Annotated in this window: 52 protein-coding genes; 16 read left to right on the forward strand and 36 right to left on the reverse strand. The window is 45.4% G+C overall.

Annotated elements, in window-relative coordinates; genetic code table 11:
* Positions 1–251: 251 nt before the first annotated feature.
* The 4 genes from QME20_RS14145 to QME20_RS14160 all read right to left on the reverse strand — a co-directional run bounded on the left by QME20_RS14145 (position 252) and on the right by QME20_RS14160 (position 3203).
* Positions 252–824, reverse strand: a complete 573-nt coding sequence (locus QME20_RS14145; protein ID WP_281716109.1) for a hypothetical protein — start codon at positions 822–824, stop codon at positions 252–254.
* Positions 825–1118: 294 nt separating this feature from the next.
* Complete coding sequence (locus QME20_RS14150) at positions 1119–1607, reverse strand: YgjV family protein (protein ID WP_049588721.1); 489 nt, start codon at positions 1605–1607, stop codon at positions 1119–1121.
* Positions 1608–1620: 13 nt separating this feature from the next.
* Positions 1621–2439 (reverse strand): methyltransferase, encoded by an 819-nt coding sequence (locus QME20_RS14155; protein ID WP_049588720.1) that lies wholly within the window; start codon positions 2437–2439, stop codon positions 1621–1623.
* Between the two features lie 140 nt (positions 2440–2579).
* Positions 2580–3203: an NAD(P)H-binding protein gene (locus QME20_RS14160; RefSeq protein ID WP_014950755.1), complete on the reverse strand. Its 624-nt coding sequence runs from the start codon at positions 3201–3203 to the stop codon at positions 2580–2582.
* Between the two features lie 70 nt (positions 3204–3273).
* Here QME20_RS14160 and QME20_RS14165 point away from each other — a divergent pair, with 70 nt between their 5' ends.
* Entirely contained in the window at positions 3274–5487 is a 2214-nt protein-coding gene (locus QME20_RS14165) for a S9 family peptidase (protein WP_281716110.1), read from the forward strand.
* A gap of 257 nt (positions 5488–5744) precedes the next feature.
* Here the strand turns inward: QME20_RS14165 and QME20_RS14170 are convergent, their stop codons facing one another.
* Both QME20_RS14170 and QME20_RS14175 read right to left on the reverse strand, forming a co-directional pair.
* Positions 5745–6119 (reverse strand): PH domain-containing protein, encoded by a 375-nt coding sequence (locus QME20_RS14170; RefSeq protein ID WP_014950757.1) that lies wholly within the window; start codon positions 6117–6119, stop codon positions 5745–5747.
* An 11-nt stretch (positions 6120–6130) separates the two neighbouring features.
* Positions 6131–9109, reverse strand: coding sequence for a bifunctional diguanylate cyclase/phosphodiesterase (locus tag QME20_RS14175; RefSeq protein WP_281716111.1), 2979 nt, complete (start codon positions 9107–9109; stop codon positions 6131–6133).
* 195 nt (positions 9110–9304) lie between these two features.
* Here QME20_RS14175 and QME20_RS14180 point away from each other — a divergent pair, with 195 nt between their 5' ends.
* The 4 genes from QME20_RS14180 (at position 9305) to QME20_RS14195 (ending at position 14196) form a co-directional block, all read left to right on the forward strand.
* Positions 9305–10345, forward strand: coding sequence for a serine/threonine dehydratase (locus QME20_RS14180; RefSeq protein WP_168533806.1), 1041 nt, complete (start codon positions 9305–9307; stop codon positions 10343–10345).
* A 96-nt stretch (positions 10346–10441) separates the two neighbouring features.
* A complete protein-coding gene (locus QME20_RS14185; RefSeq protein WP_281716112.1) occupies positions 10442–12142 on the forward strand; it encodes an amidohydrolase in 1701 nt (566 codons plus the stop codon).
* A complete protein-coding gene (locus tag QME20_RS14190; RefSeq protein ID WP_168533802.1) occupies positions 12139–13551 on the forward strand; it encodes an APC family permease in 1413 nt (470 codons plus the stop codon). Before QME20_RS14185 ends, QME20_RS14190 begins: the two co-directional genes overlap by 4 nt.
* A gap of 3 nt (positions 13552–13554) precedes the next feature.
* Positions 13555–14196: an MBL fold metallo-hydrolase gene (locus QME20_RS14195; protein ID WP_187447117.1), complete on the forward strand. Its 642-nt coding sequence runs from the start codon at positions 13555–13557 to the stop codon at positions 14194–14196.
* Positions 14197–14342: 146 nt separating this feature from the next.
* On the opposite strand, the gene QME20_RS14200 is transcribed toward QME20_RS14195, so the two are convergent.
* Positions 14343–14858, reverse strand: coding sequence for a lactoylglutathione lyase family protein (locus QME20_RS14200; protein ID WP_014950763.1), 516 nt, complete (start codon positions 14856–14858; stop codon positions 14343–14345).
* A 166-nt stretch (positions 14859–15024) separates the two neighbouring features.
* On the opposite strand from QME20_RS14200, the gene QME20_RS14205 reads away from it, so the two are divergent.
* Complete coding sequence (locus QME20_RS14205) at positions 15025–16095, forward strand: LysR family transcriptional regulator (protein ID WP_281716113.1); 1071 nt, start codon at positions 15025–15027, stop codon at positions 16093–16095.
* Between the two features lie 194 nt (positions 16096–16289).
* Here the strand turns inward: QME20_RS14205 and QME20_RS14210 are convergent, their stop codons facing one another.
* Positions 16290–17123, reverse strand: a complete 834-nt coding sequence (locus QME20_RS14210) for a class II glutamine amidotransferase (RefSeq protein WP_014950765.1) — start codon at positions 17121–17123, stop codon at positions 16290–16292.
* 435 nt (positions 17124–17558) lie between these two features.
* Here QME20_RS14210 and QME20_RS14215 point away from each other — a divergent pair, with 435 nt between their 5' ends.
* Complete coding sequence (locus QME20_RS14215; RefSeq protein WP_281716114.1) at positions 17559–18419, forward strand: hypothetical protein; 861 nt, start codon at positions 17559–17561, stop codon at positions 18417–18419.
* Between the two features lie 66 nt (positions 18420–18485).
* Here the strand turns inward: QME20_RS14215 and QME20_RS14220 are convergent, their stop codons facing one another.
* The 4 genes from QME20_RS14220 to QME20_RS14235 form a co-directional block, all read right to left on the reverse strand.
* Positions 18486–19535, reverse strand: coding sequence for a hypothetical protein (locus tag QME20_RS14220; RefSeq protein WP_281716115.1), 1050 nt, complete (start codon positions 19533–19535; stop codon positions 18486–18488).
* Positions 19536–19708: 173 nt separating this feature from the next.
* Positions 19709–20179 carry an inner membrane protein YiaA gene (yiaA, locus tag QME20_RS14225; protein WP_281716116.1) on the reverse strand — a complete coding sequence of 157 codons (471 nt, stop codon included), beginning with the start codon at positions 20177–20179 and terminating at the stop codon, positions 19709–19711.
* A complete protein-coding gene (locus tag QME20_RS14230; protein ID WP_281716117.1) occupies positions 20163–20999 on the reverse strand; it encodes a DUF2145 domain-containing protein in 837 nt (278 codons plus the stop codon). Before QME20_RS14230 ends, yiaA begins: the two co-directional genes overlap by 17 nt.
* A gap of 173 nt (positions 21000–21172) precedes the next feature.
* Positions 21173–21583: a hypothetical protein gene (locus tag QME20_RS14235; RefSeq protein WP_281716118.1), complete on the reverse strand. Its 411-nt coding sequence runs from the start codon at positions 21581–21583 to the stop codon at positions 21173–21175.
* Between the two features lie 131 nt (positions 21584–21714).
* Between QME20_RS14235 and QME20_RS14240 the strand changes: the two genes are divergently transcribed.
* Positions 21715–22449 carry a helix-turn-helix domain-containing protein gene (locus QME20_RS14240; RefSeq protein WP_039228657.1) on the forward strand — a complete coding sequence of 245 codons (735 nt, stop codon included), beginning with the start codon at positions 21715–21717 and terminating at the stop codon, positions 22447–22449.
* Between the two features lie 93 nt (positions 22450–22542).
* Here QME20_RS14240 and QME20_RS14245 read toward each other — a convergent pair whose 3' ends face one another.
* The 9 genes from QME20_RS14245 to rutA form a co-directional block, all read right to left on the reverse strand.
* Entirely contained in the window at positions 22543–24045 is a 1503-nt protein-coding gene (locus QME20_RS14245) for an NCS1 family nucleobase:cation symporter-1 (RefSeq protein WP_281716119.1), read from the reverse strand.
* Between the two features lie 345 nt (positions 24046–24390).
* The gene (locus tag QME20_RS14250; protein WP_281716120.1) at positions 24391–26709 is read right to left on the reverse strand and encodes a TonB-dependent receptor; all 2319 of its coding nucleotides are present in this window, start codon (positions 26707–26709) and stop codon (positions 24391–24393) included.
* Positions 26710–27020: 311 nt separating this feature from the next.
* Positions 27021–28511: a CoA-acylating methylmalonate-semialdehyde dehydrogenase gene (locus QME20_RS14255; protein WP_239302113.1), complete on the reverse strand. Its 1491-nt coding sequence runs from the start codon at positions 28509–28511 to the stop codon at positions 27021–27023.
* Between the two features lie 19 nt (positions 28512–28530).
* Positions 28531–29061, reverse strand: a complete 531-nt coding sequence (locus QME20_RS14260) for a flavin reductase (RefSeq protein WP_014950775.1) — start codon at positions 29059–29061, stop codon at positions 28531–28533.
* Positions 29062–29083: 22 nt separating this feature from the next.
* Positions 29084–29704: a malonic semialdehyde reductase gene (locus QME20_RS14265; protein ID WP_239245991.1), complete on the reverse strand. Its 621-nt coding sequence runs from the start codon at positions 29702–29704 to the stop codon at positions 29084–29086.
* A gap of 177 nt (positions 29705–29881) precedes the next feature.
* Entirely contained in the window at positions 29882–30730 is an 849-nt protein-coding gene (gene rutD, locus QME20_RS14270; protein WP_281716121.1) for a pyrimidine utilization protein D, read from the reverse strand.
* A gap of 58 nt (positions 30731–30788) precedes the next feature.
* Positions 30789–31172 (reverse strand): pyrimidine utilization protein C, encoded by a 384-nt coding sequence (gene rutC / locus QME20_RS14275; protein ID WP_014950778.1) that lies wholly within the window; start codon positions 31170–31172, stop codon positions 30789–30791.
* Between the two features lie 132 nt (positions 31173–31304).
* Positions 31305–32039, reverse strand: a complete 735-nt coding sequence (gene rutB, locus QME20_RS14280) for a pyrimidine utilization protein B (RefSeq protein ID WP_281716122.1) — start codon at positions 32037–32039, stop codon at positions 31305–31307.
* Positions 32039–33127 (reverse strand): pyrimidine utilization protein A, encoded by a 1089-nt coding sequence (rutA, locus tag QME20_RS14285; protein ID WP_014950780.1) that lies wholly within the window; start codon positions 33125–33127, stop codon positions 32039–32041. The genes rutB and rutA overlap by 1 nt, the downstream gene beginning before the upstream one ends.
* A 309-nt stretch (positions 33128–33436) precedes the next feature.
* Between rutA and rutR the strand changes: the two genes are divergently transcribed.
* Complete coding sequence (gene rutR, locus QME20_RS14290) at positions 33437–34111, forward strand: HTH-type transcriptional regulator RutR (protein ID WP_014950781.1); 675 nt, start codon at positions 33437–33439, stop codon at positions 34109–34111.
* Between the two features lie 87 nt (positions 34112–34198).
* Here rutR and QME20_RS14295 read toward each other — a convergent pair whose 3' ends face one another.
* Positions 34199–34870 (reverse strand): Crp/Fnr family transcriptional regulator, encoded by a 672-nt coding sequence (locus QME20_RS14295; protein ID WP_156086952.1) that lies wholly within the window; start codon positions 34868–34870, stop codon positions 34199–34201.
* Between the two features lie 87 nt (positions 34871–34957).
* On the opposite strand from QME20_RS14295, the gene QME20_RS14300 reads away from it, so the two are divergent.
* Both QME20_RS14300 and QME20_RS14305 read left to right on the forward strand, forming a co-directional pair.
* Positions 34958–35863 carry a sterol desaturase family protein gene (locus QME20_RS14300; protein ID WP_269351303.1) on the forward strand — a complete coding sequence of 302 codons (906 nt, stop codon included), beginning with the start codon at positions 34958–34960 and terminating at the stop codon, positions 35861–35863.
* A 69-nt stretch (positions 35864–35932) separates the two neighbouring features.
* Positions 35933–36172 carry a VF530 family protein gene (locus QME20_RS14305; RefSeq protein WP_014950784.1) on the forward strand — a complete coding sequence of 80 codons (240 nt, stop codon included), beginning with the start codon at positions 35933–35935 and terminating at the stop codon, positions 36170–36172.
* A 74-nt stretch (positions 36173–36246) separates the two neighbouring features.
* Here the strand turns inward: QME20_RS14305 and QME20_RS14310 are convergent, their stop codons facing one another.
* The gene (locus tag QME20_RS14310) at positions 36247–37587 is read right to left on the reverse strand and encodes a gluconate:H+ symporter (RefSeq protein ID WP_014980360.1); all 1341 of its coding nucleotides are present in this window, start codon (positions 37585–37587) and stop codon (positions 36247–36249) included.
* Between the two features lie 260 nt (positions 37588–37847).
* On the opposite strand from QME20_RS14310, the gene QME20_RS14315 reads away from it, so the two are divergent.
* Together QME20_RS14315 and QME20_RS14320 are read left to right on the forward strand one after the other, a co-directional pair.
* The gene (locus QME20_RS14315; protein WP_039216382.1) at positions 37848–38366 is read left to right on the forward strand and encodes a gluconokinase; all 519 of its coding nucleotides are present in this window, start codon (positions 37848–37850) and stop codon (positions 38364–38366) included.
* A gap of 68 nt (positions 38367–38434) precedes the next feature.
* Positions 38435–39442 carry a LacI family DNA-binding transcriptional regulator gene (locus QME20_RS14320; RefSeq protein WP_014950787.1) on the forward strand — a complete coding sequence of 336 codons (1008 nt, stop codon included), beginning with the start codon at positions 38435–38437 and terminating at the stop codon, positions 39440–39442.
* 178 nt (positions 39443–39620) lie between these two features.
* On the opposite strand, the gene QME20_RS14325 is transcribed toward QME20_RS14320, so the two are convergent.
* The 3 genes from QME20_RS14325 to dinB all read right to left on the reverse strand — a co-directional run bounded on the left by QME20_RS14325 (position 39621) and on the right by dinB (position 42116).
* Positions 39621–40511, reverse strand: coding sequence for an MBL fold metallo-hydrolase (locus tag QME20_RS14325; RefSeq protein WP_281716123.1), 891 nt, complete (start codon positions 40509–40511; stop codon positions 39621–39623).
* Positions 40512–40574: 63 nt separating this feature from the next.
* Complete coding sequence (locus QME20_RS14330) at positions 40575–40823, reverse strand: DUF1653 domain-containing protein (protein ID WP_168534390.1); 249 nt, start codon at positions 40821–40823, stop codon at positions 40575–40577.
* A 219-nt stretch (positions 40824–41042) separates the two neighbouring features.
* Positions 41043–42116 (reverse strand): DNA polymerase IV, encoded by a 1074-nt coding sequence (gene dinB, locus QME20_RS14335; protein ID WP_014950790.1) that lies wholly within the window; start codon positions 42114–42116, stop codon positions 41043–41045.
* 252 nt (positions 42117–42368) lie between these two features.
* On the opposite strand from dinB, the gene QME20_RS14340 reads away from it, so the two are divergent.
* Together QME20_RS14340 and QME20_RS14345 are read left to right on the forward strand one after the other, a co-directional pair.
* On the forward strand, positions 42369–42611 hold the full coding sequence (locus tag QME20_RS14340; RefSeq protein ID WP_044583775.1) for a type II toxin-antitoxin system ParD family antitoxin: 243 nt from the start codon (positions 42369–42371) through the stop codon (positions 42609–42611).
* Positions 42611–42910 (forward strand): type II toxin-antitoxin system RelE/ParE family toxin, encoded by a 300-nt coding sequence (locus QME20_RS14345; RefSeq protein WP_014977463.1) that lies wholly within the window; start codon positions 42611–42613, stop codon positions 42908–42910. Before QME20_RS14340 ends, QME20_RS14345 begins: the two co-directional genes overlap by 1 nt.
* Before the next feature lie 105 nt (positions 42911–43015).
* On the opposite strand, the gene nqrM is transcribed toward QME20_RS14345, so the two are convergent.
* The 10 genes from nqrM to QME20_RS14395 form a co-directional block, all read right to left on the reverse strand.
* On the reverse strand, positions 43016–43249 hold the full coding sequence (gene nqrM / locus QME20_RS14350) for a (Na+)-NQR maturation NqrM (protein WP_014950791.1): 234 nt from the start codon (positions 43247–43249) through the stop codon (positions 43016–43018).
* A gap of 9 nt (positions 43250–43258) precedes the next feature.
* On the reverse strand, positions 43259–44284 hold the full coding sequence (locus tag QME20_RS14355; RefSeq protein ID WP_014950792.1) for an FAD:protein FMN transferase: 1026 nt from the start codon (positions 44282–44284) through the stop codon (positions 43259–43261).
* A gap of 137 nt (positions 44285–44421) precedes the next feature.
* Positions 44422–45654: an NADH:ubiquinone reductase (Na(+)-transporting) subunit F gene (gene nqrF, locus QME20_RS14360; protein WP_014950793.1), complete on the reverse strand. Its 1233-nt coding sequence runs from the start codon at positions 45652–45654 to the stop codon at positions 44422–44424.
* 20 nt (positions 45655–45674) lie between these two features.
* Positions 45675–46283 carry an NADH:ubiquinone reductase (Na(+)-transporting) subunit E gene (gene nqrE / locus QME20_RS14365; protein WP_014950794.1) on the reverse strand — a complete coding sequence of 203 codons (609 nt, stop codon included), beginning with the start codon at positions 46281–46283 and terminating at the stop codon, positions 45675–45677.
* 3 nt (positions 46284–46286) lie between these two features.
* Positions 46287–46919, reverse strand: coding sequence for an NADH:ubiquinone reductase (Na(+)-transporting) subunit D (locus QME20_RS14370; RefSeq protein ID WP_014950795.1), 633 nt, complete (start codon positions 46917–46919; stop codon positions 46287–46289).
* Between the two features lie 10 nt (positions 46920–46929).
* A complete protein-coding gene (locus QME20_RS14375) occupies positions 46930–47694 on the reverse strand; it encodes a Na(+)-translocating NADH-quinone reductase subunit C (protein ID WP_014950796.1) in 765 nt (254 codons plus the stop codon).
* The gene (locus QME20_RS14380; protein WP_014950797.1) at positions 47684–48886 is read right to left on the reverse strand and encodes an NADH:ubiquinone reductase (Na(+)-transporting) subunit B; all 1203 of its coding nucleotides are present in this window, start codon (positions 48884–48886) and stop codon (positions 47684–47686) included. The genes QME20_RS14375 and QME20_RS14380 overlap by 11 nt, the downstream gene beginning before the upstream one ends.
* A gap of 3 nt (positions 48887–48889) precedes the next feature.
* Complete coding sequence (locus tag QME20_RS14385; protein WP_239220024.1) at positions 48890–50230, reverse strand: Na(+)-translocating NADH-quinone reductase subunit A; 1341 nt, start codon at positions 50228–50230, stop codon at positions 48890–48892.
* A gap of 512 nt (positions 50231–50742) precedes the next feature.
* Complete coding sequence (fabV, locus tag QME20_RS14390) at positions 50743–51921, reverse strand: enoyl-ACP reductase FabV (protein ID WP_239220026.1); 1179 nt, start codon at positions 51919–51921, stop codon at positions 50743–50745.
* 299 nt (positions 51922–52220) lie between these two features.
* Complete coding sequence (locus QME20_RS14395; RefSeq protein WP_239220028.1) at positions 52221–52841, reverse strand: FKBP-type peptidyl-prolyl cis-trans isomerase; 621 nt, start codon at positions 52839–52841, stop codon at positions 52221–52223.
* 233 nt (positions 52842–53074) lie between these two features.
* Here QME20_RS14395 and ppc point away from each other — a divergent pair, with 233 nt between their 5' ends.
* The gene (ppc, locus tag QME20_RS14400) at positions 53075–55696 is read left to right on the forward strand and encodes a phosphoenolpyruvate carboxylase (protein WP_168533962.1); all 2622 of its coding nucleotides are present in this window, start codon (positions 53075–53077) and stop codon (positions 55694–55696) included.
* Positions 55697–55819 lie beyond the last annotated feature (123 nt).

Raw genomic sequence — 55819 nt, forward strand, 5'->3', positions numbered from 1 at the left:
TGCGGATGTTGAACGAGTCAAAAATCTCTGTTGGAGAGAGTGGATAAAGTTGGTCAATTAATTAATGCAATTGGTATAAATGCTGGTATTTTTGCGTGTGTCGCGCTTCTTTGCTGCACAAGGATATTGCAATGAGGATAACGATTGAAGAGAGAAGCTGGCCCAATGCATCCATGGGTGCCAGCAGTAGCACCCCAAGAATAAAGGATGCTACTAACAGAACAATAATGAACTGAGAGGTGTAGTGTTGTCTACGAGTTTGCGAATAGTCCAAGTTTGCGATCCAATACGTGTATTTGCGTTACACTTGCATAGTTCGCCCTGTTAATTAACGTAATTTTACCGTCCGACATTTCAATCTCGTGATTACTTTTATAAAACAAACGAGAAATGTCATCTCTCTGCTTTTTATTGCTTTTAGACGCTAACAACCACGCCGGATACGTTGCCATTCCAAATGCAGCTACAACAATAAGGCCATAGAACAATACTGGCGACATTGTTGGCGCTATGTACAGGGAAAATAAAAACATAGCCATACTTGCAACGGTAAATATACCAGTAATTTTGCGAAAACGTATAACTTTCATAAGTTTATTTTCTGCATCAAGCAGCATCGAAAGACGCTTCTTCCACAGCTGCTCTGTCTCTAAACTCGTGCGTTCTTCAACCAGTTGAGGTTTTTTAAAAGCAGGATTGGTATTTTTAAACTGTTGAGCAAGCGCAAACACGTTTACCGCAGCGCCTTCATTAATAGCGCTCTGAAACGATTGTTCAAGCGTAGGTGATTGGTCAAATTGTTGTGAGTTATCTACTAATTTCACTGCGCACACTCCCCTCATTACTACACACTGAGTCTACTTCCGTACATTCAGAGGAAAAATTGCTGAAACCATACTTACTGATTAATAACGATACGCTTACATACGCAAATTGATATTGAACTTTAGCTCATTGAACTTTGGTATAAGTCATGTAGGGCAAGGCCTACAAGGGTGTGAAGACTATATGAAAAGCCATATAGCAGGTAGCGTAAGTCGCAGAAAAGCAGCCCGACTAAACGGGATTAACGTGGGCAAATTAGACTAATTGATAAGGTGAGTTTTATTGCTAAAGCGTTAGGGCTTGCGCAGCTTACTTAAAATACTGATCAAGTTACTTACATTAAATACCGTTCCAAAAATACTGCCCACGGAAATGGCATATAACAGCCCCAAAGTTTCAGCAACAAGAAAAACCTTTCTAATAGTGTGCGTATTGCGGATAACCAAAGATCCCACTGTAAAAATAAGTGAAGACGCATAGGCAATGAAGATTATCCAGCTGTGCTCTAGCACAAACCACTCATAAGCGAGGAAGCCTAGATTCACCGCAACAAAGAAAAATAAAATGGCATTGCTTCTATGTTTAATGGCAATAAAGTTACGAACGCTGGCAAGCAGTGTTCCAATGCCTGCGGCCATGGCATCTAGCATAAAAAAATGCATGCTAAGTGCACTTAAGGCAAACGCAGAAATAAGCAAATACTTGTCTACGTTAGTTTGGCGATACCCAATAAAATTTAAAACAACGGCTATTGCGCCAAAGCCTTCTGCAACTATGTTCATTAATATAAGCTCATTAAAATTTAAGGTAGAAAGGCTGACAAAGGGCTTTGTATTCACTGGTATATTCGCCCTTTTGATCCCTAATTATCAGCTCATTTTTGATTGCATTTTTCGCTATTAAGCTCGGCCATTCCCGATGTGCAGTAACGTTTTTAAGATTATCACTTGCGCCCTCCATTACTTTTTTAAAGTGGAACGCGCAAAGATAAGGCGATTTGTTAGATGTATGCTTTACATAAAGAATATCTGCCAGCGATAGGCCATAACCTTCAGCCGTTTCGATAACCGAGGCTTCCATCGACGCTGGGTACACACAGTACATTTGCCCTTGTTCTATTAACAACTTGCTGCTTGCACTAAAAAGTTCATCTGGGCCCAATGCAGACGTTTGCCTTGCCACGGAGCGAGATTGGCTTTGCTTGCTGTACGCATTTGAAAGTGTAGCTGGCGTGTTAAAGTAAGGTGGATTAGAAATCACTAGGTCATACAAGTGGGGGGAGGTGTAGCCAGTTACATCACAGCAGTAAATAAACAGCTGTTTGGCCCATTTTGCATTTTTAAAGTTGGTAGCGGCCTGCGCTGCGGCTTGCTCATCTATTTCTATCGCGTCAATTCTGGCTGCGCCATTATCGAACGAGCTGATGTCAATTGAACTGCTTTGAACATTCTGCTCTTCACCGTTCGGATTGCAAAAGTGCGCTGCTTTTTGGGCCATCATCAACGCTAAAATGCCACTGCCGGTGCCGATATCCAAGATGCGTGGGGCATGGCTGAGGTTTGCGCGAAACTGTGCCCAACTTCCTAAAATCAGACTGTCGGTATTCACTTTCATCGCGCATTTGTCCTGTGCTACGGTGAATTGTTTACAGCGGAACATAAGGAAGTCGTATTACCTAGTGCGTTAAAAGGCGCGCATTCTATATCAAGTCGGGTTGTGCTTCACGTTAAGGTTGTGACATTTACTGTGAGCGCTTATTTCCAGCGCTGCAGCGACATCATATTTCTGGCAACGTCAACGGCATGAACGGGTCGGTATTTCTTTAACGGGCCTTTCATTATGCTTTGCCATATGGGCGCCGTTTTCTGCGCTATATCTTCTAGCGTCCGCGACTCGTCGCGATTGCCTAACAATAACGAAGGGCGTACGGCAGAGGCATGGGGTAACTGAGGCATTCGCATAATCGCGTTTTCTAGCTCGCCTTTTACTCGTAAATAAAAGTTACTGCTTTTAGCATCAGCGCCTACCGATGATATCCATACAAAACTGTCCGCGCGCTGAGCTCGGGTCAGCTGTGCGGCAACATGAACATATTCAAAATCAACGCGGCGAAACGCTTGTTTCGATCCCGCCTTTTTAAGCGTGGTGCCCAGACAACAGTACACATGATTTACGCTAAAGTAGCCTTGATAGTCCTGTAGATTGTCGAAGTCGATAACCACGGGCTTTAGGCGATTGTGAGGGTCGTTAAACATACTGGAGGAGAGCGGTTTTCTGACTAAGCAGGTTACCTCATTGTACCGTCTATCCTGTAACAGCATATTTACAAGCGTTCGTCCCACTAAACCTGTCGCTCCTAGCACCATTGCGGATTTCATATGTCGCACCTTGTATCATAAATTGATATAACTACAATCAAACCTTCGACAGTCAAATATGCAGATAAAAATGAAAAAAGCCCTTTTAATTGGAGCCGCTATGCTCTCTACTGCTTTAAACGCTGAAACGCTCACTATTGAGCGTATTTTCTCTTCTCCTTCACTCGATGGCAACGCACCCCGTTCGTTAAAAGTATCACCTGACGGTCAACGGGTAACATTTCTTAAAGGTAAGCAAACCGACTACGAGCGCCTAGATCTATGGGAATACCATATTGAAAGTGGCCAAACTCGCATGCTTTTCGACTCAAACGACCTACAAAGCGGCGAAGAAGTGCTTTCTGATGAAGAGAAAGCGCGACGCGAGCGTATGCGTTTATCTGGCAGCGGTATTGTAAGCTACCAGTGGTCGGACGATGGTAAAGCATTACTTTTCCCATTAGGTGGCGATGTGTTTTATCACAAGCTGGGCGAAAAAGGGGCGAAGCAACTTTTAGATACTGACGCTTTTGAAACTGATATTAAATTATCACCAAAAGGTAACTACATTTCCTTCATTCGCGACCAGAACCTTTATGTAAAACACATTGAATCGGGTAAAGAAACGGCAATTACCAAAGAAGGTGGCGACAACATTAAATTTGGTATGGCCGAATTTGTGGCGCAAGAAGAAATGGGCCGTATGACCGGATACTGGTGGTCGCCAGATGAGACTAAAATTGCCTTTACCAAGGTTGATGAAAGCCCGGTAGATGTGATCACGCGTTCTGAAATCTATGCTGACGACATCAAGCTTATCGAACAAAAATACCCGAAAGCGGGCACGCCAAACGTCTTGGTGGAACTTGCTATTCAAGACATCAACTCTGGCGATCGCACTTGGGTTGATTTAGGTGAAGATAAAGACATTTATTTTGCTCGCGGTAAGTGGATGCCAAACAACACCACCTTCACATACCAATGGCAGACACGGGATCAGCAGACGTTAGAGCTGCGTGCGTTCGACCTTAACAGCAAAAAAGAAAACGTGCTGCTTACAGAATCAAGCAACACGTGGGTAAACCTGCACAACGACCTTTACTTCCTAAAAGACAAAGGCCAATTTATTTGGGCGTCTGAGCGCGACGGTTTTAAACACCTTTACCTATTCGACAACAGCGGCAAGCTGGTTAAGCAATTAACCAAAGGTGATTGGGTTGTAGACAGTGTTGAAGCTATTGATACAGCGAACAACCGTTTGTACTTCTCTGGCCGCAAAGACACTCCACTAGAAAGCCATGTTTACAGCGTGCCTTTAGATGGCGGCGAGATTTCACGTATCACTGAACTAGGCGCGTATCACAGCGCGGCATTTAGCAAAGATGCCTCTATCTTTATTGACCGTTTCTCAACGATTAACTCTCCTGCACAAGTTAGCCTAAATAGCGCCACCGGCGAGCGAATTACCTGGCTTGAAGAAAATAAAGTTGAAGAAGGCCACCCTCTGCACGCTTACATGGATAGCTGGACGGCACCTGAGTTTGGTGACATCTCCACAAAAGATGGCGCAACTCTTAAGTATCGAATTTACACGCCTGACACTGCCAAGCAAAACCCTAAACAGAAGCACCCTGTTATTGTTTACCTTTACGGCGGCCCGCACGCACAAGTGGTAACAAACAGCTGGGCGGGTAACCGTGGCTTGCTTTTCCAACACTGGGTTGACCAAGGTTATGTGGTATTTACGCTAGATAACCGCGGCTCTAACTATCGCGGTAAAGGCTTTGAAGATCCTATTTATAAAAAAATGGGCTTTATTGAAGTGGACGATCAGGTTGCAGGCGTGGAGTTCTTGCGTACGCTTGACTACGTGGACGCTGAACGTATTGGTGTTCATGGCCACAGCTATGGCGGCTACATGACGCTAATGACCATGTTCAAAGCGGGCGATTATTTTGCAGCGGGCGTGTCAGGTGCGCCGGTAACTGACTGGCGCCTATACGATACCCACTACACTGAACGCTACATGGGCAACCCAAATACAGATGATGATGCTTACACTGCGTCTTCAGTATTCCCGTACGCAAAAGATCTGAAGGGCGACCTTTTGATTTACCACGGCATGGCAGATGACAACGTGTTGTTTACCCATTCAACAATGCTCTACAAGCACCTTCAAGACTTGGCAATTCCATTTGAAACTATGGATTACCCGGGCAAGAAGCACAGCATTCGAGGCAAGCAAACGGGCATTCATTTATACAAAACTATTACTAACTTCTTTAACCGTAACTTGAAAGACTAATACGGTTAGAGCCTAGGGCCTGTTGATCTCTACTGTACATCCAAGCTCGACAAGCCCTAGAAAGTAGTAAAAAGCAAAAAGCGATGCTTATGAAGGCATCGCTTTTTTGTTTGGTCAGTTTAATTAACGCTTATTTTGTACATGTTTGCGTTGTAGCGCTTTGTGCACTTGCAGGGTGATTAGACTTTCTTTACTTGCTACTTGCTACTTGCTACTTGCTACTTCAAAGCATCAATCAAATATGACAAATGCAGAAACTAGCTAAACATCTGGGTTGCTAGGTTTTGCTGTACCGCCTGAGCAGACGATGCACTTAGTTCAATCTCAATAGGATCGGCTTTGCCCGACAGCCAAATTTTAAGCTCGGCGTCAGTATCAAAATGCCCTGCCGTCTCAACGATAAACTGCGTGATAGATTTATAAGGAATGGAGTGATAGTTCACTTTGCGCCCGGTAAGGCCTTGCTTATCTATAAGGATTAGGCGCTTGTTGGTGAATACACTTAAATCGCGCACTAGCTTAAACGCAGAGGTAACGGTTTCGTTAGCAGCAAGTATAGGCGTAAGCTCTTCTTGAACATCTGAAGCGCTAGTCTCGCTTGCATTCCCCATGATGGTATCAAATAAACCCATGACATTTCCTTTTAAGCAGAGGCAAGTTTAACTCGCCATTGAACTCTATGCGCCAGTGGCTTGGGTTTATCTAAAGCAAAGCCTTGACCGAAATCTACTTTAAGATCTCGTAAAACCTCGGCGGTCGCGTTATCGACCACAAACTCGGCTACGGTCTGTTTACCCATACTGTGCGCGATATTATTTATCGCAGTTACTGTAGCATGATCGATAGGATCGTGAACGATATTTCGCACAAATGAGCCGTCGATCTTAACGTAATCAACATCTAGGTTTTTCAGGTAGGTGAACGAGGACATACCAGCACCAAAGTCGTCTAAGGCAAAGCTACACCCCAAATCGCGTAGTGTAGAAATGAAATGTTTAGCAGCGCTTAAGTTAGTTACCGCTGTTGTTTCTGTAATCTCAAAACAAATTTTCTCAGCAGGTACAGAAGTACTTTGCATACGCTTGGCAATCTTATGCAGCGCCATTTCATCACCCAATGTAATACCCGATAAATTAATCGCGACTTTGCCCACGTTATCGATGTGAGCGGGGTTACGTTCAAGGGTTTTAAGGGTGTTATCTACCACCCACATATCCACTTTGTTCATTAAACCGTGACGTTCTGCCAACGGGATGAAAAGCCCCGGGCTTATAAGACCACTGTCTTTTGCATTTAGACGAAGCAAAATCTCGTAATGCTGAAGTTGGGCGGCCTTTTCTTGGTTGGGCACGTTAAGCGGCATGATAGCTTGGCTATACAACTCAAACCCGTCGTTTTGTAATGCGTGATGCAAGGCATGTAACACCTGGTTTTCACTGTCATCAATGGCCATTTGCGAGTCATTATCATGAAACACAAAGTAACGGTTTCGACCCAAGTGTTTGGCTTTGTAACACGCGTTGTCAGCAGCTTTAATTAACGCTTCTGCACTTTGTGTACTCTCGTTTATTTCAATAACGCCAATGCTTGCCCCTACAAAGAACAACTTGTCGTCATAAACAAAACGATAATTTGAAATCGCCAATAAAAGCTTGTCTAGGCGCTTGGTCACCTCATCCAAACTTTGATTGCGAAATATAATGCAGAACTCGTCTCCCCCTATTCGGGCAAGCAGATCTTGCCCATTCACGTATTGCCTAAATATGGTGGAGATTTCTTTTAGTAGCTTATCGCCGGCTGGATGACCACAGCTGTCGTTTACTAACTTGAATCGATCCATATCGATAAAGCACATCACGCTTTGCTTGTGGTAAGCGCGAGGCGAATTGATACTCGCCACTTTTTCAAAATCAACGTGGTTTAAAGTCTTGCTCTCGCCCTGCTGACCAGCCGCTTTATGCGTTTCATCAAGGATCGCTCGCAGTTTCTCATCAAATGCATAGCGATTAAACAGCCCGGTTAACTGGTCATGGTTAGCTTGAAAATACACTTCTTCCTGCAGCGCCAGCTCTTTCGTCACATCGCGAGCTATGCCTTCAACGGCAACCAGTAATCCTTGCTCGTCGACAATGGGCGTGTCTGAAAATTCAATCGCTAACGGCTCGCCGACCTTGCCTTGATAATGCACAATATAAGGCTCGGGCTTTTCGCCACGGGCAATGGTTTGGCGTATCTCAAACGTCTCGTCAGGTACTTGGCGAACGTACTTCGACTCGTTCGCACAGAAGTCTTCTGCGCTAAACCCTAAAATCTTTTCAATACCCGCGCTCACATACATAAAGTTGTGCTCAACGGTCTTGGTGTAAACAAAATGGCGGTGCATACCGTCAACTAAGCGGCGATACTTTTCTTCGCTACGCTTAAGATCGTGCTGAGCACGAAAACGCTCGGTAATATCCCTTACCGTAATCGCGATATTTTCGCCGGCTTTAACCACTTGTATTTTAATCCATTCTGGCCAAATTTTATCGCTAACTACTTGAACATGCGCTTCATAAGGTACGCCATTTATGGCCACGTTCTTTGCGTTTTCAAATTGATCGTACATACCTAAAAAGCGGGTTTGCTCTGCCAAACTCATCGCTCGCAGTGCGTCACAGGCACCACGGAATAAATAGCGGCTGTAGGAGTTTGCTTCCACAAGCGAGAAGTCACCATCTGCAGGTTGATAAATAAGTAGTGCGTCAAGAGATGCCTCGCTAGCCGTGAGGTAACGCTGTTGACTTACTGATAAATTAACTGCACCTTTAAGCTGCTTGTGCAGTACATAGCTCACCAAAGCCGACATCAGTAGCCCAATTATGATTATCAACAAACCCGCATTATAGGGGCTAAGTTGAGACTGCATAGTAAGATAGAACTCTCGCTCTAAAAACGTGAATGGCTCAAGCCTTACTATGGAACCATCGTTCAGTAACTCACCGCTTTGAAATAATATTTCGTTGTCACCCTGAAGCTGAAAGTTAAACTGCGGCCCCACTAACTCGCCTAACATCACGGTTAATATAGTCTGTACGTCGAACCCCGCCACCAAAAATCCGTGCTCAGGCTCTTGAGGGCTTATGGCTCTGCCTACAAGGATAAAGTGATGTTGAGCGGCATCTGAATACAAAAGTGTGCTTTCCAAATCCTCGGACAAACGCGATATGTTTAAGCCCAATGCATCCATAGGGCGGCCAATGAGGCTGTTGTCTATACGGGTTTTGATACCGGAAGATGGTGTTGCCACCCACGCTATCTCACCGCTCGCATCGACAAATACCAACGATGAAAAGCCTCGCTGCATGCCCATCAATGACAGGGCTTGCGCATTAAACCAGTCTACTTGGTTTGGCTCAAAGGTGGGCCAGTTTCGCATCAGGTTGTGCAGCGCTTGAATACGTTCGCTTGAGAAAACTTCAAGACTAATTTTTACCTGCTCGGCAACCGACTGCGCCTTAGAAATACGTGCTGCGCGTTCATCGTTTTGAATAAAAACACCAGCAGAAACAAATAAAAAGGTGAGAAAAAGAAACAAAACCGTAGGTAAGGCGTAAATACGATGGTTGTGTTTGCTTAACATGTGCCTGTCTCCGGTAACTAGCGCCGGTATACTAAAGTAGAATTATTAAATAAATATGAATTGTCTTATGTGGTATAGGCTCTGGCGTTATCTAATAGTATCTGGCACTGTAAGGCTTTCGATTTCCTTTTAGTGCGTAAAGGCCCTTGTCGGCGCTACCCCACAAAAAAACCAAAATGAAAAGAGCGTTACTTAATGAGTATTTCTCCAAATTTCGAAGATATAAAACAAGCCTATGAACGTATAAAAGGCGACGTAAAGAAAACGCCAATTGTTGAATCTTCGTTGCTCAACAAGTGGATGGGCAACCGCATTTTGTTCAAAGCAGAGTGCTTACAGACCATCGGGGCATTCAAAATTCGTGGTGCGATGAATTTTTTAGCACGGTTAAAAGAGGAAGGAAGATTACCACAACATGTGGTAGCCAATAGCTCTGGAAATCATGCACAAGCGGTTGCTTATGCGGCAGCACATTTCGGCTGTAGCGCCACAATTTTCGCAAGCGAAACTATATCGCCAATTAAAGCTGCCGCTACGCAAAGCTATGGTGCTGAATTAAAACTATTCCCTACCCGTCCAGAAGCAGACGCGGCTGTCGAGCAAGCATCAAAAGCGCCAGACACAGTCTGGATACCGCCGTTTAACCACAAAGATATTGTGGCAGGACAAGGCACGGCAACGTTAGAAGCGCTTAACGAAATTGGTGAGGTAGATGCTGTCTTTGCGCCGTGTGGTGGCGGAGGGTTATTGTCGGGCTCATTACTAGCAACTCGCGCACTACAGCCAAATGCATTGGTCATTGGCGCTGAGCCTGCCGAAGCCAATGATGCCTCTATGTCGTTGCAAGCTGGTGAGATCATTGCTTTAGACTATGCTCCAAATACCTTAGCAGACGGTGCAGCCACGCCTTCTGTTGGCGATGTAACGTTTCCTATACTGCAAGAAATAGATGATTTCTACGAAGTGGATGAGCTGCAAATTGCTTATTGGACCCAATGGCTACATCATTTACTAAAGCTTCATATTGAGCCCACGAGCGCGATGACCATGGCTGCAGTAGCGGCTTGGGCTGCCAACACTCCACCTGGGCAAACCGCTCTTGTTATATTGAGTGGTGGCAACATTAGCCAGTCGAGTATGGCTAAGATTTGGGAGAGAGATTTTTTGCTGCAGCCTCCCATTCTTGAACTTGATGACGAAGACGAATTTGAAGACACCGAGCGTGCCGAGGCATAGCGTTGCGTTAGTGCGCAGCTATTGAAACTTGAGCAGCTCGGTATAAAAACTAAAAAACAAAGAATAAAACAGAAATAAAAAAGGCAGAAACTCACTATGAACTCTACATTGTCGGCACTGACATTTAAAAAGCACTCGCTTTCAAAATTGCTAACCGCAACGTTTGCAACAGCGGCAACGTTAGGCGCTATGACCACCTCGCTTACGGTGGATGCTGCAACGCTAGTCGAGAACGTAAAAGGCTATACCTTAAATGAAAAGGGTGAACTCACTACTTTTAAAAATCTTCTTTTGGACGAAGGTAAGGTAGTAGCACTAGACATAGAGAAAGGCAAAACCTCTGTTGATGACACCATAGACGGCGAAGGCAAAGTCATGCTTCCCGGCCTTATCGACGCTCACGGTCACCTTCTCGGTCTAGGGGCAAACTTACTAGAAGTTGACTTACGTGAAAGTAAAAGTGCGAAAGACGCTGCCAAGATGGTTGCCGAATACGCTTTTGCGAATGGACAACAAGCTTGGATTACCGGGCGCGGTTGGAACCAGGAATTGTGGTCTGACAGAGCGTTTCCAACAGCGGCTGATCTAGATAAAGTCATTTCTGACCGACCTGTGGCGCTAGCTCGTGTAGACAGCCACGCTACCTGGGTGAACAGTAAAGCGATGGAAATCGCGGGTATAACTAAAAACACCCAATCGCCCGCAGGGGGCGAAATCATTAAGGACGCTGACGGTAATCCTACCGGTGTTTTCATTGATAATGCATCTCAATTAATTGAAGCGCATTTGCCTAAAGCAAGCAGCGCTATTTACGAGCAACAATTACATGCAGCAGGTGAGCACTTACTAGCAAATGGCGTTACGTCAATGCACGATGCTGGCGTAGGCAGAGACGTTTACGATTTCTATTTAAAAGAATCGGTAGAAGGTGACTTGCCCGTGCGTATTTATGCCATGGTGAGTGCTACAGATCCTGATCTCAGCACCATGCTGGGCAATGGTACTATTCGCGACCAAGACGACTTTTTATATATTCGTTCGGTAAAAGCCTATGGCGACGGTGCACTAGGTAGCCGAGGCGCAGCATTGCTTGAACCTTATTCAGATGCACCGCATCAACATGGTTTGCTGTTAACTCAACCAGAAGATATGACCCAACTGTTTACTACGGTAATTGGTGCGGGCTTCCAGCTTAACTACCATGCCATTGGTGATAAGGCTAACCATGTTGCACTGAACGAGTTTGAAACCACGTTTAAGAGTATTGGCGGCAGCGAACTGCGCAACCGCATTGAGCATGCACAGGTGATTGCGCCTGACGACCTAGCCCGCTTTGCTTCGCTGAAGGTCTTACCTTCCATGCAGCCTACTCACGCCACCAGCGATAAGAACATGGCGGAAGATCGCCTTGGCAAAGATCGTATGAAAGGCGCTTACGCGTGGAAAACGCTACTCGATTCGGGCATTGCACTGCCCTTAGGCTCTGATTTCCCTGTTGAGCTTGCTAACCCATTTTACGGGCTTCACGCTGCGGTTACGCGACAAGACAGAAACAATCAACCCGTAAAAGGTTGGTATGCCCACGAAGCGTTAACCATTGAACAAGCCTTTAAAGGGTTTACATTAGATGCTGCCTACGCAGGGCACATGGAAGATACCTTGGGCACACTGACGCCAGGAAAATGGGCAGACTTTATCTTGGTCGACCAAGATATTTTTACCATTGATGCCAAAGACATTTGGAAAACCGAAGTACACGCAACTTATGTGGCTGGAGAAGAAGTTTTTTCTAAATGAGTAGCGAAAACAAAAGCCTGTTAACCAAAGGGATTGGCGGCATTGGCGCTGCCCTTTTGGTGTTAAATGGCCTTATTGGGGCGGGCATTTTTGCTCTGCCCGCTAAAATGGCCGCTGAGCTCGGCGCTTTCAGCCCTTACATCTTTTTGATTTTTGGCACGCTAATGCTGGCCATAGTGTGGTGTTTTGGGCAGCTAGCGGCGCTGTACCAAGAAACCGGTGGACCTGTGGTGTACGCCCAGAAAGGCTTCGGCGACGCAGCGGCGTTTCAAACTGGCTTTATTTACTATTTAGCTCGCGCAACCGCGATTGCCGCCAACATGCACGTGTTATTGCTGTACGCCGGCTATGTGTGGCCCGAACTGAATGCGGGAATAGGCAAGTCATTCGCTATTATTGCGCTTACCACAGCACTAATCGTAGTGAATATTGTTGGCCTTAAGGCCGCCATGCGTTCACTTGATACTATCTCGGTGCTAAAACTGCTGCCTTTCGTGGCGCTTATTGCGGTTGGTTACTGGCAGCTCGATTTTTCTACTGCGCTAACACGTTCTTCGGAAACCGTTGTACCTGCGTTTGACACCTTTTCTGCCGGTGCCCTACTTACGCTTTACGCCTTTATTGGTTTTGAAACGGTAGTGGTCACGAGCGGCGAGACCAGTTCACCAAAAAAGACCATACCTCGGGCTTTAATGCTTACAGTTTCAGGTATCGCCATATTTTACTTTTGCGTGCAGTGGCTTTATTGGCACACTGTAGGGCCTGCAAAGCCGGATAGCGCACCACTTATTGCACTCGCCAATATGATATTTGGCGAAACTGGGGCGCTTATAATGACGCTAACCGCCGTGGTGTCGGTTGCCGGTAACTTACTGGCAAATATGATTTCTACGTCTCGGCTGACGTTTTCTATGGCCCAGCAGTCACTTATTCCAGGTAAACTGGGACAGAAGTTAGGCGAGATTCATGCGCCCTTTGCTACCCCAGCAGTTTCCATATTAATACTGGGAATGTTTGCCGGTACTATGGCACTTAGCGGTAGCTTTGTGTGGTTAGCTATTTCCAGTGTGCTTGCCCGGCTTGTGGTTTACGCCGTGTGTGTAGTGGTGTTGATGAAAGCACAGCGGGCTTCATTGCAAGGTGCTACCTTGCAGAGCGCTTCTTCACAAAGCAGCATGCAGCAAGATAATTCTGAGAATGACGCTTATTTTAACGGCTCTGCAGGCGCATTTGCCAGCCCTGTAAACCTGTTTCGACGTCTGATACCCTTTGTCGCACTAGCGGTTTGCGCATGGTCTATTGCACAGTCGTCAACCAACGCGTGGCTATTTTTACTGGGTGAATTAGTGGTTGGCGCACTGCTTTATTTTTTTTATTTCGCTCCAAGCAACAAAGAATCAAAAGGTTAAACCGTGGAAATTCAAGTTATACCCGTTACGCCCTTTGCCCAAAACTGTTCATTAATTTGGGATTCATCCACTAACAAAGGCGCGTTTGTCGACCCAGGCGGCGACGTTGAAAAGTTGATTGTAGCTGCATCGAATAAAGGCGTGAGTATAGAGAAAATTATACTCACTCATGGGCACTTAGATCATGTGGGCGGCACTGTCGCCATTGCTGAACATTACGGTGTCCCCATTGTAGGGCCGCATATTGGCGATAAATTCTGGCTAGATGCACTTATGCAGCAAAGCCAGATGTTTGGCTTTCCACCCGCCCAGCCTTTTGCTCCCAACGAGTGGTTAAACGACAACGATACCATTTCAGTGGGCAATTTAACGCTAGAAGTGCTGCATTGCCCGGGTCATACACCTGGTCATGTGGTGCTGGTAGAACGCTCAAGTAATCGCGTTATTGTGGGTGATGTAATTTTCGCAGGCTCTATTGGCAGAACTGATTTCCCACAAGGTAATCATCAGCAATTAATCGACTCGATTAAACAGAAAATTATGGTGCTGCCGGATAATATGACGATTTACCCGGGTCATGGGCCAACCACTACGGTTGCAACCGAAAAGGCCACGAATCCTTATGTTTCGAGTCAATTCGGATAAAACCTCACGTTTTATAAGCAGTGAAAGAACAAAAAGGCGAGGTGCGTTGAACAAGCTTTTGCTTGTTTCGCCCTCGCCTTTCGCTTATTTAAAGCTTGCTATGCATTCGCTTAGCGCAATGTCTATAAAGCGTTATTAACTAACGCTTATTCGTATGCACCGCTAGCATAATGCAACTCATAGCTGTGGCTATAAATTTCAAGGATGTTGCCAAACGGGTCTTCCATGTAAATCATGCGGTAAGGCTTTTCACCCGGATAGTAATAACGCGGCGCCTTCATTCGCTTTTTACCACCAGCAGCGACAATTTTTTCAGCCAAGCCTTCTACATCTGGGTCTTGAACACAGAAATGAAAGATACCGGTTTTCCAATATTCAAAGTTGTTTTCTGGGTTCTCTTGGTTGCTGAACTCAAAAATTTCAACGCCGACACGATCACCTGTTGAAAGGTGCGCAATGCGGAATTTCCCCCAACCTGGACCAAATACATCGGTACACATTTCGCCAATGGCCGAGTCATCTTCAACAATCTCGGTTGGCTTCATGATGAGGTACCAGCCAAGTACTTCAGTATAAAATTTCACGGCAGCTTCTAAGTCAGGTACCGAAATTCCAATATGAGAAAACGTACGTGGATATGGTGTTTTTACTGCTTCAGTCATCACTTACTCCTATGTAGTGCAAGTTATCGAAATGGCTTAAGCGGCCGCCTCGTCAAGAAGGCCAACTCGAACACCGCTTAAGTGAATGTGCATACATAGTAGCTAGACAAAGATGAAACATGAAATTATGATATTTTCTAAATTTAATAATTTTAAATTATAGAAAATGATAAACCCTACTTGGCTAGACACCTTCATCACGTTAGTAGAAACGGGGAACTTTACGCGCACCGCAGAGCAACGGTTTATGACGCAGCCGGGCGTAAGTCAGCACCTTAAGAAACTGGAAGAGGCATGTCAGTGTGAACTAGTCATCCGTTTAGGCAAGGGGATTCAGCTAACTGAACAGGGCCAGCGTGTGTACCACTATGCCAAGGAGCAGCAGGAAAAAGAGCAAGATTTTATTGCCAGCTTAAAGTTTGACGCCCCTTTTGAAGGTAAGTGTGTAGTGGCCTGCTCGGGTGCGATTGCTCAGCGTATTTACCCTGCTCTGCTGGCACTGCAAAAACAGCATAGCGCGCTTAATATTCACGTGGAAGTCGCACCTCGTCGTACTATTTTGTCAGGCATTGCGAACAATACGCTGGAGCTTGGCATTGTGACAAACCAGCCAGAGAGCGAAGATATACATAGTGAGTATTTAGGCGAAGAAGCATTGGGGCTTATTCTACCGCGTAGCCTACCTGACGCGCTTGCTGCGCAGATTCCTGAGTTATCTGATAATACGCAGGGTTGTATCTCTAATTCGGGTTCGGGTTCGGGTTCGGGTTCGGGTTCGGGTTCGGGTTCGGGTTCGGGTTCGGGTTCGGGTTCGGGTTCGGTAGCAAAAGTAGCAAGCGTATCTGGAAAAGCAAAGAGTAAAACTGATGGTGGTAGAACATTAAAAGCCGTCATCAAGCATCTAGGGCTTATTAATCACCCTGATGCCATGCACTACTTGCAGCGCTATTTTAACGATTGCGGAGAAGCTGAGTTAGCCAACATTAATCCGAATAAGCTACCTCATACCGGCTACATCAACCAACTTTCGCAAATTCTACTGCCGGTAAGCGAAGGGTTGGGTTACACCGTGCTGCCCACCAGCACACTAGACTTTGTGTCTTTTGCCGACAAACTTACCGTCTACAAAGCTAAAAATGAAGTAACCGAGCCCCTATACAGTGTTCAAACACCCCACAGCGCTCTACCCGCCCGCTACCAAGTAGTGAAACAAGCCATCAGGCAAGTATTGGGTTAAAAATTGGGGTCAGAGTACATTATCGATCTAGCTAACCTGAGTATTGGGGTCAGAGTACATTATTCCGCTAGGTTACCAACCAAGCGCTAAGCTTTTAGAGAGTGGGGCCATTTAAGTTATTCTGGGTTACTAACTAAGCGCCGAGCTTTTTGAGAGCGGCGCAATTAAAGTTACTCTGACCCCATAATTCGTGATTAGTCGTGAAGCGATGGATCTGGTGCAACCATATCGGCTTCTTTTTTGTGTTCAGGGACATCCACTTTACCCGAGGCTATGACTTCGCCTTCCTGCCATAGCTTCCACTCACCCCGTTCATAGATATCCCACTGTTCATCGTTTGTTAGCGGTTCAGTAGCAATAATGCTCACTACATCTTTTGGCGTGGTTTCAGCTGCAAAATCAATTTCCACCTCTACATCACTCAAACAAGCGGGGCCAAAAGGTGCTCTGCGGGTAATGCTAGCTAACTTTGTACTACAGAACGTAAACAACCAGTCGCCATTGCTCAGCAAGCAATTGAATACACCTTGCTGAGCGTACTCCTTTGCAAGTGAAACTAACGTTTCAGCTAACTGCTCAGGCATAGCGTCTCGGGGGAGATTTTGCCTAACGTTATTCATAATATCGCAGAAAAGCTCTTCGCTATCGGTATCCCCAACTGCTTCGTAAACACCCGTCCGGCGCGAGAAATTAGGTAGTTGTCCGTTGTGCGCAAACACCCAGTATCGCCCCCACAGTTCGCGAGTAAAGGGATGCGTGTTAGCTAAGTTAATGTTACCCACATTAGCCTGACGAATATGGCAAATCGCATTCTTGCTTTTTATAGGCAACTTCGAAACAAAGTCTGCGATGGGTGATGTGGCGCAAGGCTCGGGATCGTGAAACATACGCACGCCCTTCCCTTCATAAAAAGCAACGCCCCAGCCGTCTTTATGCGGCCCTGTTTCACCACCGCGGCGAGTCAGCCCGGTAAAACTAAAACATAGGTCAGTAGGAGTGTTCGCACTCATGCCTAAAAGTTCACACACAACGTTTGTCACCTATAGCAGTTATTTCATTAAGTATGTCGAGAATACGCAAGCACTCGAGCCGAATCAATTCGACATTGGTCCGTAATAAAGGAGAAGCGGCAGACTTTACAACTCATTCACCTTTTTAAACCCAATGACCTTCATACCACTTTATTTTAATTGAATTGCGTAAAAACGTCCGTTTTATGTTTACCTCCCCTTTCATTTACAATAAATAATAATGATAATCAATTACAAAAAAACTATTCTTTCATATATATGATGCGCTACCACTCTTTCTCGATTTATTCGCTTTTCGTCATTGTTATGTGTTCGGTGTTATTACCTTACACTTCTTTTGCTAACGAGGTTTCGCCTTCAACTCATATCGCTAATACTGGGAACAACAAGGTAAATCAAACCTTTAAGCATTTATTAAGCGAACATTAAATCGTGGCAATTGGTGATATACACGGCTCCGCAGCACCGACAGAGCTCTTAATCAACGCTCTGTCTGATCGTGATATCTTTGAGAGTGTCGACGTTATTGTGACTGAGTTCGGTAATAGCCATTACCAGCCCGAGTTGGATGATTATCTGCTTAACCCCAATACAAAGGTTTCACTGCAAGAGTTAGAGCCTTTGTGGCAGGACAGTATTTATTTCATGGCGTGGCAATATAAGCATTACCGACATTTCGTACAGACACTAAGGTTACTCAATGCATCGTCAAACCATAAAGTGCGCATAGCTCTAGCTGAACCAGAGTTTAAATGGGAAGGATTGAGCAAAGAGCAATGGCAGTCTCTCACCAAAATACGCATTGTGAACTATGAGAAAACTGTGAAGCAGGTAGCTGAACAAAACGATAAAGCGATTCTTCTGTTTGGCGCAATGCATACATTAAAGCAGCCTGTATCGTTAAAGCGGGGAGAAGCAGTCAATGAATTTGTGCCCTTTATTTCTAAACTTAAGGACCTAAATATTGCGACAATATGGACCCATTTTTCTACATCGACAATACCTGACATTTCTACTCCTACGCTCGTTTTGCTTAACGAAAAGAATGAATTGAACTCCCCTTTATCCAGCGTTTCAGCACGATTTGCAGACGGCACAAATCAAAAGCTTTCAAACGTTGCTGACGCATACTATTACCCGGGTCCTTTGAACCGTCATGCGCCAGTGCCTTCACATATTAAACAAAACAGCCAATGGCACCACGAAATGAATCGGCGCGCCGCAATAGTTGACGAACGAGTCTCAGCACAAATCGCTAAGCAATTAGCTGAATGGCAAGCCGAAACCGACTAGCAATACGAAATTATGGGGTCAGAGTACTTTTTTAGTAATGTACTCTGACCCCATTTATTCGGTGCGTTATTGGGGCTGACAAATCTCATGTAGTGCTGAAGGGGCGTCGACACTGAGATAAAGTGTGTCCATCGGCTCAATAAAAGTCGCTAAACCCGAGTAATACTTTTGTTCTGACACAAAGGTAAGCTTAACGTTTGCGTTGCCTCTACCGAAATGGAACTGTTCTTTTATTGAAGCAGCCATCCAACTGCCTGTTTCTACTTGTTTAATATTGGAAAGTGGAATAACAGTCATTCCCCACCACGAATTATTCACCATAAGCTTATCTTTTATAAGGTAAACAGAGTAATACTTGCTGACTCTGTAGTTAGCAATAAACATCACTATGAGGTAAAAAACCAAGGTTGCCACCACAATGGCAACCGTTTCACTCCAAAGTGCTATGGCGAGATAACTTGCATACGTCGCAACTACAAGCGCTACACAAACCAGTGACACATGCCACCACTGTGCGGACCATAAACGCAGATTGGCTATGGCGGGAACATGGTTTCTACTAAAACGAGGTATGGCGTAGTACCAACTGGCGGGCTCATGAGCAAACATAAGTGCCAACTCTAACTTCTTTGCTTCCTTTGATCCTTTTTCATAAATGTTATCGCCTTCATATTGTTCCAGCATATGAATTCGCGGATCGCCAGAGAGCTTTCGAGCCCCCCACAACGCTTTAACTATCGTTACCAGAAGGAGAATTTCTATCACCATCAATACTGCAATAACCGGGTATTTAAGGTAGGTAATGAATTCAAAGTAATAGGCTAACTGCTCTGGATAGTTATAGCGTGCGACCAAACTACTTAAAGAAAGAACTAACAATAATTTCCACAGCGCCTGTTTGCCAATTCGAATGATCCAGAAATAGTAAAGTACAGGCAAAAAGACAAAATATGCCAACGTGACCAGCAAGGTATTACGCCACTGTGTATTAGCCCAAATACTTTCAAAGGAGAAGGTTATGTCAGGAAGGGTTTCAGGTAAAAATAATGTGCCCACATAAAAGCAGGCAGCAGCAACTATTAGAAAAGCTATCCGGTATTTAACGGGTTTGCGCATAATTCATCCCTGATGCGTTAAACAAGCTGGCTGAATGCCGAACCAGCGTTACACCTACCATACTGAAAATGCGCCGAAACCAAAAGCGTAAATCGTAAAACTAATGGGGTCAGAGTACATTACTTAGAAATGTACTCCGACCCCATTAATTTAATGTACTCTGACCCCATTTTTTAAGCGGCTTTTACTTTGGGAGAGTCTTCGTGCTCAGTAGCGCTGCTTTGAGTATCGCTTTTTGTGTTGCGTAACTCGTCTGTAGTTTGGCTATCGCGTACGTTCTTCTGCACCGTAATAGCGGCGAAAAGGCTTAATATGAAGGCCATGCCGAAGAAGCCTTTTTCACTCAATAAAAGCTCAGCATTTAATAAGCCAACCACTAACAATACGATGGCTGATGCGGTGGCTACGGCTGATGCAAGGAAGTACGCTTTGGTAGTTGGCACACCTTCCATTTTATCGCGTACCGTTTTTTGTAAGCTCACCACAGAAAACAAGCCAAATAACATAATGGTGAAGTAATAACCTTTTTCATTAAGCGCCATTGGGGCATTGTAAAGGCCGATAAAATAAGCGGCTACACCCACAACTAGGGCTGCCAGTGAAGCTATTCGAAATGCTTTCGTTGGTTTATTCTGAGTCTGCATTGTTAAATTCCTCGATAATAGTTGTCTCACCGTTGCTCGCAAAAATAACTGCCTTTTCCGATAAATCGTATTTCTGCATGTAACGAGCAAGGCTTCCAAATGTAGTTGTTTCCACCTTACGACCGTGATCGGACAGCGTCACGCCGTCGCTGAACATACTCGCCAAGCCAAGTTTGGCGCGGCTCATGTTTACTTTTTGCGGCGTAAAATATGCCTTTGCATTAGCTTTTAGCTGGGCTATATCTGTGGTGGAGTACACCGCAGCATTCAGCACATCTAAGGTGTACTCGGTACAGTTTTGTCGTTCACTGTTGAATGGGTTAGCAACCACTGAATAGCGTGGGTTATGCAACAATTTTGCTTTATCTTCGCTGTACATACTTATAAGCGCTTGCTGCACGGCAGCCGATGGGATAATGAGGCCTGCTTCGAGCGCATAAGCACTCCAGAAAAAATCTACCGGATAATCGGTAACTAAATGACTCACGTCTTGTTCATCAGCATCTTGATACAAATTATGGATTGCATAGCTTTTGGCTGTCTCACCATTATCCAACTGAATGCTTGAGTAGATAGCAATAGCAGTGTGCGTGAAGCGAATGCCCTCCGGCATGTCTTCAATCGGTCTACCTCGCCTTGCAATAATGAAAGCACGAGCTCCTTGGCTTGCCGCATACTTTTCTACTTCTTTAGAAAAAATGGCAATGGCTTCTGGTGAAAACGAAGGTTTTCCGTGCTGCTGACTACCTGCCAAAGCTAGATTAGCGTTGGCAGTAAGTAGTACCAAAGCCACAGCCATTGAATACAAAAACGTTTTCATACTCTTCCCTGCTTAGATTTTCTCGACTTGCACTGAATAAGACCCACTTAAAGCGCTCACTAATTTTTATGAAGTACTAGATGCACAACGCTTCGCTGTAGCAGTTTTTTACCAAGCTACAGCAATTTTTATAGCTTCCAGTCGCACTCCAAAGCGCTAGCAATTAATCACCGTTAGCGTTTAGTTGTGGTAGTAGTTGTCGTAGTCGTTGTGGTGTTAGTGGTCGCAACGACTTTGTTTGGTGCAGGGTCTGCTGTAATGATTGTTTCGGTAATCACTAACGGCTGGTTATTATCAACGGAGGACTGATGACTAGCTTCGTGAATACTGCGGCTACTCTCGTCAATAACACTTTCAGCTACTGCGCTACCTGCCACTACAGCACTGCCGGTTAGTATCACGGGGACAGCAACTACTGCACTCGCTACTGACGCCGTCGTTGCTAAGCCTTCAGATGCGGCAAGCGCGCTATGTTTACTGGCTTTGCCACTGTGGTCGATGGAATCATCTGCCATTACAGAATGGGTAAGAAGCGCACTACTTAATAGTGCAGTTAACATCAATGTTGAACGCGAATTTTTCATATCACTTGCTCCTAGTATGTAAAGGCGAGATGTGCCTGAACATGTTCTACACTAGAACCAAGAATAAATTTCGTAAACCACAATCGCTGATGTAGTATTAAATTACACCACAAGTATAAATATTTAATACCATGAGCCAAATTAACCTTGTTTACGACACGCTTAAACAATGTTTACGAGAGCAGCGATTTACCTACAAACAGATCGCACAGAAACTGAACGTAAGCGAGGCCAGCGTAAAACGAAATTTCTCTCTACAGGCTTTCAGCCTCGACAAGCTGGAACAGATTTGTGAATGTCTAAATTTGTCATTAAGCGACCTTTTTAGCCTGTCGCAAAAGCAGCAGGAAAAAATATCACAGCTGTCTGAGAAGCAAGAAATGGAGCTACTTGCCAATCCCAAGCTACTGCTTGCAGCCGTATGTGTGCGTGATGGCTGGCGATTCTCGGAAATCATCAAGCACTACAATATTTCTGAGGTCGAGGGCATTAAGCTAATGACAACCTTAGACAAACTTAAGCTTATAGAGCTGTTACCGAATAACCGCTACAAGCTACTTATTGCGCAAAACTTTCGCTGGATCCCTGGTGGTCCGCTAGAAAAATTTATGGAGCAGGAAGTAATGGTGAAGTTTATGGCCCCAAAGAAGAACGAGCCATGGATGTTCCGTTTCTATTTACGCGGCCGCTATTCTCAGACCTCGGTTTCGATTATTCAGCGCCGTCTTGAACAACTGCGACAAGAGGCAGCAAAACTCAGCAGCGAAGATAATGCCCTACCAATTGAAGAACGCCAGCACATTGGTCTTTTAATGGCGATGCGGCCTTGGGAACCCTCGCTTTTTGAAAACATGAAGCGAAAATAACCCTGTCGAAGTATATTTGGGGGGTCAGAGTACATTAAATAAAAAAGTACTCCGACCCCATTTTTTGCTACTCAAAAAAGTACTCTGACCCCATTATTGGGAGGCGCTTTTTGCCTGTATGGTGACGGGTGCTCTGTTGGAGAGCAGCAGATAAACCATGCTGGCGATGATTAACCCTACAAACCACGCATAGGCGTAAAGCATATCGAAAATAGCAGGCACGCTTTCTATAAATCCTGCCGCGTGCATAAAGCCAGGGATATTGGGTAAAATGCCTATAACAAGCGCAGTCACACCCGCCATGTTCCAACCGTTGTTCGCGCCATATTCGCCAGCGTGTTGAAATAGCGCATCTATGTTTAAGGTCGATTTTCTTAAGATAAAATAGTCGGCAATTAGAATACCCGCGATAGGGCCAAGCAGCGCAGAATATCCCGTAAGCCACGTAAATAAATAGCCACCCGCGGTTTCAAGCAGCTTCCAGGGGAAAATAGCGACGCCGATACCAGCGGTTATATAGCCGCCCATTTTGAAGCTTATTTTCGAAGGCGCCATATTCGAAAAGCCATAAGCTGGGGCTACCATGTTAGCGGCTAGATTTGTGGTTAACGTTGCGAGTGCTAATGCAGCAAGTGCCAACACAACACCCATGCCGCCCATTCGACCGGCTAGCGCAACAGGGTCCCATATGGCCTCACCATAAATGGTGACCGTTGCTGACGTTACCGCTACACCGATAAAGGCAAATAGCGCCATGGGTAATGGCAAGCCGATAGCTTGGCCTAACATTTGGTCTTTTTGTGATTTTGCAAAACGCGTGAAATCGGGAATGTTCAACGCCATGGTTGCCCAGAAGCCCACCATAGAGGTTAAGCCCGCGAAGAAGGCTGTCCAAAACTGCCCTTCTTTGGCTCCACCTTCAACAAACTGAGACGGCGTTGACAACATTTCGCCAAACCCACCAGCATTAGCGTATGCCCAACCAAGAAGCGCTAAGCCCATTAAGATCAAAAATGGTGCAGCAAAAGTTTCAAGCCAACGAATAGATTCGGTGCCGTGTTTTATAAAAACCAAGTGCATCGCCCAGAAAGCGAAGAAGCACAGAGTTTGTGTGATATCGATACCTAAAAATGGTAGTGCCTGCCCCACAAATGCGTCGCCGCTCACGCTATTTAAAATAACGTAAATAGCACTGCCGCCAACCCATGTGTTAATTCCAAACCAGCCACATGCAACAAGCCCACGGGCCAAAGCAGGAATTTTCGCGCCTTTGGTGCCAAATGCGCTACGTAATAATACGGGAAAAGGTAAGCCGTATTTTGCACCTGCATGACCAATTAACATCATAGGTACAAGCACGATGATGTTGCCCAACAGCACGGTTATTACTGCCTGGTACCAATTCATGCCTTCTGATACCAGACCGGCAGATAAGAGGTAAGTAGGTACACAAACCACCATCGCAACCCATAATGCCGCATAGTCTTTCCACACCCAGGTTCTGGTTTCCGCGTTGGTTGGCGCTAAATCTTCATTCCATAAATCGCCATCGTAATGGGAAGGTTTTGTCATGGTCTGATTGTTGGTGTTATCCACGATCTATTTCCTTATTGGGTTTGCTATTACTTGTTGCTTCTTTTTACACAGCGTCATGCTCGGCAAAGCGGTAGGTTAAAAAATGCATCAGCACTCTCAACGGCGAAACGATTAGATTAGAGGCTCGCTGCTAACCTTTATTGGGGCCTGCTGATCTTTGGTGTACAACAAAGATCAACAACCCCTAGCAAAAAAGAAAAGCAAAAATACTGCCGCTTCGCGCGCTTTGTTAACGCGAAACCTAAATACCGTTTTGCTACGTCGGTATTTAGGTTAGCTACGCACGTTTCTTTTTAGAAGTAGGTGATACGCTTTATTTTGTTAAACAAAGCGCAACTACGCTAATTAGAAATTACGTCTTACCGTTACGCCATACGTCCTAGGCTTCGCATAGGAAATCTGGCTGGTTCCATAAAAACCAGTTACGTCAAAGCCAATAAGTTCATGGTCTGAGTCAAACAGGTTATCTATATAAGCCGCTATTAGCCATTTATCCTCAGCGTCTACCCAGGTTAAACGAGTATCAGCCGTGGCATAGCTATCAATTTCATGAGCGGTAAAATTCCGCGCATTGTGAAAGGTTTCCGACTGATAATTGGCTGACAGTTGGGCTGCCATATTGCCGTCGAAGGCGTCCCAGTTATAGCGAAGCATGGCAGATGCTTGATACTCTGGGGTAAATGGCGGCGTTGTATCAGCAAAGTACCCAGAAGCCACTTCTAAGTCTTCAACCACTGCATCGGTATATGAAAAGTTAACCATTACATCTAAGCTGTCTGTCGGGGTTAAGAACACTTCTAATTCAACGCCACTAAATGAGGCTTCTTCGTTTGACACCACCCCCGCATTATTCACCCACGAAAACGACTGGTAATCGCTGTAGTCATAGTAAAAAACATTGGCATTGAAGACGCCGCTTCCGTGCATAAAAGCATGCTTTAAACCCGCTTCATACGCAGTAAGTTCTTCGGGTTCGTATAAGCTGAAACCTCCTTGAAGCGGGGCATTGAAACTCCCCGCTTTTACGCCCCGATTGATGCCTGCATAGTACAAGCTATTACCCACACTGTATTCCAGCTGTAGCTTTGCCGACCACAGATTTTGATCGTTAGAATCGACCAAAGTCTCTAAAGACGTCGTTGTGGTGTCAATTTCGATAACTCGGTCGTTAGTATTCTCGTTTTGATACACATTACCCACAAAGTCTTTGTCTTCACGGGTGTAACGCAACCCACCAACCAGAACAAGATCGTCACTCAGGCTATAGTCTATTTGCCCAAATACAGAATAAGATTCGGTTTCAAGAGACACCAGGGTGTTATTTTCTTCACCGCCTAAGAAAAAGGTGGTGGGTGAACCCGCCAAGCCTTGGCTATAATCCGTATCGATAGAGAGGTAATAAAGCCCCCCAACCCACTTTAAGTCTGCGGATTCACCTGAGAAGCGAAACTCTTGGCTGAACTGCTCTATGGTGCTGTTAGATTGAAAAATAAGTTCGGGTGACGCTGTTTGGTCGGAGTCGAGGCCAACGGTACGTTTAAACTCTTTGTAATCAGACATGGCGAAGAAATCGAAGCTTTCAAATGCATAGTCTAGTGTTGCCGCGAGGCCTTTTGACTTGATCTTGTTTTGATCGTCAAAGGCAAAGTCTTTATTTACTTTATTGCCCGACCCATCAGGGTCGAAGTTACCGTTGAAGTCGCCGCCTTGCACAGGACGGAAAGGATCGCCATTGAAGTTGCCGTCTACGCACACGCCTGCCTGAATAGTGTCGCAGCCAAGTGGGTCGTCAGCAGCGTAAATAACGTCAATCACATTGCCGTCGGCATCTTTTATCTCGGTGGTATTCACCACCTGATAAGGGCCTTCACTTTTGGTTGTATCTGACCAGTTTCCGCTTAGCAGTAACGAGCCTTGCTCACCAATATCGAACAGCAGCTGAGCACGAAACGCTTTAGTATCATCGTTGTACCCATCTTCCCCGCCTCCCACAGAGCCTAAACGGGTATCGGGTGCAGCACCGTCTTCATAAATATTCTCTAGTATCTCACCTTGTCGATTGGTAAACCCAGAAAAGCGACCATAAATGCCGTCTGCTAGTTCGCCTGATATCGCCCCTTCGAAGCGGTATTGCTCGAAACGTGCGGCAGTAAATTCCGCGTAGCCTTCTGTATCTGCAGTGGGCTTGGCGGTGATCGTATTAACCAGTCCGCCTGTGGCATTTCTTCCGAATAGTGTTCCCTGTGGGCCTTTGAGAATTTCGATGCGAGCCACATCGAACAAACCAAAGGTTTGTGCTTGGGTACTGGCTAAATAGCCACCGTCAACGTATACGGCCACCGGCGCTTCCGCCAAGTCAGCGTAATCATTTTGCACCACGCCTCGAATATTGAAAATAGCACGCTGACCACCGATATCACCGGCCAACGATACGCCAGGGGTAAACGCGATAAGCTCAGTACTGCTTTCAAGGCCAAGTGCCTCTAATTGTTTACCAGAAAACGCAGTAATAGCGATCCCTACATCGCTTATATTCTCGTTGCGCTTTTGCGCGGTAACTTCAATACTTTCCCAAACATTCTCTGCAGCAAAGGCCGCTGGCGTACTTAACGCCATAGCTACGGTTAACGCCAGCAGACGCTTGTGTGTGTTTAACGTATGCATGTTTTACTCTCGTTTATAGTTCTTTTTAACAAGCCTTGCGGCGGTGTTGTCCCGATATTTTTATAAGAGTAACGGTCGACGTGAACTGCATATCGATTGCCACTGGGGTGCAAACCTAAGGCAGGACTGGAGAGGAACTGCCAAAGGCTTGCGGTTTTAAATTGTTATTATTGATGGCTCATGGCTGAGCCTAAATCTCTGTTCTTTTACCTGCTGCGAGCAACTATTTGCCATACAGGCTTAATAGTTACCGTGCGTGGGCAAAGTTTTTATGGTCATTTATGGTTAATCAAGGTCAGTACGCCATGACATTAACTTGGAAATGAAAAGCTCACTCCTTCTCGAATGCCGCTTGAAGGCCAACGTTGAGTAATGGTTTTGCGTTTGGTGTAAAAGCGAACGCCATCCGGGCCGTATGCGTGAAGGTCACCAAAGAGTGAGCGCTTCCAACCACCAAAGCTGTGATAAGACACGGGCACTGGCAGCGGTACGTTTATGCCTACCATGCCCACTTGGATATTGTCTGAGAAGTAGCGGGCAGCCTCGCCATCTCGGGTGAAAATACACGTACCATTGCCGTATTCATGGCTGTCAATGAGCTGCATAGCTTGTTCCATGCTCTTAACGCGCATAACTTGTAGTACAGGGCCAAAAATCTCAGCTTTGTAGCTGGCCATTTCCGGCGTAACCTTGTCGATAAGTGTTGCACCTAAGAAGAACCCCGTCTCGTAGCCTTTTACGCTAGGGTTTCTGCCATCAACGACTACATCAGCCCCTTGCTCAGCCGCACTGGTTATGTAGCCTTCTACTTTCTCTTTGTGCTGAAGTGTAATAAGCGGTCCGAAATCGTTAGTCGCATCGTCAAAAGCCCCTACTTTTAAGCTTTCCATGGCTGATTGCATTTTATCTACAATTTCATCCGCCACTTTGTCGCCTACGGCAACCACGACAGACAACGCCATGCAGCGCTCGCCTGACGAGCCAAAAGCAGCACCTAAAAGCTGATTCACTGCGTTGTCGATGTCGGCATCGGGCATCACAATAGCGTGGTTTTTAGCTCCACCTAATGCTTGGCAGCGCTTGCCATTAGCATTGGCTTTCGAATAGATGTATTCGGCGATGGGCGTTGAACCCACAAAACTCACTGCTTTAATGCGCTCGTCATCTAGTATTTGATCAACCGCTTCTTTGTCGCCATTTATAACGTTAAAAACGCCGTCGGGTAGCCCTGCTTCTTTAAGTAGCTTTGCTAGGAAAATAGCGCAGCTTGGATCTCGCTCAGAGGGTTTTAAAACAAAGGTGTTGCCGCATACAATGGCAAGCGGAAACATCCAAAGGGGCACCATGGCCGGAAAGTTAAATGGTGTAATTCCCGCCACCACGCCAAGAGGCTGAAACTCGCTCCAAGAGTCTATGCTTGGCCCAACATTTTTACTGTGCTCGCCCTTTAACAACTGGGGTGCACCACAGGCAAACTCAACATTTTCGATACCGCGCTGTAATTCGCCTGCCGCGTCGTGGCTTATCTTGCCGTGCTCCGCACCAATTAACGCAATAATTTCATCGGCATGCTCTTCAAGTAAGCTTTTAAATTTGAACATAACGCGAGCGCGCTTACTCACTGGCGTATTGCGCCACTCAACAAACGCATTTTGCGCGCTGACGATAGCATCGTTTACCGTCGCTTTTGACGCCAGTAAAACCAGCTTCTCTGCTTCCCCCGTTGCAGGGTTATAAACATCTTGCATGCGCCCCTTTGGGGTACAGGTTTCACCGTTAATAAAGTGGCCTACTACTTTCATTATTTGTCTAATCCTTTAGTTATGCGTCTTTACATGCGCTGTGATAGCCGCGCTGATAATATAAAAGCGCGTCGGCTTCTGGGTCTTGCTTGATATCCACCACCTGGCAAAAAATAACGTCGTGAGTGGCCACACTTTTAACGTCTGTAATAATGCAATCGAAGCTTACTGCAGCATCTGCAAGCCTTGGGCAGCCAGTCGTCGATTCAACCCAATCACCAATTTCAAAGCGTTCGTTCATGGGCGCTTTACCACCGAATGTGTTTGAAATTAACTGATGCTGTGAAGTAAGGGTGTTGATAACCAAATGCGTGCTGTTTTTAAATACCTGATGTACAGATGCACCGCGATTTAAACAAACCAATAAGGTTGCAGGGTTATCACTTACGCTACATACGGCGGTCGCCGTAAAGCCTGCACGCCCTTCTGGGCCAATGGTTGTAACGACGTTTACCGCTGCCGCTAAACTCGACATACCTTCTCGATAAGCTTCGGGAGTTACCGGGGGAAGCACTTCTGTTACTGCGTTTTTTATTGCTGTAATAGTCATACAAATATCCTTTAAGTTGGCGTTACACGATGTGGCAGGCTTGCTCAAAACTTAAGCGAGGTAAGCGTTTATGTACTTTCTCTTTATCGCCGTAGCCAATGTTCAGTAAAAAATTTACCTTCCACGTGCTATCTGAAAAGAAAGTTTCGTTAAGTAATGTGGGGTTGAAACCAGACATGGCGCCAGCGTCAAGGCCCAGGGCGCGAACGGCGCTTATTAAGTAAGCCCCTTGCATAGAGCTATTGCGCATGGCGGTCTCATAGGCCGCTTCTGGGCTTGAAGTAAACCAGCTTTTCGCATCTGCATAAGGGAATAAGGTAGGAAGCTCTTCGTAGAACTCTTCGTCGTAGGCGACAATAACCGTACAAGGTGCAGTCATGGTTTGCTCAACGTTACCGCTTGAAAGGCAAGGTTTGAGTTTTTCTCTCCCTTCATCTGAGGTAATGAAAACAAATCGCGCTGGACTACAATTTGCCGATGTCGAGCCTACTTTTACTAAGTCGTACAGCTGTTTCAACACGTCTTCTGAAATAGGTTTGTCGTGCCATTTGGTGTGGGTATGCGCATCGGTAAAGAGTTGGGCTAGTCCAGCCTCGTCAAGCGGGCTAGTTGCTTTAAACTCTGTATTTTGTGTATCAGTCATTTTAAATTCATTCCAGTTTTATCAAATCTTTTAAGCGCTACGCTATGCTCTCGGTTTTTGCGCTTAGCGCTTTTTAGCCATTACGTCATTGAGGCTGTAGCTTTGCAGCTTGTTTACAATGCATACGCCTCATCAGCTATAAAACACCTCATAGCCTGATGCAGTGTCATGTTCACGTTAGGCCACTTGCCCTAAATAGCTGCGCAGCAGTTCATTAAACGCAATTGTGTTTGTAATACTTGATGCATGCCCGCCGTATTCCATGACCGACAATTCGGCGTTGGGCATAGCTTCAGCCAGCATCTGTGAACGCTGCCACGGCACCAAGGTGTCGTCTTTGTTGGCAAGCGCTAACGTTGGTGTGGTGATGGCGTGCAAACTCTCATCAATATTGAACGTACTAAGGGCACCAATGCGGGCGAGCAGGTTTTCCTCGTTAGGGAAATGGTTGAGTAAGTGCGCCTCTTCCTCTGCCAAGTGAGCGGCATTCGCGGCTATCCAATCAGGCGGAAACAGCAGCAGCGCCTGAAGTTGCAAATACATGTCCTTTCTGCCTGCCGCCAATAACGCTTTGCGTATGTTAAAGCAGCGCAATGTGTGCGGATTTGGACTGCTCCACGCATTTACCAGCACTAAACTTTGTAAAAGCTTAGGTTTAGACAAAGCAAGCTCAAGCCCCACCAAACCACCCAGCGCGTGACCGACGAAATGGCACGCTTGCACTTCAAGTTTTTTAAGAAGTGCAGCGAGTTCATCCGCCATATTAGAAATGCTGTAATTTGCTGGCAAGTCACCCACACTTTTGTTGGTGCCATAGTGATCGTAAGTGATCACTCTGTAGTCTTGGGCAAAGTCACCCAGTTGCGGCTGCCAAAATTTAGCTGCCCCGCCCAGCCCTGAACTAAACACAATCGTAGGTGCGTCGGGCGACGTCAGACCGTGTATTTCGTAATGTAACTTGTTACGCATTTCGCCGTTCATTTCGCCGCTAATGTGGGCGTAGCTTGCCTGCACATCAGAATGCATAAAGCTCACCTATATAAAACCAGTGGGCGCAGTTCGCGGGAAGTCCAAACATAATCACCTACCCAATGTGTGCTACAGACGCAATTTCAATTAAGGCTTCAGGCTTTACCAGCCCAACCTTAATGCAGTAGCGCGCTGGCTTTTCACCTGGAAAGTATTCGGCGTACACCTTGTTTACCGCGGCGTAGTCATCCCAATCGGTAATAAAAATTGAGTTGAAGGTGACGTCATCCATAGTGCCGCCCGCTTCTTCGATGACACTTTTAATGGTTTCTAGAACGTGGCGCGTTTGTGCTTCGGCGTCGCCGACGTGGACTACGTCGTTGTTTTCGTCAAACGGTAAGGTACCTGACACATATAAAATATTGTCAGCCATAGAGCCTGGAACAAAAGGAGCTATTGGCGTTGATGTACCTGCTGGAATAATGGCTTTCTTTGGCATGTTCTTATCCTTTCCGTTGCGCTTTCTATGCATTGCTGCCTAGCGCCTATAAATGATTTACTTCAAGTCGTGCTAACTGATTTATCGTGTTGTTTCTGTCTGCGTGGCTAGTAGATGCTAAGAAGAAAGCACCTAACTCGTCCCTTCAAATACTTCACAGAACTGCGCGGTGGTAGACACCCACCCGAAAAACGTCTGAATGTTGAAAAGTGAGGCCTCGTGAATGTCTGGCGGGCCAGCTTGATATGCCGCATCGGCCAGCACCACACCAAAATATTCCAGGTGGAAGCCATCGCGCAGCGTAGATTCCACACAGACATTGGTTGCAATGCCTGTAAACACTAAGTTGCGAATACCGCGTGCGCGCAGCATGCTGTCTAAATTAGTATTGTAAAAACCGCTGTAACGGGTTTTAGGAATAATGATGTCGCCATCTTGAGGCTTTAGCGCATCTACAAGCGCGTAATCCCAAGTACCCTTGGCCAGCAAACTTCCCTTAAGCTCTGGTTGTTTGCGCATGGTTTTAAGGGCATTAGACTTATACCAGTTCGGCGAACCAGGGCCGCCGGCCTCCTTGTAGTCGGCATCCCATCCATTTTGTAAGAACACCACAGGCATGCCTGCAGCCCGCGCTGTTTCAAGCACTTTAGTGGTGTTTTCAATGACTGGCGCCGTAGTGGACACATCAAAACCCGCCTTGTCTAAGTAGCCGTTTTTACTGGCATAAGCGTTTTGCAAATCCACCACAATAACGGCAGTTTCCGCAGGGTTTAACGTCAATGGTTCAGGCTTAGCTGGCAGTACGGGCTGCCCCTCCTGGCGCGCTTGAAAGCACCCTGAGACCTCAAATATTTCACCGGCTGACATTAGGCGGCTCCCGATGTGCTAAGCAAATGCTGACGGGATTTCATTAACGGCTGAATTTTAGTGCCGAAATCATCCATGCCTTTAAGGAAGTCATCGAAGGTCAGCAATACACCTTCACAGCCCGGCACTGTGGCTATTTCATCAAGCATAGAGGCCACCGACTCATAAGAACCCACCAGCGTTCCCATGTTCAGGTTTACCGCTGAGGTTGGGTTGGTCATATCGCGGATATTCGTGTCTTTACCCGATTTCTTATCAGCGGCTCCTTGCGTTGCCATCCAGTCCAACGCTGACTGATCTTTGCCGTCTTTATAGCTTTCCCATTTCGCCATGGCGGCTTCATCCGTCTCATCGGCAATAACCATGATAAGTACCGCTGAACCTACGCTGCGACCGTGTTTTTCAGCCGCTTCAGTTAAGCGCGCTGCGGTTGGTGCAAAAGCAGTAGGTGTATTTACGCCTTTACCAAAGCAGAAATTATAGTCGGCATGACGGGCAGAGAAATCCATGCCTGCTGCGCTTTGACCGGCACAGATAAGTGGAATTTTTCGCTGTGGCTTGGGCAACATTCGGCAATCATCCATTTGGAAATGCTCGCCTTTAAAATCGCTTTTTCCGGTTTCCCATAATTCTTTGACTACCTGAATGTATTCATCCAAATACTCATAGCGGTTACCGAAAAATTCATCGCCCGGCCACATACCCATTTGCGAGTATTCAGGGCGTTGCCAGCCAGTGACTAGGTTTACGCCAAAACGTCCGTTAGAGATAGAGTCGATGGTACTGGCCATGCGCGCCATGATTGCAGGCGGCAAGACTAGTGTGGCAGCCGTGGCATATAGTTGAATTTTTGAGGTAACAGCAGCAAGGCCTGCCATTAACGTAAACGACTCTAAGTTGTAGTCCCAAAATTCGGTTTCACCGCCAAACCCTCGCAGTTTGATCATAGAGAGCGCAAAATCCATATCGTACTTTTCAGCCTTCATTACAATCTCTTTGTTGAGATCGAAGGAAGGTTTGAACTGAGGCGAATTTTTCGAAATTAGCCAGCCGTTGTTCCCAATCGGAATAAATACACCTATATCCATGTTGTACCTCTGCTTGTATGCGTTTTAAGCGGTTTATCCCGCTTTTTTTAAGGTTGCCGAATTCAAAACATTGAAGTGGCGGTATGCTTAGTGAACAGCATAAAGCAGGCCAATTTATTTAACCCATAAATTTCAGTTACTTACAAAATTCGACAATCCAAATTGGACTTATTGGTTCAATTTGGAACACCAAGTCCAGTGCAATTGAACTTAATTGGTGCATATTTGTGCAAATGGGTTTATAGCGACGAGAACTCCACGTAAACTAAGCGCCTGATCACGGAAATTCCGGTAAAGAAGAGACAAGTAGTGAGTAAATCTGAAGGTCAAACAATTACGAAATCAGCGAGAGCATTTAGCCCGACCACGCAAAAGCGAAGAGAAAAAGCGTTATTAGAAAAGCGTACTCGCATTATGGATGCTGCCCTTTCCTTGTTCTCAAAGAACGGCGTGAGTGGCACCACTGTAGAGCAAGTATCGGAACTAGCGAATGTCTCAAAAAGTAATTTACTGTATTACTTTAAAAGTAAAGAGGGTTTGTACTTATCGGTTATTACCCACCTTTTAGATGTGTGGTTAACACCCCTTCAGAGCTTTTCAGCAGAACAAGACCCTATAGAAACCCTGAGCGACTATATTAAAGTAAAACTTGAAATGTCGAGGGACAATCCAGCTGAATCTAAGCTTTTTTGTATGGAGGTGGTACAAGGTGCCCCTCTTTTAATAAAGGAATTAGAAACGCCGCTCAAAACACTGCTGGACGCGAAAAGCGCCGTCATTATCGAATGGATTGAAGCGGGTAAGCTAAAGCCTGTTGACCCAATACACTTGATATTCAGCATTTGGGCCATTACTCAGCATTACGCCGATTTCAGCGTGCAGATCAAAGCCGTAACCGGTAAAGATTTAAGCGATCCCGCTTTCTTCGAAAGCACGCTAAGCAACATTCAGCACATTATTTTAGGCGGGCTAAAGCCAGCGTAATACTTGATGCATGAGTTGCCATGGGCGTGGAATAAATTTGAGGGAGGGTCTTTTGGCGCTCTCGCATGTGGAGGACATTAACCACTCTTACAATGGTAATAGTGACGAACTTTCTTTCAAAAAACCTTCCAGTCGCTCGACCTGGGTAATTGCCACGCCCCCGTAGCGCTTTTCAATCAACTTTAAATCATACAGCTTCATTAATGATTTATGTGCGGTAAGTACGGTAACGCCCAATCTTTCAGCATAATCGCTTTGCCTTAAGGGTATAAAGACGTGCTTAGAGGTAAGATACGATTGATAAATTAGCTTAGCTAACTGGACGTGAGTGGGTAAGCGTCGAATATCATCCAACCTTTCCAGCGCCGAGTGAAGCTTTATTGCCAGTGACCGGGTGATGAATTCAGCAATCGCTGGATGTTGGCTTGTCAGAGAACGAAAAGCAGGTTCAGGTATTTGTAATACCTTACATTCCGTTAGCGCTTCAGCGTGATGCGTTCTTGCAAGTGATGCATACAATGTGAACTCGCCAAACGTATCTCCTCGTTGCAATACAGTAGTAATTTGATAACTGCCGTCCAGGCCATAATTACCAACCTTTACTTCTCCTGATACCACAACAGACAGCCCTTTGTTTTTACTTCCCCTATCGTGAATTGTCGAGGTAGCCGCATAGGTTCTTAGCGTTCCAAAAGGCAAACAAAGCTCGACGTAGTCGTCAGGCATAATGGTTTGCTGCTTGCCGTGAATGTAAGACATGACATTCAAATCTATACAAGTATATATTCTTACATGTTAACGCAATGTAAATTCACTCTCAACAATCTCTTGGTGGAAGTCATTACAATGGGTTATCAATGGGCAATTTTAGCGGTTTTTATCATGTTTGCTTTGCTGGAAGCGAAGAATGGTAAGCTATTTAAAAAAGCGACAGAAGTAAGCGATGATGGAAAAGTAGAGCTGATAGGTACGTTACTCTTATTTATTGTAACCCAGCCACTGGTTCTATTTTGTTCTGCAACAATGATGGCACTAGCATTTCCCCAATATCAGGGAATACTTGTAGATTCCCCTATTCTCTTGCACATAGCGCTACTTTTGATTTTCGATGACATGATGCAATATTGGTGGCATAGGCTCTCACATTCCACCCGATTTCTTTACAACTTACATAGAGCCCACCATAACGCTAAGTACATGAGCGTTCGCATTATTTACAGAAATAACTTTTTCTATTACCTGTTTATGCCTTCGCTATGGTTTTCCGGCGCGCTAATCTACCTAGGATTGGGTTGGACCTATGCCTTTTACTTGGTGGTTAAACTTACCGTTATCACCGGCGCCCACGCAGAGTGGAAATGGGACAAAACACTGTACAGTATTCGGTGGTTACATCCTGTAGCCTGGGTAATTGAGCGCACGATATCAACGCCTTCTACACATAGTGCGCATCATGGATTAAAAGCCGATGACGGCGTGACCAACTACAAAGGTAATTATGGAAATCTGTTGTTCTTCTGGGATGTGCTATTTGGTACCGCTAAGATCACCAGGCAGTATCCTGCACAATACGGTATTGAGGGGATGTTTTACGCCAACTGGAAAGAACAGCTTATTTGGCCGCTTTATAAAACACCGCGAAAGCCTAAAGTAGTGCAAAGTCCTTCAACGAAAGCGAACGATGCTAGCCAACCTTTGATACCGAACACAAAACAAATACCCACGAGTGAAACAATTGAAAGTAAAGCTTAGCGCATTGATACGCAGCAAGTGGGTTCGTGCTAGACTAGGGTCTTAATTTAGAACAAGCAGCGGCACTTTATGAATCAGCAACCTAATAATCCCTTACATGGCTTAACGCTAGAGAAAATCGTCACACAACTTCACGAGCGTTACGGATGGGATGGATTGTATTACCGCATCAAAGTGAACTGCTTTAATAACGATCCTTCGATTAAATCGTCACTTAAGTTTCTTAGAAAAACCCAATGGGCGCGAGATAAAGTAGAGCAGCTTTATATACAGACGTTTAGTAATAATGCCTCAAATGGTGAATCTTAAAGCCATTTGAGCCGCCAAAGCTTGAAACCGGTTTCCACAAAAACAATTTAAGTTGGTCTGAGCCCCTTGGGACATTAGACAAACAAACCAAGCATTAGTACGAGAAAAAGCCCAATAAAACCTATTAGGGTGGCCATACACGTCCAAGACACAAACGTGTCTTTCACAGAAATATCAAAATAACGGTTTACGATCCAAAACCCCGTATCGTTCACATGAGACATGGCCGTAGCGCCTGCCGCTATAGCAATTGTCATCAGGGCGAGTACTGATGGTGAAAACGCCAGTTCCTGCACTACAGGGCCCATTAAACCAGCAGCTGTTAACATGGCAACCGTTGCCGAGCCTTGAATAATTCTGACTGAAATTGCGATAAGAAACCCGGCTGCCAATGGTGGGAGCGGCGATAATGCGACAACATCGGCGAAGGCCTGCCCCGCCCCAGAATCGATGAGCACTTGTTTAAACATGCCACCCGCGCCTGTCACCAGTATGACTAGGGCAACCGGTTCTAACCCTCTTGATGCAATGTTTCTAATTTGTTCGCTTGATAAGCCTTGCTTCTTCCCTAGCACTTTAAAACAAGCAATGGTTGCAATGGTCAGGGCGATAAAGGGATGCCCAATAAATAGCAACGCCTCCTTCAAGACACCTTCGGAAAGCGTGAACTTTGCCAACGTACCCACCAGAATAGCCACTAGCGGAAATGTCAGTAGCGCCGCAACTGAACCAAAGCTGGGGAGTTCCTTTGGCTTTTTATGTGAAGCTTCAATGATATGGTTTGGGACAGGTACGTGCAGGCGTTTCGCTAAAAATGTTGCGTAAATTGGGCCGGCTAAACAGGCGCAAGGAATACCAACGATAAAGCCGAACAAAATGACTAAGCCGATATCCGCCCCTAAAATTGAAGCTACCGCTACAGGTCCTGGTGTTGGAGGAATAAAAGCGTGAGTGACAGCGAGTCCTGCTGTGAGCGGGATTCCGTAATAAATAAGCGACTTTCCTGATTTCTTTGCTAACGAATAAATAAGAGGCATTAATATGATAAGCCCCACTTCAAAGAAGACAGGTATAGCAACAAGAAACCCCGTTAACACAACCGCCCACTGACTATTCTTATCACCAAATTTATTGTTGATAGTTTGCGAAAGCCTATCAATGCCGCCGGATTCTTCTAAGAATTGCCCGAACATAGCACCAAGGCCAACAATGGTCGCTACAAATCCCAGCGTGTTGCCCATGCCTGACTGCATGGAAGCCAGTACGTCGGCCGCTTGCATTCCCGTACCCAGGCCAACAAACGCTGCTGCCACAAGAATAGCGATAAAAGCATGAACTTTTCTAACTACAACTAAATATGTGAGAAGCACAATGCTACAAATGGCGACAAAAAGAAGGGAAAAAGTATCGGTCATACGTGCTCTCTGGTACCTGTTAGTGACATTGTCTTCATGTTGACGAAGCCATAATACGGAAATCACCCGCTACCTTTACAAGCTAAGTTGAAAAACCCAGTCAATGTTAAATATTTATTAATACAAGATAGCTATCTGGTAACACTATTATAATCACCCCTTGAACGCAACCGGTTTCCAAACTAATATTTATGAGTAGAATAGAGACCAAATAACTCGCTTTTGATGTACTCCTGAACTTTAATGTGAGAGATAAGCTTATGACCCATTGCCATGTATTTTTCGTTTCGGGAGTTTCAGGAACGGGAAAATCGACATTGAGCCAGCATTTAGCCCAACGTTTTGACATGCCTTTCGAAGAAGGAGATCGTTACCATAGCGAGGCAAACGTAGAGAAAATGTCTTCAGGTATACCACTGCAGGATGCAGACAGATGGGAGTGGTTAATTACGTTAAACATGATTGCCAAGCAACACATTCACGCCGGCCGGAACGTGGTTATAAGCTGTTCAGCGCTGCGCTCAGCCTATCGTGACGTGCTAACCAAAGATATCGCGCCTCACTGCCACTTTATTTACCTTCATGCGTCACAGTCTGTGCTTAGTGCGCGATTAAAACAACGGGAGCATTTTTTTAACGGTGATGCTATGCTCGAAAGCCAGTTTGCAGCCTTAGAGCTGCCTTCTAAAGACAACGCATTCATTATTGATGTTACACAAACTTTCGAGTGTGTTTCTCAGCAGGCGGAAGACTTTATACGCCCTTTGATATCGAATTAAACATCACGACATTAACACTCACTTCCGCGCGGATTAGCGGACCTAGCAGCATATAAAAAGATCGAAGAATGAGTAAGGTAAAAAAGTCACGCACAAAAATATCAGACGTAGCCAATCATTTGGGGGTTCACAAAACTACCGTATCTCGTGCGCTTAATAATTCTAGTGGCATTTCTAAATCACTCGCCCTTAAGATCAAAAATGCAGCGCGAGAGCTAAACTATATTCCGAACCGCGCCGCCCAGTCATTATGCTCAGACAATAATAGAACTATCGCGTTATTGCTTCCGTCTTTTGGAAACAACGTTTTTAACGATGTGATGTTAGGCGTGAAGGCCGTTGCCGACAAAGCCAATTATGCGTTGATGATTGGCGACTCGACCTATACCGAGCTTGGCGAGGAGCGTACTGTCGAATCTTACATTCAACAGAACGTGAGTGGATTCATTCTTACTTCTACGCGCCACACTGAAGAAACGAGAAAAATGCTGCTAGCCACAGGGACGCCTGTAGCCGAAATTATGGATATTTCTAGTGAGCCTTTTGATATTAACTACGGGGTAAATAACGAATTAGCAGCCCAGTCTATGACCCAGCATCTTATCGACAAAGGGCGTCGCAACATTGCTTTTTGCTCATTGTATTTAGATTGGCGTGCAATATTGAGAAAGCAGGGCTGGGCAACCGCACTGGACAATGCTGAGTTGTCCGCCGAGCGATATGTTTCCTCTAGAGCCGACGCCACATTTCAAGCTGGTGCTGAGCTTCTTTCAGAAACACTGCATAAATGGCCGGACACTGATGCGCTATTTTTTGTGAGTGACGAGCTTGCTGCTGGCGCGGTGATGGAATGTAATAGACGAGGTATCAAGCCTGGTAAGGATATCGATATCTGCGGTTTCAACGACTTGAGTTTTGCGCGCTCAATTTACCCTGCCCTAACAACCGTATCAGTCCCGCGCCGTAAGATGGCAGAAATGGCAGCTGAATCATTGATATCGCTAATAGAGGGCGAAGACGTTGAACAAGCGAGCCAAGTTCTACCCTTTGAGCTTAAAATACGAGAAACCGCTTAGTAGACGTTTGGCAGCTTTAGCCCCTAGACTTGGTGCTCGAAAACCTGCGCTTCCTAACCTATTGCCTTTGAAGTTTGTGCTCAAAAATCCAGTGATAGAGTCATTTTAACGAAATTGCAGGGTCGTAAAGAAAACTCCCCTGCACACTCGCTCGATATTAAAGTGTAACCAATACTATTTAGGCATCAGTATAGAGTGTAGTTATCCACTTCTCTTCATTGATGAAATTCCAGCTCCAGTCGGCCCACTTATCGTCTAAGCCCATCGCTTTAACTTCATCGAGGGTTTTGCCGTTTTGCTTAAGTGCCTTAACGTAGCTGAACGTTTCAAAGATCATAGCTAAAAATGCGCTGTATTCTTGCTTATTACTGATGTCACCGTGGCCAGGAATAATAACGGTTTCATCGTCTATTTTAGCAAGCAGCTGTTTTACTGAATCCATATAGCCTTCCACATTACCGCCAGCACCTTGGTCGATGTAGGGAAAGCGACCATTAAAGAACAAGTCGCCGGTGTGCATAACGTTGGGTTGCTCGAACCACACTACGCTATCGCCGTCGGTGTGGCCTACCGCTAAGTGCATCACGTGAAGGGTTTCACCATTGAAGTAAATTTTTATGCCGTCTTCATAGGTGATAGTTGGCAGCGCTTCCGGTTTTATCTTTTCATCGTTAGCTAGGCGAACACGCACATTTTCGTGCGCCAGAATGGTCGCGCCTTTATGGCTGTGGAAAAACGCATTAGAGCCTGTGTGATCGCCGTGATAGTGCGTGTTTATCACATACTTTGGCTTGTCACTCCCGAGCTCACCAAGCTGGGCCGCTATCTTTTCTGCAAGCGGCGCAAATTGATCGTCGATGATCAAAACACCGTCTTCCCCAGCAGATACGCCGATATTTCCACCTGCACCTGTAAGCATGTGCACTGAGCCTTTTATCGCTGTCGCTTTAACTTCGACATCGGCAAATCTATCTTGTGCATTTGCGGGATTAATCGTTGAATAAACCAAAGGGCTCGCAGCAATAAACGCAGCCAAAATGTGTGCGCTAAAACGAGGTGCAGTTTTCATTATTATTTCCTTGTAAGAAGCCTGTTTATTAAAGACCTCTTACACTATGACCTAATTTCACAATTAGATCATTTTTTCATCATCTGGAATATTGCCAACATAGGCAAAACGGGGGAGTGTTTCTCCGTCTTTTTCAACCAACTCAACAAACATATCTAGTGGACGAACCCAAAGCGCTTTTTCGCCGTAGCATGGGCGGTATACCACTAGCTTACTTTCATCTTCTGAATGCGTCGCCACTTCGTATACATCGTATAAATTACCTTTGTAATGTTTGTAGCGACCTGGGGTTTTAAGTTCTTTCGAGTCCATAACGTCCTTCATTTAAGTGGAAAAAAATAGTAAGGGTTAGCCAATCGCTTTCATTTGCCAAAGATTAAATGGTCTTAGAAACTAAACTCTGTGGGATTGGCCTTTTATCGGGTAATACAAAAGCGTCAGTCTATCGCAGAGTATCAGTGCGTTAAGTATAACAAGTGGTTAGATTGAGGCTACTGCATGTTAGTACTTAAAAAGTACTGAGCTTATTGGCTAAATCGGTTCAAAAGGCAACACCAATTGCTGTGTTGATTGGTCGGCAGCAAGGCCTATGTGAACGCCAACAAGACGAATACCCCGCCCTGTTGCTCGTTCAAAGGCTTCCTGCATTAACGTGCGAAAATACGCTTCATCAAGCGTGGCACAGCGGTGTTCTACCGTGGTTAGTTGGAAGTCGTTAAACTTAAGCTTAACGCCCTGCGTGCGAATACGTACAGGCTTACCCGTTCGCTTCTTGTGATTTTCCATTCGCTCTTGAAGCTTTTCAAATAAATGTGGCAAAAAGTCTATACATTGCTCGAAGGTGTGAATGTCTTCGCTTAGCGTGCGCTCTACGCCGATAGACTTTCGCTCACGAGATACCGATAGTTCACGCTCATCAATACCGTGAGCTCGCTCCCACAGCACACTGCCAAATTTACCCAGCTCTTTTTGAATGCGCTCAAAAGGGTATTGGCGAACATCGTCGCAGGTATTAAGCCCCATACGCTGAAGCTTTTGCATGGTGACTTTGCCTACGCCCGGTATTTTCTTTAGTGGCATTTCGCGTACAAACTCATCGAGCTTATCAGGAGTAATAACACAAATTCCATCGGGCTTATTTTCATCGCTCGCCACTTTTGCCACAAACTTACAAGGCGCAACACCTGCTGAAGCTGTAAGCCCAAGTTCATTTTTAATGCGTTCACGTATTTCTTCAGCAATTAACGTGGCGCTGCCACCGCAAAATTCACTGTTAGTCACGTCTAGGTAGGCTTCATCTAATGATAAAGGCTCAATGAGGTCGGTATAATCAGCAAATATCTTACGTATTTTTTGCGACTCGGCAGCGTACACATCCATGCGCCCTTTTACGAGGGTCAAGTTTGGGCATAGCTTTAAAGCATACGCTGTAGCCATAGCTGAGCGCACACCAAATTTTCGGGCGGGATAGTTACAGGTAGAAATAACCCCTCGACGGTCGGCACTGCCGCCTATCGCAATGGGAATATCGCGCAAGGCTGGGTTGTCGCGCATTTCAACTGCGGCGTAAAAACAATCCATGTCGACGTGGATAATTTTTCGCATTACCTGCCTTTGATCTTAACGTGCTCACACGAAACTGTACAAAAAGACAGTATATTATCAATAGCGTTTAATTACACTATGTCGTTGTCGATTCTTGATAAGATTGATGCCTCACACGCATGATTCAAGGCAATGTTGAACAGGAATTAATACAAATAAGCCCATTAATAACACTTACTTTTACTTAGGCGTAATTGCGAGTGTGAGACGATCCGGCTATATTGTAAGTAATTTACTTACAGGGTTTGTCATATGGCTAGAACAATTACATTTCAACCAAGTAGAAGTATGAGCGAATTTATCGAAGCGATGGTAAGTTCAGGCAATTATAACAATCAAAGCGAGGTAATTCGCGCTGCATTGAGACTGCTTCAAGAACAAGACGCATCGTCAAAGTTAAATGCGCTGAGGCTCTTGATTGAAGAAGGAGAACAAAGTGAAGACGACATTAATTTTTCAATGGACTCTCTTAAGAAACGGCTAGATAGTAGATAGTGACTAAATTCCGCGTTTCAAAAGCTGCTGCCAATGATCTATATGAGATCGGTGTTTATACCGAAGAGTACTGGGGCAAGGAGCAACGCAATAATTATTTAGATGACCTTGAGTCAAGATTTATCGAGCTTGCAAACGATGCCAACTCGGCGTTAGCTATACCGAGAAATGATATTAAATGGGGGTGTTTTTCTAGCTATGTGAATAAACATATGATCGTTTTTAGAAAGTTCAAATACGGTATCAGAATAATTAGGGTTCTTCATCAATCAATGGATATCGTTCGGCAACTTCAATAGAACTCAACGTTAACGAGCTAGATAGATATACTCACAGAACAAAAAAGCGCTGTCGATTAGTATCAAACAGCGCTTTTAAACCTTAAACCAACGATGGGTTAAGCATTACAAAATTTGGTTCTGCTTCCACTCGTTTAGTTTTTTCTGGCGGGCTTCTTCTTTTTCCATGCGCGACTTTTTACGGTCACACGGTTCTGGACAGTCACAGGCTTTTTCAATACCTAGTGCACCTAAGCCACCACAGCTTCCAGAGATTGATTTTTTCTGAAAAAGGTAACCTACGGCCATAGCCAGTACCATTGTTAGAAAGAAACCAAAAGCAAGAATGAATGTAGACATTGCTACCCCCTAATTATGAACTGTGACCAGTTTATCAAATTCTGGCGATGCATACTCTTCAAATCCGTCTTCTGTGCGACGAATGAGGAATACAGCGAGTTGTTCTTGCTCAGCAACCGCTATCGCTTGTTCCCATCCCATTACATTAAACGCCGTAGCCAAACCATCAGACGTCATTGAAGAAGGATGAATTACCGTAACCGAAACCAGGTTATGTGAGATAGGTTTGCCCGTTGTGGGGTCGATTAGATGCGAATAACGAACGCCGTCTTCTTCGTAATAGTTGCGATAGTCACCTGATGTAGCAACCGCGTTTTCTCCTATTGAGACAACTTTTTGAACAGCACGTTCAGTGGTAACTGGCTTTTCAATGGCAATCAGCCACTCACTGCCGTCGCCTCGTTCACCTTTCACACGCATTTCACCACCTATTTCTACAAGGTAGTTTTCAATGTTGTGGTTTTCAAGGATCTCCGCCACTTCATCAACGCCAAAGCCTTTTGCAATAGTCGACAGGTCAACATAAAGCATTGGGTGACTTTTCTTTAAGCCTGTAGGCGTGGTTGACAGCTTCTTATAACCCACATATTCGCGAATATCGTCAATGTCTGTCTGGCTTGGTACTTTTTCAGGGCGCTTAGTTGGTCCAAACCCCCATAAATTAACCAATGGGCCAACGGTAACATCAAGTACTCCGCCACTAAGGTTAGCCAAGCGTAATGCCTCGTTAACTACGGTTAGCGTATCTGGTGATACGGCAAAATTGTCGGTGTAGCGATATTGATTGAACCTTGATAGTTCTGACGTTGGATCGTAAGTAGACATCATCTTGTTAACCTCAACAAGACGGGCATCTATTTCAGCTTGTAAGCCTTCTACCGGTGTCTCCGCTACAAGGTACTTAACGTTGTAGGTTGTGCCCATTGTCTGCCCTTGCAGGTGTACTACAGGCGTTTTTTCGTCGCTACAGCTTGCGAGAAGTAGAATACCTACCGCAACAAAGGCGAGGAAAATTCGAATAGCAAATCGAATCACGATGTTGTCCTTAGCTAATATGCACATTATTCAATCGCTATTATGTGCATTCTGCGTTTTGCTTCAACGAAAAAGGGGCTTACGCCCCTTTTAATATGCTTAATAACTTTTAAGCGAGTAGCTCTTAAATTAAACGCCTAGCCACCGAAGTCATCTAGCATGATGTTTTCGTCCTCAACACCTAAATCTTTAAGCATGTTGATTACGGCCGCGTTCATCATAGGTGGTCCACACATGTAGAACTCACAGTCTTCTGGTGCAGGGTGATCTTTCAAGTAGTTCTCAAGAAGTACTTGGTGGATAAACCCAGTGTAACCTTCCCAGTTGTCCTCTGGCTGAGGATCAGAAAGTGCTACATGCCACTCAAAGTTGTCGTTTTCTGCTGCTAGCTCGTCGAAGTCTTCTGTATAGAACATTTCACGAAGTGAACGTGCACCGTACCAGAAGCTCATCTTACGCTTAGACTTAAGGCGACGAAGCTGATCGAAGATGTGAGAACGCATTGGGGCCATACCTGCACCACCACCTACGAATACCATTTCGTTTTCAGTTTCTTTCGCGAAGAATTCACCGAATGGACCAGAGATAGTCGCTTTGTCACCTTCTTTCAGGCTCCAAATGTACGATGACATTTTACCCGCAGGTAGGCTTAAGTTATTAGGTGGCGGCGTAGCGATACGCACGTTCAACATAATAATGCCTTCTTCTTCTGGGTAGTTCGCCATTGAGTAAGCACGAATAGTCTCTTCGTCTACTTTAGACTCGATGTCGAAGAAGCCAAAACGCTCCCAGTCACCGCGGTATTCTTCAGGAATATCGAACTCTTTGTACTTAACGTGGTGCGCTGGCGCTTCAATCTGAATATAACCACCTGCACGGAAAGGTACACTTTCACCGTTAGGAATTTTAAGCTTAAGTTCTTTGATAAAGGTTGCTTTGTTATCGTTAGAGATAACTTCACAATCCCACTTCTTAACACCAAATACCGACTCTTCCAGCTCAATTTCCATGTCCTGCTTGATAGCAACCTGACATGAAAGACGGCAGCCTTCGCGCGCTTCACCTTTAGTGATGTGGTCTAGTTCAGTTGGAAGGATCTCACCACCACCTGAGTGTACATCTACACGACACTGGCCACATGAGCCACCGCCACCACAAGCAGACGATACGAAGTAACCTGCGTCAGCTAATGCACCAAGTAGCTTGCCACCCGGTGCAGTTTTGATTGCCTTGTCTGGATCACCATTGATAGTGATAGTTACATCACCACTTGGTACCAATTTAGACTTGGCAAACATAATGATAAATACTAGCGCCAATACGATGGCAATAAACATGCCGACGCCAAGAAATATTTCTACGTTATTCATTTATATGCTCCCGAGCTCTATTACAGCTGAATACCAGTGAATGACTGGAAGCCAAGTGCCATTAGGCCAGCGATCATGAATACAGAACCAAGACCACGAACACCATCAGGCATATCAGCATACTTCAGCTTTTCACGTACTGCCGCTAGCAATACAATTGCTAGTGCCCAGCCCATACCACTACCAACGCCGTAAACGATGCTTTCAGTGAAGTTGTATTCACGCTGTACCGCAAACGCCACACCACCGAAGATTGCACAGTTAACGGTAATTAGCGGAAGGAAGATACCTAGTGCGTTGTAAAGCGCAGGGAAGAACTTGTCTAAGCTCATCTCTAGAATCTGTACCAACGCCGCGATAACACCGATAAACGTTAGGAAGTTAAGGAAGCTTAGGTCAGCTTCTGGGAAACCTGCCCATGCTAGTGCGCCTGGAGCAAGAATGTTTACATAAATAACTTGGTTAACGGGTACAGAGATACCTAGTACCACGATAACTGCAACACCAAGACCCATAGCAGTTTTAACTTTCTTAGATACCGCTAGGAATGTACACATACCTAAGAAAAGTGATAACGCCATGTTCTCAACGAAAATTGAGCGAACAAATAACGACAAATAATGTTCCATGACTTACTCCTTAGGCTCTACTTGCTCTGGACGGATAGTACGGATAAACCAAATCATGCCGCCGATTAAGAAGAATGAGCTGAATGGTAGGATTAACAAACCGTTACCCTGATACCAGCCACCGTTTTGAACCAGTGGAAGGATTTCGAAACCTAAAATAGTACCGAAACCAAATAGCTCTTTAATTGTACCAATAACAATTAGAATGAAAGAGTAACCCAAGCCGTTACCAATACCATCAAGGAAGCTCATCAGAGGTGGGCTCTTCATGGCGTAAGCTTCAGCACGACCCATTACGATACAGTTAGTAATAATCAGACCAACGAATACCGACAGCTGCTTCGATATTTCATACGAATACGCTTTCAGAATTTGGTCAACAACGATTACCAACGATGCAATGATGGTCATCTGGATAATAATTCGAACGCTAGATGGGATCTGGTTACGAATTAGTGAAATAAACAAGTTTGAGAACGCTACAACGCTTGTAAGCGCAAGCGACATTACCAATGCTGTTTCCAGCTTAGTGGTAATTGCCAGTGCTGAACAGATACCCAATACCTGTAGGGCGATCGGGTTATTGTCCAGGATTGGCCCAAAGAGGGCCTTTTTCATTTCTTTAGTATCTGCCATGAGACTTCCCTTATGAACGCCATGCTTGGTTCTTCAGGAACTGGCCGAAGCCTTGCTCGCCTACCCAGTAACGAATAGTGTTTTCAACACCGTTGCTGGTTAGGGTTGCACCTGAAAGCGCATCGATAGTGTGAGGATTGCTAGGGTTAGCATTTTTCACTACGCGAATAGCAACTTCGCCATTTTCGTAAAGCTCTTTGCCGTCCCATTTGTCCTGCCAAGCAGGGTTTTGCACTTCACCACCTAGTCCTGGCGTTTCTTTTTGCTGATAGTAAATAAGCTCGCGAACCGTTTGGCCGTCTGCGTCTACCGCTAAGAAACCGTACATAAGATCCCAAAGGCCGCTGCCGTGAACAGGAAGGATGATACGAGATACATCACCTGCGTCGTCGCGAACTAAGTAAACACTTGCCACGTTAGGGCGGCGTTGGAAACCAACATTGCTGTTAGTTACCTTTGTGCTGTACTCAGTTTCTTTGGCTGCTTTATACATATCGTAATCTGGCTTAGGCGCTTCTACGAAAGTACCTTCGTCAAGATTAACAAAACGCTGTTCTACTCGCTCGCTGTACGTGCTTTCAATTGCGCTATTGCTCATGCCCATTTCATAAAGGCCTGCAGCATTAAGAATGTTGCTCTTTTTATCTAGAGCTGCGTTTGTTTGTTGTAGAGAGCGAAGGCCAACAGCCGCACCAGACACAACAATTGAACAAACTAAACATACGGCAACAACAATACCTACCGTTTTGCCTAAAGATTCTTTCTTAGCCGACACGTGCTACCCTCCGCTTGATATTGCTTTGTGCGACGAAATAGTCGAACAGTGGCGCCCACAAGTTAGCAAATAGAATTGCTAGCATTACACCTTCAGGGAAGGCTGGGTTTAGGACGCGGATTAGTACCGTCATGAAACCAATGAAGATACCGTAAGCCCACTTACCTTGGTTTGTGAACGACGCAGAAACTGGGTCTGTCGCCATAAAGAACATACCAAAAGCAAGACCACCAACAACAAAGTGCCAATGAGCAGGCATTGCAAACATAGGGTTCGTATCGCTGCCGATTAGGTTTAGCAAGGTTGCGAAGAACGCCACACCAATTGCTACACCAGCAACAATGCGCCAGCTTGCTATACGCATGTACATGATGAACAAGCCACCAAGAATAATAGCAAGGGTAGACACCTCACCCGCTGAACCTGAGATAGTACCGATGAAGCTGTTCATCCACTGATCCATGTTCGCGTAATCAAGGTTGCCTGAAGCCGCTTGGCTTAGAGACGTTGCACCAGAATAACCATCTGCCGCTACCCATACTTGGTCACCTGAAATTTGCGCAGGATACGCAAAGTAAAGGAATGCACGACCAGACAATGCTGGGTTAAGGAAGTTACGACCTGTACCACCGAATACTTCTTTAGCAATTACAACTCCGAAGGTAATACCTAGTGCAACTTGCCATAGAGGAATAGTAGCTGGAAGTGTTAGTGCGAATAGTACCGATGTAACGAAGAAACCTTCGTTAACTTCGTGCTTGCGCACAGACGCGAACAATACTTCCCAGAAACCACCTACCGCGAACGTTACCGCGTAGATTGGCAGCCAGAAACATGCGCCATAGAAGAATAGACCTAGTGTACCCGCATTTGCCAAGTCACCGCCAAGGGCAGCGAATAGGCCTGCTTGCCACGTATCAGGTAGTGTTCCTGCGCCAGCAGCAATTGCTTCTTGCGCTTGGAAACCAATGTTATACATACCAAAGAACATAGCTGGGAATGTTGCCATCCATACCATGATCATGATGCGCTTAAGGTCAATGCTGTCACGCACGTGCGTGTTAGCTTTATTTACTTTACCTGGGGTGTAGAAAATGGTCGCCGCAGCTTCGTAAAGCGCATACCACTTTTCATGCTTACCACCTGGTTCGAAGTTTGGTTCGATCTTTTCTAAATACGCTTTTAAACCCATGACTTAACCCTCTTTCTCTATCGTGGTCAAACAGTCGCGTAAGATAGGAGCGTAGTTGTATTTGCCAGGGCATACATAAGTACACAATGCCAAATCTTCTTCGTCCAACTCTAAGCAACCCAACGTCTGAGCACCGTCAGTATCACCAGAAATCAGGTCCCTAAGCAGAAGCGTAGGAATGATATCTAGGGGCATAACGCGTTCGTAATTACCAATTGGAACCATAGAACGTTCAGAACCATTGGTAGTTGTTGTCATATCAAATTTCTTGCTGCCACTTAGGTGACCTAAGTAAGCACGAGTCACTGAGTGTTGGTTTGAACCAGGTAGGATCCAACCGAACAATTTCTTCTCGCGACCTTCTTTTAGTAGTGAAACTTGGGTGTGGAAACGACCAAGGAAGCCGTGAACGCCCATCGCCGTCGTACCGCTAAGTACAGAACCAGAGATAACACGTACTTCACCGTCTACTTGCTCGTCAGCAGTAAGCTCGGTCAAGTCTGCGCCCATTACGGTGCGCACTAGGCGTGGGTTAGTTGCTGCAGGACCTGCAAGTGAAATAACACGACGGTTATCTAGCTCGCCAGAGGTCAGCAATGCACCAATTGCCATAACGTCTTGGTAGTTGATGTGCCAAACCGTTTTGTTCATGCCAGCAGAATCAAGGAAGTGGATGTGAGTACCCGGTAGGCCCGCAGGGTGAGGACCGCCAAATTCTTCAACATCAACTGCCGCATCGCCAGTAGCAACAGATGCACCTGCCGCTTTACAAACGTAAGTCTTGCCACCGCTCAATTGCGTTAATGCTTTAAGACCATTTACGAAATCGTCTTGGCGCTCAGCAATAATCACTGCAGGATCTGCTGCTAGTGGATTGGTATCCATTGCTGTAACGAAAATTGAACTTGGAACAGAGTCTAGCTTAGGAGATTTGCTAAATGGACGTGTACGGAACGCTGTCCACATGCCTGACTCTACAAGGATTGACTGAAGCTGCTCGCGTGAAGCGCTCGCGATCTGGTCAGCTGCAATTTTATCAAAAGTTACAGCATCGCTGCCGTTCACTTTGATAACTACAGACTGAAGAACACGTTTTGCACCACGGTTAACCTCTACCACTTCACCCGCTGCTGGGGCAGTGAATTTAACGCCAGGGTTCTTTTTGTCTTCAAAAAGCACCTGACCTTTCTTCACTACATCGCCAACTTGGACGTGCATGGTAGGGCGCATACCCACATATTCTTCTCCCAGAATGGCAACGCGCGTTGCAGCAGATGCATCAGCAATCTCCTGCTTTGGCGCTCCCTCAATTGGGAGGTCGAGACCTTTCTTGATTTTTATCATATGTAATCGCACTACTCTAATAGAAATACCCTTTTGCATGACCGCAGAAAACCTGCCTGTCAGCATGCAAAAGCGCACTATTAACAGGTGTAGAACACCTTTTCGTTGTTGATTGATGGAACTTGCTGCAATTGCTACGGTCAGCCTGTTATGAAGCCGTAACGCATAATTCCTTTTGCGGACGCTTAATTCGCCCTTTCTTTATAGACCACCAGCAGAAATTTACACTTATTATTGTTGTTGTGTAGCTGCAATCGCTACTGCTGTTTTGGTAGAGGCAGAAAAGACCCCTACTTAATTTCGGGATTTTAGCATTAACCCATACGTTTGTGCCACGCTATTTCAAGATAAAGGCAAATTTTTCTACAATTTAATGTAAACCTTTGGTCTTATTCATTTACATTTTGCGAATCCATACGCCGTATCAACTTGTAATCAGGTACAAAAAAGCCGTCAAATCAGACGGCTTTTGCGCATATAAGCATTAGGTTAATTAATGGTAAGTTTAGGTTTTACCAATTAACCATTGGGTCAACTTCACTGTCGTAATCAACACTTGAAATGTCAAAACCGAACAGTTTTAAGAACTCATGGTTGTAACCTTTGTAGTCACTTAAGTCATGAAAGTTCTCTTGTGTCACTTGATCCCATAGCGCCTTAATTTTTGCCTGTGTTGCGTCGTTAGTTTCTTTGCCATCCATGCGATAGCGATTTGCTTCATCTAACGTTGGTGTATTGCCGAACAGGCACTGTGTGAACAAGCCATGAATCTGCTCAATGCACCCTTCGTGGGTGCCTTCCTCTTTCATCACTTTGTAAATAAGTGAAATATACAGAGGCATTACAGGAATGGCTGAGCTTGCCTGCGTTACCAGTGCTTTCAACGAGCTCACATTGGCTTGCACAAGCAAATCACTGTTTTTACCAATAATGGCTGCGGCAGCGCGATCTAGGTCTTCTTTCGCTTTACCAATCGTCGCTTGACCATAAATAGGCCATGTTAGTTCTTTACCGATATAGGTATATGCGGTGGTTTTACAGCCTTCAGCAAGCACATCGGCTTCACGTAAAAAGTCCATCCAACGTTCCCAATCTTCACCGCCCATCACTTTGATGGTGTTAAGGATTTCTTCGTCGTTGGCTGGCTCTAGCGATACTTCATGCACTTTGTCTTTATCAGTATCGTAGGTTTTCGTAGTGTACGCCTGCCCTACAGGCTTAAGCGTAGATTTATACGTTACGCCTGTTTCTGGGTCGGTTCTACGCGGGGATGCAAGGCTATAAATGACCAAATCAACCTTGCCCATTTCAGCTTTGATTTTTTCGATGGTTTCATTTTTGATTTCATCGGAAAACGCATCGCCATTAATAGTTTCTGCATACAAGCCTTTTGCTTTGGCTTTTTCGTGGAATGCAGCGGTGTTGTACCAACCGGCAGTACCCGTTTTACGTTCCGTTGGTGCTTTTTCAAAACACACACCCAGCGTTTTAGCGCCATAGCCGAACGCAGAAGTAATGCGTGATGCTAGGCCGTACCCCGTAGAGCTACCAATAATCAATACATTTTTAGGGCCTTCGCCTAAGTCGCCTTTTGCTTCTACATAAGCAATTTGTTCGTCAACCGCCGTTGCACAGCCAACAGGGTGCGCGTTTGTACAAATGAAGCCTCTCACTTTAGGCTTGATAACCATAATAATTTTCCTTATTTGAGCGTGGGGCTATTGTAATGCCGAAGCCACTGATAACAACTCGGAGCAGATGAAACCTAGCATATCGCAAACGCAAGGCGACACCAATGAAACAACGTGCCAAATTTAGCTTTGCTTTGTATTTACGAGAAAAGACAGAGAAGAAAAGAGATAGGAAAAAGAAACATTAGGCCATATCGCTAAATTCAACGAAGTGCGGGCTAGTTTTTAAAACGTTATGAACTATGAATAAGAAAAAATGGAACACAGGTGTACAGAACTGCACACCTGTGAACAACACATTAACCTAGAACGTCTAGAAGCTCTACGTCAAAGATAAGCGTGCTGTATGGTGCAATAGCTGCACCCGCACCTTGCTCACCGTAAGCAAGCTCATGTGGCACGTATAAACGGTACTTAGCACCTACTTTCATAAGTTGAAGTGCTTCAGTCCAACCTTTAATAACGCCGCCTACTGGGAATTCAGCTGGCTGGCCGCGCTCGTAAGAGCTGTCAAAAGTGGTACCGTTAATAAGTGTACCGTGGTAGTGAACACGTACAGTGCTAGCCGCAACTGGTGTTTCACCGTCACCTTCAGCAATAACTTCATACTGAAGACCAGATTCAGTAACGGTTACTTCGTCACGCTTCGCATTTTCTTCAAGGTACTTTGTGCCTTCTTCAATAACCGCTTTGCTTGCTTCTTCTTTAGCCGCTTGCATACGCTTGTGAATTTCGCCGAACGCATCACGTAGTGTGTCGTTATCAACCTGAGGCGCTTGACCTGCGAAGGCGTCTTTTAGGCCAGCTACAACAGCGTCAATCGCTAGTCCGTCAAACGGATTTGATTGTAATTGTTGACCCATTTGAAAACCAATGCCGTAACTTGCTTGGGTTTCTACTGTATTGAATGTATCAGTCACAAGAACTCCTGAAATTAAATTACAAATGCAGTACAAATTTCAAACAAAACGCATAACGCGAGAATGTTTCTGCATTTTCCGGTGCAAGAGTGTATCACACCACAAAATATCTTGCTTTGAGCAATGTTAACTAGGGTGCAAAAGTATCAAAATGTTGTAAATTATAACCGAAAGTGGTTAGACAAGTCGCAAAGGACACAGTATGGTTAAGGCCATATATTTAGGAGGATAGCATGCAAACACACTACGATGCTGAACTGAAAGATACCGTTCGATACCTAGGTAAAACCTTAGGTGAAACAATCAAAAATCAATTGGGTCAAGAGTGGCTAGACCGTATTGAAAAGATTCGTAAAGGCGGCCGAGCTTCTTATCAGGGAGACGCTACATGTAGCGAAGAACTGAAAGAAACTTTCAAAACAATGTCTGACAGCGATTTGCTTACTGTTGGCCGTGCATTCGCACAATTCTTGAATTTGGGCAACATTGCTGAGCAAGAATACAATGCGGCAATGAATGTTGATGCGTCTATTGATGCACTATTTAAACACCTAGATAAAGCTGAATTAACAGCTGAAAAAGTGCAGGATGCGGTTGCAAAACTGAACATCGATCTTGTACTGACCGCGCACCCAACTGAGGTTACGCGCCGTACACTTATTCACAAACATAAAGAATTGGCGAACTGCCTTCAGGCTATTCACCAAGAGTCGCTTAATGATGTTGAGCGTAAGAAAATTGAAACCCGTATTGCTGACCTTATTGCACAGGCTTGGCACACTGAAGAAATTCGTTCAGTACGTCCAACACCGGTTGATGAGGCACGCTGGGGCTTCTCTGTTATTGAAAACTCATTATGGGAAGCAGTGCCAGACTTTATGCGCGAGCTTGATGGTCGCCTAAACGAAGATTATGAAGTATCACTGCCACTAGATGCGTCTCCCGTTCAGTTTAGCTCTTGGATGGGCGGCGACAGAGACGGCAACCCATTTGTAACGTCAAAAGTGACTGAGCAAGTATTATTACTTGCTAGAAAACGTGCGGCCAAGCTTTTCGCGATTGATCTTGATCGCTTGCAAGTTGAGCTTTCAATGTACGACTGCAACGACGCGTTACGCGAAAAAGTCGGCGACGCCAACGAGCCATACCGCGCCCTTCTTCGTCCACTTGTGGACAAGTTCATCGCAACCCGCGATGGCATTAGCGACTACTTAGCAGGTAAAAACCCAGATACTTCAAACTGGGTTGAAAGTGATGATGAGCTAATTGAACCACTGATGCTTTGCTACCAGTCACTGTTAGACTGCGGAATGCAAGTTGTAGCAAACGGTCTGCTGCTAGACACTATTCGTCGTGCTCGTGTATTTGGCATTCACCTTCTGCGCCTTGACGTGCGTCAGGACTCTGAACGTCATGCAGACGTTTTCAGCGAACTAACACGCTACCTAGGTCTTGGTGATTATGCTCAGTGGAGCGAAGCCGACAAGCAAGCGTTCTTATTGCGCGAGCTTGGCTCAAAACGCCCGCTATTCCCTGCTCAATGGGATGCGTCTGATGACGTGAAAGAAGTGCTTGATACCTGTAAGGTAATTGCGAAGCACAGCAAACACGGTTTTGGTATCTATATTATCTCTATGGCCAGTGAGCCATCGGACGTTATGGCCGTTCAGCTGCTACTTCAAGAAAGTGGTGTAGATTGGCCAATGCCAGTGGCGCCATTGTTCGAGACGCTAGACGATTTGAACAACTCGCCTGACGTAATGCGCAAACTTCTGTCTATCGACTGGTATCGCGGTTACGTTAAAGGTCGTCAATTCGTTATGATTGGTTATTCAGATTCAGCCAAAGACGCAGGTGCACTTGCTGCGGGCTGGGCTCAATACCAATCACAAGAAGCCTTGGTTGCGATTGCTGATGAGTTTGACGTAAGCCTGACGCTATTCCACGGCCGTGGCGGTACAATTGGTCGTGGTGGCTTGCCAGCACATGCTGCCATTTACTCTCAGCCTCCTGGCTCGCTAGACGGCGGCTTCCGTGTAACTGAGCAAGGCGAAACTATTCGCTATAAATTCGGTATGCCTAAGCTGGCTAAACGCAGCCTAGGTATTTACGCCAGCGCCATAATTGAAGCCATGTTATTCCCGCCTCCGGCACCAAAAGAAGAATGGCGAGAGCTTATAACTGCAATGGCAGCCCAAGGTCGTGACAACTATCGTGCAACCGTGCGTCACGATAAAGAGTTCGTACCTTACTTCCGTGTTGCAACGCCAGAGCAAGAGTTAGGCAAACTCCCACTAGGTAGTCGCCCAGCGAAGCGTAAGCCACAAGGCGGTATTGAGAGCCTACGCGCTATTCCATGGATATTTGCTTGGGCACAAACCCGTTTGGTGCTACCAAGCTGGCTAGGCGTTATGCGTGCTATTGATAGCGTGAAGACCCCGGAAAACGAAAAAGTGGTTAACGAAATGTTCAGCGAATGGCCGTTCTATCGTTCACGTCTTTCAATGCTAGACATGGTGTTCCATAAAGCCGATCCGCGTATCAGTGAAGCTTATGATGAGCGCTTAGTACCCAAAGAGCTTAAACACTTTGGTGAAGCTCTGCGTGCCGAGCTTAAAGAAAGCATCTCGTCGCTACTGGCTATAACCGGTGACGGCGACATCATGAAGAACGACCCGCAGGGTAAAGAGTCTATGGAGATCCGTGCAGGATATCTTCAGCCCCTCCACTACCTGCAAATTGAGCTTCTGGATCGTATTCGTAAAGCCGGTGACGATGCACAAAACACCAGCCTAGAGCGTGCCATGATGGTTACCATCGCGGGTATTGCAATTGGTATGCGTAATACAGGCTAGAGCCCAATGAACGCGTAACGTTATAATGAAAAGCCTGCTCATTGAGCCTGTCTCTTGATCACAAGTCGATATCAAGAGACATGGCTAGCTCATATCCTTCAAGGATGGTTTGCAATTTGAACC

Origin of the sequence: Alteromonas sp. CyTr2, assembly GCF_947311905.1 — a bacterium.
Classification (GTDB): Bacteria; Pseudomonadota; Gammaproteobacteria; order Enterobacterales; family Alteromonadaceae; genus Alteromonas; species Alteromonas macleodii.

What these genes read in the sequence shown, in the direction of transcription:
- QME20_RS14160 (WP_014950755.1), bottom strand. Translation starts at nt 3,203, where the DNA reads ATGAAATCCGCAATGGTGCTAGGAGCGACAGGTTTAGTGGGACGAACG.
- dinB (WP_014950790.1), bottom strand. Translation starts at nt 42,116, where the DNA reads ATGCGAAAAATTATCCACGTCGACATGGATTGTTTTTACGCCGCAGTT.
- QME20_RS14240 (WP_039228657.1), top strand. Translation starts at nt 21,715, where the DNA reads ATGAGCCAAATTAACCTTGTTTACGACACGCTTAAACAATGTTTACGA.
- QME20_RS14330 (WP_168534390.1), bottom strand. Translation starts at nt 40,823, where the DNA reads ATGGACTCGAAAGAACTTAAAACCCCAGGTCGCTACAAACATTACAAA.
- QME20_RS14155 (WP_049588720.1), bottom strand. Translation starts at nt 2,439, where the DNA reads ATGAAAGTGAATACCGACAGTCTGATTTTAGGAAGTTGGGCACAGTTT.
- QME20_RS14170 (WP_014950757.1), bottom strand. Translation starts at nt 6,119, where the DNA reads ATGGGTTTATTTGATACCATCATGGGGAATGCAAGCGAGACTAGCGCT.
- rutD (WP_281716121.1), bottom strand. Translation starts at nt 30,730, where the DNA reads ATGCATTCTGATGTGCAGGCAAGCTACGCCCACATTAGCGGCGAAATG.
- fabV (WP_239220026.1), bottom strand. Translation starts at nt 51,921, where the DNA reads ATGGTTATCAAGCCTAAAGTGAGAGGCTTCATTTGTACAAACGCGCAC.
- QME20_RS14385 (WP_239220024.1), bottom strand. Translation starts at nt 50,230, where the DNA reads ATGATAAAAATCAAGAAAGGTCTCGACCTCCCAATTGAGGGAGCGCCA.
- QME20_RS14185 (WP_281716112.1), top strand. Translation starts at nt 10,442, where the DNA reads ATGAACTCTACATTGTCGGCACTGACATTTAAAAAGCACTCGCTTTCA.
- QME20_RS14150 (WP_049588721.1), bottom strand. Translation starts at nt 1,607, where the DNA reads ATGAACATAGTTGCAGAAGGCTTTGGCGCAATAGCCGTTGTTTTAAAT.
- QME20_RS14305 (WP_014950784.1), top strand. Translation starts at nt 35,933, where the DNA reads ATGAATCAGCAACCTAATAATCCCTTACATGGCTTAACGCTAGAGAAA.
- QME20_RS14220 (WP_281716115.1), bottom strand. Translation starts at nt 19,535, where the DNA reads ATGCGCAAACCCGTTAAATACCGGATAGCTTTTCTAATAGTTGCTGCT.
- nqrM (WP_014950791.1), bottom strand. Translation starts at nt 43,249, where the DNA reads ATGTCTACATTCATTCTTGCTTTTGGTTTCTTTCTAACAATGGTACTG.
- QME20_RS14255 (WP_239302113.1), bottom strand. Translation starts at nt 28,511, where the DNA reads ATGAAAGTAGTAGGCCACTTTATTAACGGTGAAACCTGTACCCCAAAG.
- rutA (WP_014950780.1), bottom strand. Translation starts at nt 33,127, where the DNA reads ATGGATATAGGTGTATTTATTCCGATTGGGAACAACGGCTGGCTAATT.
- QME20_RS14230 (WP_281716117.1), bottom strand. Translation starts at nt 20,999, where the DNA reads ATGAAAACGTTTTTGTATTCAATGGCTGTGGCTTTGGTACTACTTACT.
- rutB (WP_281716122.1), bottom strand. Translation starts at nt 32,039, where the DNA reads ATGTCAGCCGGTGAAATATTTGAGGTCTCAGGGTGCTTTCAAGCGCGC.
- QME20_RS14235 (WP_281716118.1), bottom strand. Translation starts at nt 21,583, where the DNA reads ATGAAAAATTCGCGTTCAACATTGATGTTAACTGCACTATTAAGTAGT.
- QME20_RS14310 (WP_014980360.1), bottom strand. Translation starts at nt 37,587, where the DNA reads ATGACCGATACTTTTTCCCTTCTTTTTGTCGCCATTTGTAGCATTGTG.
- QME20_RS14320 (WP_014950787.1), top strand. Translation starts at nt 38,435, where the DNA reads ATGAGTAAGGTAAAAAAGTCACGCACAAAAATATCAGACGTAGCCAAT.
- QME20_RS14380 (WP_014950797.1), bottom strand. Translation starts at nt 48,886, where the DNA reads ATGGGTTTAAAAGCGTATTTAGAAAAGATCGAACCAAACTTCGAACCA.
- QME20_RS14265 (WP_239245991.1), bottom strand. Translation starts at nt 29,704, where the DNA reads ATGACTGATACACAAAATACAGAGTTTAAAGCAACTAGCCCGCTTGAC.
- QME20_RS14175 (WP_281716111.1), bottom strand. Translation starts at nt 9,109, where the DNA reads ATGTTAAGCAAACACAACCATCGTATTTACGCCTTACCTACGGTTTTG.
- yiaA (WP_281716116.1), bottom strand. Translation starts at nt 20,179, where the DNA reads ATGCAGACTCAGAATAAACCAACGAAAGCATTTCGAATAGCTTCACTG.
- QME20_RS14260 (WP_014950775.1), bottom strand. Translation starts at nt 29,061, where the DNA reads ATGACTATTACAGCAATAAAAAACGCAGTAACAGAAGTGCTTCCCCCG.
- QME20_RS14300 (WP_269351303.1), top strand. Translation starts at nt 34,958, where the DNA reads ATGGGTTATCAATGGGCAATTTTAGCGGTTTTTATCATGTTTGCTTTG.
- QME20_RS14165 (WP_281716110.1), top strand. Translation starts at nt 3,274, where the DNA reads ATGAAAAAAGCCCTTTTAATTGGAGCCGCTATGCTCTCTACTGCTTTA.
- QME20_RS14370 (WP_014950795.1), bottom strand. Translation starts at nt 46,919, where the DNA reads ATGGCAGATACTAAAGAAATGAAAAAGGCCCTCTTTGGGCCAATCCTG.
- QME20_RS14340 (WP_044583775.1), top strand. Translation starts at nt 42,369, where the DNA reads ATGGCTAGAACAATTACATTTCAACCAAGTAGAAGTATGAGCGAATTT.
- QME20_RS14315 (WP_039216382.1), top strand. Translation starts at nt 37,848, where the DNA reads ATGACCCATTGCCATGTATTTTTCGTTTCGGGAGTTTCAGGAACGGGA.
- nqrF (WP_014950793.1), bottom strand. Translation starts at nt 45,654, where the DNA reads ATGAATAACGTAGAAATATTTCTTGGCGTCGGCATGTTTATTGCCATC.
- QME20_RS14190 (WP_168533802.1), top strand. Translation starts at nt 12,139, where the DNA reads ATGAGTAGCGAAAACAAAAGCCTGTTAACCAAAGGGATTGGCGGCATT.
- QME20_RS14325 (WP_281716123.1), bottom strand. Translation starts at nt 40,511, where the DNA reads ATGAAAACTGCACCTCGTTTTAGCGCACACATTTTGGCTGCGTTTATT.
- ppc (WP_168533962.1), top strand. Translation starts at nt 53,075, where the DNA reads ATGCAAACACACTACGATGCTGAACTGAAAGATACCGTTCGATACCTA.
- QME20_RS14205 (WP_281716113.1), top strand. Translation starts at nt 15,025, where the DNA reads ATGATAAACCCTACTTGGCTAGACACCTTCATCACGTTAGTAGAAACG.
- rutC (WP_014950778.1), bottom strand. Translation starts at nt 31,172, where the DNA reads ATGCCAAAGAAAGCCATTATTCCAGCAGGTACATCAACGCCAATAGCT.
- QME20_RS14200 (WP_014950763.1), bottom strand. Translation starts at nt 14,858, where the DNA reads ATGACTGAAGCAGTAAAAACACCATATCCACGTACGTTTTCTCATATT.
- nqrE (WP_014950794.1), bottom strand. Translation starts at nt 46,283, where the DNA reads ATGGAACATTATTTGTCGTTATTTGTTCGCTCAATTTTCGTTGAGAAC.
- QME20_RS14295 (WP_156086952.1), bottom strand. Translation starts at nt 34,870, where the DNA reads ATGTCTTACATTCACGGCAAGCAGCAAACCATTATGCCTGACGACTAC.
- QME20_RS14250 (WP_281716120.1), bottom strand. Translation starts at nt 26,709, where the DNA reads ATGCATACGTTAAACACACACAAGCGTCTGCTGGCGTTAACCGTAGCT.
- QME20_RS14180 (WP_168533806.1), top strand. Translation starts at nt 9,305, where the DNA reads ATGAGTATTTCTCCAAATTTCGAAGATATAAAACAAGCCTATGAACGT.